Genomic DNA, 53555 nt, shown 5'->3' on the forward strand with positions numbered 1-53555 from the left:
GCGCCGGGGGTGGGCGCCGCCCGGCCTCAGCGCCTGGCCTCCGCCATGATGCCCGCGCGCACGTCCTCGCCGGACGTGGCGATGCCGAACGCCTGGACCGCCTCGCGGGCAGCGGCGTTCAGCTTCTGCGGGACGACGACCTGCACGGTGACGAGCAGGTCGCCGGTCCCCCGGCTGGTCGTGATGCCGCGGCCCTTGACGCGCAGCGTCCGCCCCGACGGCGTGCCGGCGGGGACCTTCACGCGCACGGTCGAGCCGTCGAGCGTCGGCACCTCGATGGTCGCGCCGAGCGCCGCCTCGTCGAACGCCACCGGCACGGTCATGCGCAGGTTGTCGCCCTCGAGCGAGAAGACGGGGTGCGGCTCGACGCGCACGGTGATGACGAGGTCGCCGTCGGGGGCGCCGGGGTCGCCGGGCCGTCCCTTGCCGCGCAGGCGGATCTTCTGCCCGTCGCGCACGCCCGCGGGGATGCGGGCGTTGACGGTGCGTCCCTCGACGCTCAGCGACACCGTCGACCCCTCGGCGGCCGTGCGGAACGGCAGCGTCGTGGTCGCGGTCAGCTCGACGCCCGGCTGCGGCCCGCGGGCGCCGAAGCCCCCGCCGCCGCCGCCGCCGAACAGCCCGCCGAGGATGTCCTCGAACCCGGCCCCGCCGGCGCCGCCCGTCGAGTAGCGCGTGCGCCCGGCCGGGCCGTTCGCGCCCGCGCCGAACATGCCGCCGAACAGGTCCTCGAACCCGGGCGCACCCGCGCCGCCGCCGGGACCGCCGGCGCCCGCCCGGAAGCGGGCGCCGCCGGCCATGGCGCGCAGCTGGTCGTACTGCTGGCGCTGCTCGGTGTCCGAGAGCACCGCGTACGCCTCACCGATGTCCTTGAAGCGGGCCTCCGCCGCGGCGTCCCCGGGGTTCTGGTCGGGGTGCAGCTGGCGGGCCAGCTTGCGGTACGCCTTCTTGATGGTGGCGGCGTCGGCGTCCTTGGGGACGCCGAGCACGGCGTAGAAGTCCTTCTCGAGCCAGTCCTGGCCGGTCACGGCGCCTCCCTCCCGCTCCGTCGGTGCATGGTGGTGATGATGGTCAGCCCTCCGGGTCCACGACCGCGACACGCGCGGCACGCAGGATCCGCTCACCCGCCCGGTACCCCGGCTGGAGCACCTGCTGGACGGTGGGCTCGGTGACGTCGGCCGAGTGCCCGTGCATGAGCGCCTCGTGGACGTTCGGGTCGAACGGCTCGCCGGCCTCGCCGTAGCGCTCGACGCCGAGGCGCTGCAGCGTCGCCTCGAGCTTCTCGGCGATCGACGCGAACGGCCCGGACAGGTCGCCGTGCTGGCGGGCCAGCGCGATGTCGTCGAGGACCGGGATGAGCGCCTCGGCCACCGAGGCGACACCGCGCTCGTGCGCGGCGTTCGCCTCCACCTTCGACCGCTTCACGTACGCCGCGTACTGCTGCTCGAGGTTGTAGTGCGCCGCCTGGGCGCGCTGCAGCTCCTCGAGGCGCTCCGCCGCGAGACGCTCCGCCTCGGACGGCGTCGCGTCCGCGGCCGCACCGGCGACCGCCTCGGCGGCCGCGTCGAGCACGGCCTCCTCGGGCGTCGGGTCGCGGAGCAGGTGCGTCTCCGGGTCGATCCGTCGCTTGTCGGTCACGCGCGGGGTCCCCTCCGGGGGGACGGACCCGCCCTGCGGCTGGTCCGTCCCCTCGGGGTGCTGCTGCTCGTCGGTCACTTCTTGTCGTCCTCGTCGTCGACGATCTCCGCGTCGACGACGTCCTCGTCCGAGGACGTGGAACCGGTCGCACCGGCGGTGTCACCCGCGGGCGCGTCACCGGCCGGCGACGCCTGGTTCTGCGAGTACAGCGCCTCGCCGATCTTCTGGCTCGCGGTGAGCAGCGCCGCGTGCTTGGCCTTGACGGCCTCGACGTCGGTGCCCTCGAGCGCGGTCCGGAGCTCGGCGACGGCGTTGCGGACGTCCGACTTCACGTCGTCGGACAGCTTGTCGTCGTTGTCCGTGAGGAGCTTCTCCGTCTGGTAGACGAGCTGCTCCGCCGTGTTGCGGGTCTCGGCCTCCTCGCGGCGGCGCTTGTCCTCGGCGGCGTGCTCCTCGGCGTCCTTGACCATGCGGTCGATGTCCTCCTTGGGGAGGGCCGAGCCGCCGGTGATCGTCATCGACTGCTCCTTGCCCGTGCCGCGGTCCTTGGCGGACACGTGCACGATGCCGTTCGCGTCGATGTCGAACGTGACCTCGATCTGCGGGACGCCACGCGGGGCCGGCGCGATGCCGGTCAGCTCGAACGTGCCCAGCGGCTTGTTGTCCCGTGCGAACTCGCGCTCGCCCTGGAACACCTGGATGAGGACGGACGGCTGGTTGTCCTCGGCCGTGGAGAAGATCTCCGACCGCTTGGTGGGGATGGCCGTGTTGCGCTCGATGAGCTTGGTCATCACGCCGCCCTTGGTCTCGATGCCGAGCGACAGCGGGGTGACGTCGATGAGCAGGACGTCCTTGCGGTCGCCCTTCATGACGCCGGCCTGCACCGCGGCGCCGACGGCCACGACCTCGTCCGGGTTGACGCCCTTGTTGGGCTCCTTGCCACCGGTGAGCTGCGTGACGACCTCGGACACCGCGGGCATGCGGGTCGAGCCGCCGACGAGCACGACGTGGTCGATGTCCGCCACGTTGATGCCGGCGTCGCGGATGACCTGGTGGAACGGCGCCTTCACGCGGTCGAGCAGCGACTGCGTCATCTGCTGGAACTGCGCGCGCGTCAGCTTGGTGTCGAGGTGGATCGGGCCGTTCTCGCTCATCGAGAGGTACTGCAGCGAGACGTTGGTGCTCGTCGCGGACGAGAGCTCCTTCTTCGCCTGCTCGGCGGCCTCGCGCAGACGCTGCAGCGCGATCTTGTCCTTCGACAGGTCGACGCCCGTCGTGTTCTTCACCTCGGTGATGAGGTGCGCCACGATCGCGGCATCCCAGTCGTCGCCGCCGAGGCGGTTGTCGCCGGCGGTCGCGCGGACCTCGATGGTCGAGAAGCCGTCGTCGTCCTTGCCGACCTCCAGGAGGGACACGTCGAACGTGCCGCCGCCGAGGTCGAAGACGAGGATGAGCTCGTCCTCCTTGCCGCGCTCCAGGCCGTACGCGAGGGCGGCGGCCGTGGGCTCGTTGATGATGCGCAGGACGTTGAGGCCAGCGACGGTGCCGGCGTCCTTGGTCGCCTGGCGCTCCGCGTCGTTGAAGTACGCGGGGACCGTGATGACGGCGTCCGTGACGGGCTCGCCGAGGTACGCCTCCGCGTCGCGCTTGAGCTTGCCGAGGATGCGGGCGCTGATCTCCTGCGGCGTGTACTTCTTGTCGTCGACCGTCGTCGTCCAGTCCGTGCCCATGTGGCGCTTGACCGACGCGATCGTGCGGTCGACGTTGGTGACGGCCTGCCGCTTGGCGACCTCGCCGACGAGCACCTCGCCGGTCTTGGAGAACGCGACCACCGACGGCGTCGTGCGCGACCCCTCGGCGTTCGCGATGACCGTGGGCTCGCCGCCCTCGAGGGTGGCGACCACGGAGTTGGTGGTGCCGAGGTCGATGCCGACTGCTCGTGCCATGTGTGATGCCTTCCTTCCGGGGCTCGCGCCCCTGACTGCGACCACGTCTTGAGTCCGCTGCGCTCAAGTCTGCGTCCTCGTGGCGGCGGGCGCCAACTCGAGGAAGCGAACTTGAGTCTGATGGGCTCAACTCCTTGGAGGTCGCCGATGTTCCCGACGACAGTGAAGCGCCGGCGGTCCCGCTCGACCCGCCTGGCGTGCCGTCACCTGACCTGTGCACGTCTCACGTGGCTGTCCACGGCGTGTCCGCGTCCCACCGCGTTGTCCAGCCCGGTGGCAGCTCGAACAGAACCGGCGGGTTCCCACACCTCCACGTGAGGTCAGGCGAAGCCGCCGTTGCTCTTGAGGAGCTGGCCGTTGATCCAGCCGCCCTGGGCGGAGCACAGGAACGTGACCAGGTCCGCGGTGTCCGCGGGCGTGCCGTTGCGACCCAGCGGCGTCTGCTGCGCTCCGGCGGTGCGGATCTCGTCGCTCATCCACCCGGTGTCGACGGGGCCGGGGTTGATCACGTTGGCGCGGACCCCGAGAGGAGCCAGCTCGTGCGCCGCTGCGAGGGTGATGCGGTCCAGCGCCGCCTTGCTCGCGCCGTACGGGAGGTTGCCGACGGTGTGGTCCGAGGTCAGGGCGATGATGCGACGGCGCGGGTCGACGCCCTCGGCGCGCCGGCCGAACGCGCGGACGAGCAGCCACGTGGCTCGGGCGTTGACGGCGAAGTGTCGGTCGAAGCTCTCCAGGCTGGTGTCGAGGAGCCCGCTGGCGACGGACTCGCAGTGGCACATGACGAGCGCGTGGACGTCGCCGAGCACGTCGACCGCACGGTCGAAGAGTCGCTCGGCCGTCTCCGGCACGGCGAGGTCGGCCTCGATGGCCAGCGCCCTGGCTCCTGCGGCACGCAAGGTCCCGATGATCTGCTCGGTGGCGTGCGGCTCGCCTCCCCACGGCATGCGCTCGTCGTAGGGCGAGAAGTGCGTGAAGACGATGTCCCAGCCGCTGAGGGCCAGGCCGCGAGCGACGGCCGCGCCGATGCCCCGGGTTCGCCCTACCCCCGTGACCAGCGCGACCGGGCGTCCCTCGTCGTCGTCCATGCCTCCAGTGTCGGTCAGAGCGTGTGCCTGATGCCGTCGCCTGAGGATCTGGACACGAAGGTGGGACGGCGGCCGTCTCACCGCCCGTCGGTGTGCCTCAGAGCGTCGTGCGGCGGACACGTCCGATGAGGCCCTACAGCCGACGTGTGGGTTCGCACCGGACCTGTCACTTCCGCGCGGGGTTGTCATCGGCGTGGCGTTCTTCGCGCCCCGCTGGGGGTCGCGGCTGTGTCGAGGGCGGTGTCCGCCTCGGTGCGGTGTGGACGGGTCGGCGGTGGCGCTCCATGCCCGGGCGGCTGACGATGGGGCATGAGTGGTGACGGGCAGGTATCGGGCGGGCAGACGCCAGAGAAGGACACCCCGGGTGCTCAGTCGGGCGAGCCGTCGGGTGAGCACGCCGGCTCGCGAGAGGCGTCCGGTGACGGGCCGGCCGGGCAGGGCGTGGGTCCGGAGATGGCCGCGCTGGCGCGTGAGCTGCAGCAGGAGGACGACCCGCAGGCGGTGATGGACCGGGTCGTGACGGGTGTGGTCGCGAATGGTGAGCTCCGCCGAGGTGGCCACGATCACCCGGGTGCGGGGACGCCGGAAGGTGACCACCCAGGCGACCACGGGCGAGCAGGGACGGCGGCTGGACGAGCTGCAGGAACGCACCGGTGAGGGACCCTGCCTGGACTCGCTCTACGAGCAGCAGACGGTGCGGGTGGCCGACCTGGCCACCGAGACCCGCTGGCCTCACCTGGCCGAGCACGCCGAGCGGGCCGGCCTGCGCAGCGTCCTGTGCCTCCAGCTGTTCGTCGAGGGCGACAACCTCGGTGCGCTGAACCTGATCTCCGGCACGCCGGACGCGTTCGACGACGACGACGAGGACGTCGGGCTGCTGTTCGCCTCGCACGCCGCCATCGCGATCGCCGACACCGAGGAGCTGGCGCACGTGCGCACCGCGTTGGCCAGCCGCGACGTGATCGGACAGGCCATGGGCATCCTGATGGAGCGGCACAAGCTCACCGGCGACCGGGCGTTCGCGGTGCTGACCCGCGTCAGCCAGGACACCAACCGCCGGCTGCGTGACGTCGCCGACGAGCTGGTCGCCACCGGCCAGCTCCGCCGGTGAGAGCGCGCGACGCTGTCGGGTTGCTGCCGGGGTGTCGATGGTGGGCGGCGAGCCGGGTTCGGGTCGCGCCCGAGGTGTCGGGGTGCTGCCCTGGGACTACGCGGGGCGCCGGCCCGGGCCGGTGCACCCGCCAGGCTCCTTCGTTCGGCCCTTGAGCGAAGGAGCCGCCCGGCTCTCGACGCCGCCGGAACCACGCCCGGATGGCTCGGCAGCTCGGAGACGCGTGAGCGGGCCTCACCCCGAGGGGCGAGACCCGCTGCGCGGGGATGGCCCGTCAGAGCCGCTCGTCGTCGCTCTCGTCGACGTGCTCGAGCCAGGTGACGACGTTGCCGTTCTCGTCGGCTTCCTGGAGTGCGATGTGGGCCATGAACCGGTCGGGGGTGGCGCCGTGCCAGTGCTCCTCGCCGGGCTCGATGTGGACGACGTCGCCGGGGCGGATCTCCTGGACCTGTCCGCCGCGGCGGGCGACGTAGCCGATGCCGTCGGTGACGTAGAGCGTCTGTCCCTTGGGGTGGTGGTGCCAGGCGGTGCGTGCGCCGGGTGCGAACCGCACGTGCGCGCAGCCGACCGCCGACCGGTGGTCCGGATCGCGGACCGCGTCGATGAAGACGGTGCCGGTGAACCAGTCGCCGGGGCCTGGCGCGGTCCGGCCGCCGCTTCGCGTGAGCTTCATGGTCTCGTCCTTGCGTTCGCTGTGGTCGCCGGTCAGAGGGTGAGCAGCACCTTGGTGGCGCGGCGCTCGTCCATGGCCTTGTACCCGTCGGCGGCCTGCTCGAGGGGCAGGGTGAGGTCGAAGACCTTGCCGGGGTCGATCTGCCGCCGCCAGACGAGGTCGATCAGCTCGGGCAGGAAGCGGCGGACCGGGGCAGGACCGCCGAGGACCTGCACCTGGGAGAAGAACAGCAGCTGGCCGGGCAGCTCGACGTCGTGCGTGACGCCGACGAAGCCGACGTTCCCGCCCGGACGTGCGGAGCTGATGGCCTGGACCATCGACTCCTGCGTGCCGACGGCCTCGATGACGGAGTGGGCGCCGAGCCCGTCGGTGAGCTCCTTGATCCTCGCGACGCCCGCGTCGCCACGCTCCTCGACGATGTCGGTCGCACCGAAGTGGCGGGCGAGGTCCTGGCGGTCCTTGTGCCGGGACATCGCGATGATGCGCTCGGCGCCGAGCTGCTTGGCGGCGAGGACGCCCATGAGCCCGACCGCGCCGTCACCGACGACGGCGACCGTCTTGCCGGGGCCGGCCTGTGCGGCGACGGCGGCGAACCAGCCGGTGCCCAGGACGTCGGAGGCGGCGAGCAGGTGCGGGATCAGGTCGGGGTCGGGCTGGCCGGGGGTGGCCACGAGGGTGCCGTCGGCGAACGGGATGCGGGCCTTCTCGGCCTGGGTGCCGATGGCGCCGTCGACGAAGGTGCGGTGCACGCAGCTGGACGGGTACCCGGCGCGGCAGATCTCGCAGGTGCCGTCGGAGATGACGAACGAGCCGACGACGAAGTCGCCGGGCTTGACCGTCCGCACCTCGGCGCCGACCTCCTCGACGACGCCGACGTACTCGTGGCCCATGGTTGCGTGGTCCACGGGGTCCGCGCCGCGGTAGGGCCACAGGTCCGACCCGCAGATGCAGGTCGCGGCGAGCCGGATGACGGCGTCGGTCGGGTCGACGATCGTCGGGTCCTGGCGGTGCTCGACCCGGACGTCGCGGGGGCCGTGCATGATCACTCCGCGCATGAGTTCTCCCTTATTGTGAACTGGGTTGTCTCGAGCCTGCGCCGGATGCCGCGAGCGAGGGAGTCCCTGACGTGGGGTGTACCGGCGGTGCACCCCTCACCAGTGCCTCCCCCGCGCGCGGTCGGGGTCCTACCGTCGAGGTATGGACAACCGGGCGGACGTGCGCGAGTTCCTCATGTCGCGACGGGCGAAGGTGACCCCGGACGCGGCTGGTGTCGTCGGCGGGGCCAATCGGCGGGTGCCGGGTCTGCGGCGCAGCGAGGTCGCGGTGCTGGCGGGTGTGAGCGTGGAGTACTACGCCAAGCTCGAACGGGGCGCGATCGCCGGGGCGTCGGCCTCGGTGCTGGACGCCGTGGCGAGGGCACTGCAGCTGGATGACACCGAGCGCGCGCACCTGTTCGATCTGGCCCGGGCAGCGGACGGCATCCCGTCGTCGGGTCGGCCGCGCCGTCGCGCGGTCCGGTCGGCGACGCCTCGGCCCAGTCTGCAGTGGGCGTTGGCCGCGATCACCGACGGGGTCGCGTTCGTGCGCGACCAGCGCCAGGACCTGCTGGCGACCAACGCCCTCGGGCGCGCCTTCTACTCTCCGGTCATCGGGGACGGCGGCCGCACGCCCAACCTCGCGCGGTTCCAGTTCCTCGATCCCGCGGCCCGGGACTTCTACCCGGACTGGGAGCTGTTCTGCGAGATGTGCGTGGCGATCATGCGCACCGAGGCCGGGCGTGACCCGCACGACAAGGGGCTGCAGGACCTCGTGGGCGAGCTGTCGACGCGCAGTGAGACGTTCCGCCGGCTGTGGGGCGCGCACGACGTCCGCACCCACGGGTCGGGCACCAAGCGGTTCCACCACCCCGTGGTCGGTGAGCTGACCCTCGCGTACGAGGAGCTCGCGATCACCGCCGAGCCGGGCCAGGTCCTCATGGTCTACACCGCCGAGCCGGGCTCGCCGTCGGCCGAGCGCCTGCGCCTGCTCGCGTCGTGGGCCACGGACCCCTCACCCGCGGCCCGGTCGGAGGCGTGATGGAGCTGCAGGAGTTCCTCGACCACGTCGCCCGCGGGGCGGTCATCGAGGGTGGCTCCGAGGAGCACGCGTTCCTGCACGCCGCGGCCCAGGACGCGCTGCGGGTGCTGGCGGAGCTCAACTCCGGCTACCGCACGCCCGCAGAGGTGCGCGCGCTGCTGTCCCGGCTCACGGGGCGGCCCGTGGCGGACTCGGTGGCCCTGTTCCCGCCGTTCCACTGCGAGTTCGGCCAGAACCTCACGCTCGGCCAGGACGTCTTCATCAACATGGGCTGCCGGTTCCAGGATGCCGGCGGCATCACCCTCGGCGACGGGACGCTGATCGGGCACGGCACCACCATCGTGACGCTCAACCACGCCGCCGACCCCGCGCGTCGCGCCGACATGGTCCCGGCGCCCGTCGTGATCGGCCGCAAGGCCTGGCTCGGCGCCTCTGTCACGGTCCTACCGGGCGTGACGATCGGAGACGGCGCCATCGTGGGCGCCGGCGCGGTCGTCACCAAGGACGTGCCCGCGAACGCGATCGTCGCCGGCGTCCCGGCACGGCTCGTGCGTATGACGGGGTTCAGCGCCTGACCGCTCCGCCACCCGCGTGAGGATGTCGACACGATGGTGAGACGACGGTCGTCCCACGCGCCTGTCCGCAGCCCGTTCACCGCGCTGGACGGCAGACATGCATGGCGCGTCCCTACAGGACCTGGGCCCCGTCCACGACGCGCGAGGTCGCGGGTTGCGCGCGACGTCGCGGGCTCGAACCAGCGCGTTCGCGGCTGACCCGCGACTTCGGTCTGCGCAGCCTCCTTCTTCGACCCGCCGCGTCCCGTTGAGGTCCCGGCGGCACCCGGACGAGACTGCTCGTCATGACACCTGCCCTCGCCCTGCGCGCGCCCACGTCGGCTGACGAGGTCGAGGCACGGGCGGCGCACGAGGAGCTGGCGCGCGAAGGCTTCTCCTTTCTTCCCGACGGCCGACTCGACGACTGGATCGGTTACCTCGCCCACTTGGCCGACGAACACGGGGGCGTCGACCTGCCCGTCGGGCGCGTGCCCGCCACGTTCCTGGTTGCCGACGTCGGCGGCACCATCGTCGGCCGCGCCTCCGTCACCCCGGGACCGTGACCCTCGTCGTGCCGCTCGAGGAACTCCACGACCCGGGTGAGCACCTCGTCACGGAGCTCGCCGAGCACGCCGTGCCCGCGGCCCGGGTAGACGTGCGTCTCGGCGCCCGGCACACGCTCGTCGATGCGACGGGCTGACGCCTCGGGGGCGCTCAGCACGGACGCGCCGCCGAACAGGGCGAGCACCGGCACGGTGAGGCTCGCCAGCTCGGCGTCGGTGAGGACGCGCGCCCAGCCGAGCGCGCGGCGGTAGCCGAACGCCGCCCTCGCGACGGCGTGGTCCTCGTGGCCGATCGTCACCCCGGGCGTGAGCCACTCGCCCATCGCCCGCCAGCCGGCCTCGGTGAGGCGTGATGCGAGGCGGACGAACCTGAGCAGTGACCGCCACGGCGTCCGGACGAACACGCCGTTGGGCTCGACGAGGGTGAGGCTGGCTACCCGCTGCGGCGCCCCGAGTGCGGCGAGGGTCGCGTGCCACGCCCCGTTCGACTCTCCCATGACGTGCACCCGGTCGAGGCCGAGCCCGTCGAGCGTCTCGGCGAACCACGTCGCGACGTCGGATTCGCCCACGGGTGCCGTCTGGACGCTGAGGCCGGCCGTCCCGATCGTGTCGGGCGCGTAGGTGACGCGTCCGCGGGCGAGCGTCTCGACGTCGCGGTACCAGGACAGCCCGTTCCCGTTGAGTCCGTGCACCAGGACGAGCGGTGTGCCGCCGCCCGCCCCGGACCAGCGGACATGCGTCGTCCCGAACCGGGTCGGCACGTCGGCCTGCTCTGCAGGGACGGGCCACAGCGCTTCGAGCCCCCGGTACGTGCGCAGGTACTCCTGCCGCGCTGCCTCGTCCGTGAACCGCCCGATCTTGCCCATCGTCACCTCCACCGTCGTGATACGACCATATCATTATGGTGATATGGCCGTACCATCTCCGTCACGGAAACGTCAGGAGCAGGGAGGTGCACGGTGCCACGGTTGGTCGACCACGAGGAGCGCCGGCGAGAGATCACCGGCGCGGCGCGGCGCGTCATCGCCCACCACGGCCTGCGCGCCGCCACCTTCCAGTCGGTCGCCGAGGAGGCCGGCATCTCGGTGCGGCTCGTCCAGTACTACTTCGGTTCCAAGCGCGACGTCCTGCTCGCCACCCACCAGGCCGTCGTGGCCGACGCCGGACGTCGGTTCGCGCAGCGCCTCGCCGGCCTGGGCGCCGGGGCGGAGCCGGCGCACGTCGTGCGCGGGCTCCTCGTCGAGCTGCTGCCGACCGACGGCGCGCGACGCGAGGACGCCGTCGTGCTCGGCGCCTTCCACGCCGACGGTCTCACGGGGTCGGACCTGACGAGTGAGGAGACCCTCGGCGCCCCGCGATTGCTCGTCGACGCCGTGGCCGCCCAGGTCCGGCGCCTGCGCGCGCCCGAGGGCGCCCACCTCGCCGACCTCGACGCCTGGCTCGTCGTGGCCGCCGCGGCCGGCTTGGCGCAGGCGATGCTGGCCGACCCGGTGGCCGCCGCGCGCGCCGACGAGCTTCTCGACAGGCTCCTCGACCGGATGCTCGCTCCCTGACCGGCCGCCCCTTGCAGCACGTCCTGCAGTACAACCCTCTGCAGACCGGGCTGGCGTGGCTGCCGTTCGCGGCGGGCATCGTCATCGCGTCGGGCTGACGGCCCCGCTCCTGGCACGCGTGGCGCCGGGGATCCCCACCTCCGTCGGCCTGCTCGTCGCGGCCGGCGCGCTGCTGTGGTCGTCGACCATGGGCGTCGACACCTGCTGCATCGGCCACCTCATGCCGGCGATGTTCGCCCTGGCCTTCGGCTTCGGCATGAGCCTGCTCGCGATGACCTCCACCGCGGTCGACGGCGCGCGACCCCAGGAAGCCGGCATCGCGTCGGCGGCGCTCGACCGCGCCCCCTCATGCCGTGCGCGTGGCCAGGAACTTCAGCACGGCGAGGACGCGGCGGTTGTCCGTGTCGGTGGGGGGCAGGTCCAGCTTGGCGAGGATGTTGCCGACGTACTTCTCGACCGCGCTGTGACTGACCGAGAGGGCGTCGACGATCCCGCTGTTGGAGCGGCCGTCGGCCATGAGCCGCAGCACCATCAGCTCACGCGGCGTGAGTCGGTCGATCGGGTCGTGGCCGCGGCGCACGAGCAGCTGGGCGACGACCTCGGGGTCGAGCACCGTCCCCCCGGCGGCGACCCGGTGCAGCGCGGCGAGGAAGTCGGGCACGTGCGCGACCCGGTCCTTGAGCAGGTAGCCGACACCGCTGGTCTGCGCGGACAGCAGGTCGGTGGCGTAGCGCTCCTCGACGTACTGGGACAGCACCAGGATGGCGACCGTCGGGTGCTGGTGGCGGATCACGAGGGCGGCGCGGATGCCCTCGTCCGTGTACGTGGGCGGCATCCGGACGTCGATCAGCGCCAGGTCGGGGCGGTGCTCCTCGACCGCACGCAGCAGCTCCTCGGCGTCGGGCACGACCTCGGCCACCTCGATGTCACCGCCCGCGAGCAGCGTGGTCAGGCCTGCTCGGAGCAGGACGGAGTCCTCGGCGATCACGACTCGCACGGCAGCTCCACGGTGATCGTCGTCGGCCCGCCGGGCGGGCTGTCGAGGTGGAACGTGCCGTCGACCGACGCGGCGCGCTGGGCAAGGCCGCGCAGCCCGGTGCGCTCCCCGGTCCGGTCGGAGGCGACGTCCGGGTCGGCGCCGCCCCGGCCGTCGTCGGACACGACGACCCGGAGCCGGTCAGCGACGCGCTCGACGACGACCTCGGCATGGTCGGCCTGGGCGTGCTTGGCGATGTTGGTGAGCGCCTCGGACACGGTGAAGTAGGCGATCGCCTCGATCACCGGGGAGCAGCGTGGCGCCACCGCGACGGTCAGCCGCACCGGGAGCGGCGCCCGCGCGGCGATCCCCGACAGCGCGGCGTCGAGCCCTCGGTCGTCGAGGACTGCCGGGTGCAGGCCGCGGACCAGCTCGCGGAGCTCCGCGACGGCCTGGACGGCCTCGTCGTGAGCCGCCTCGATCGCCCGACCGGCGGGTCCGGACGCGTCGGTCAGTGCGGCGCGGGCCATCCCCAGGTTCATCGCCAGGGAGACCAGCCGTTGCTGCGCGCCGTCGTGGAGGTCCCGTTCGATCCGCCGGCGTTCGGCGTCCGTGGCGGCGACGACGTCGGCCCGGCTCCGCGACAACGACTCCACACGCCCGGACAGCGTCTCGCTGCGGCTCGGGCCGAGCAGGGCCCGGGCCGCGGCGGTGTCCACCCGGGCCACCCCTCGGGCGACCCACGGGGCCGCGAGCAGCGCCGCCACCGCCAGCGCCGTCCACCCGGCGGCGAGCGCCGGCGGTCGGGCGCCGCCGGACGCCAGTGCCGCAGCCACGGCGACCCAGGCCAGCCAGGACGCCGCCACCGCGCCGGCACCGAGCGCGCCGAGGGGCAGCGCCAGCCCGTGGTACGCGATCTGCCGCCAGGTGCCCGGCGCACCCCACTCGCGCAGCAGCGACCACGACCACCGGCCGTCGGGGCTCGGCGGCGGCAGGTCGACCCCGAGCAGACCCCGGAAGCGCCGGCGCTGCAGCGCGGTGAGGACCCGGATCGCGGCCAGCACCGGGAGCGGGACGACGACGGCCAGGGCCACCAGGGCGACGGTCCGCACCCGGTACTCGGGGGACGCGTACATCAGGCTCCACACCGCGCAGTACACGGCGGCGACCGGCAGGACCCACGCGAGCGCGAACGAGACCAGACCGAGGGGCAGCCCCACGAGCGCGTGCGCGGTGCCGCCCCGCCCGCGGGCCGACCACCAGGCGCGCAGCACCGTGGTGAGGGCCGTCCCGCGCCGCCTGGCCACGGCCGCTCCAGTCGAGGTCACGGGCTCACCGTAGAGAAGAGCCCGTCCGCGCAGCCATGGGGTCACCCCGCCGCCGGGGTGCGGACATCCCCACCACGCCGCGACCGTCTGCCCCACCGACGACGCCCGGCGCGGGCTCACCCGCGCTCGTCACGCTGCCGGTACGGCCGGCGTGGTGCTCGGCCGCACCGCCGCCTGCGGTCGGCCGTAGGCGAACCGTCGGAGAGCCACCTCGAGGGGGCCCTGGCTCCCGGCCCGACGCAGCGCGACGGCGACCGCCACCGTGACCAGCCACACCCCGACGGCCAGCAGGGCGGCCTGCGCGGTGGAGATGCGCCCGCCCAGGCCAAGGCCCCAGTCGCTCAGGAGCGGCGCGAAGATCACCGACTGCAGCAGGTAGCAGGTCAGGGACCGCTCGCCCACGGCCGTCACCGCCGACACGACACCGGTCCGCCCGCCCCACACGGCGGCGAGCCAGCCGAACAGGCACACGTAGCCCAGGCCCATCACGTCCCCGGCGATGTGGTGGACCAGCTCGGCGAGCGCGAGCGGCGTGTGCCCCGGACGCCACACCTGCCCGACGGCGAGCGCGTACGGGAGGCTGCCGACCAGGCTGAGCGTGGCCGCTGCCGCGGCGACCTGACCGAGCCGACGTCGGTGCTCGGCCGGCCGCGTGAGCCAGCCGGCCCGCGCCAGGAGGATCCCCACCACGAGGTGCGGGACGAGCATGAGCGTGACCGTGTACAGGGCCGTCACCGTCGCCGTCGCGCTGACCCGCTCCAGCGCCGAGGACAGGTACGTCGTCGTCGCCTCCGCCGCGGCGACGTCGCCGCCCCCAGGGTCCGAGGGGAGGAGCAGGACGATCCCGCCGACGGTCATCGAGACGATGTACGCGACCCCCGCCCACCACACCAGTGCGGTGCGGGAGCGGCGCAGGAACAGCAGTGCCACCAGACCGGCGGCGCCGTACGGGGCCAGGATGTCGCCGCCGTAGAGCAGGGCCGCGTGGACGAGCCCGAGGACGACCAGTCCCACGCTGCGGCGCACGAGGACCCCGCGGGTCGCTCTCCGGCCGGCACCGCGCGCGGCGAGCCGCCCCGCGATCGTCGCCAGCCCGAAGCCGTAGAGGATCGCGAACATCGGTCTGACGTGGCTGTCGGCGACGAGCGTGACGGCGCCGTCGACGAGGTGGTCCAGCGGCGAGCCGCCGACAGGGCGCCCACCGGCCTCGTTCCAGCCGGCGTCCGACCAGAGGTAGCCCCACACGTTCGCCGACGCGATGAGCAGCAGCAGCATCCCGCGGGCGAGGTCCGGCGCGAGGGAGCGCGGCGGAGGCGGAGACGCTGAGGCTGCGGATGTCCGTGCAGGCAGCTCTCGGGGTACCAGTGCCGTCGCGGTCTCGTCGTGGCTCATGACCGTGAACGCTAGGGACGCGCACGGAGCAGCCCCATGGGGCAGACCGTCGGTTGCACCTGGGGTTCTCCCCACCGTGCCACCGGACATCGAGTGGTCCCGCGCGTCCGGTCGGTGCGGTGGTCGCCGTGCGTTCTGCGGCCTGGCGCCGGGTGGCATGCACGGCGGTTCCATGGCCTTCCTCGACCAGGTCGTCTTCACGGGCGGTCCCGTGTCGACGACACTGGCGCCGTGGACGGTGCAGACGACGACAGGCAGGGCGTGAGGCACCGCGACCCCGGGCTGACGGCCTACGAGCTCACCGCCGAGGACGTGCTCGTGACGTGCCCTTCCTGCCAGGGCTGCGCCAGGGTCGTCGTGACGTCACGGACCGACGAGTGGCTCACGTCGTGGCCCCGCCGCCTCGTGTGCCCGCACTGCTCGCTGGTGCAGGAGCGTCCACCGAGGTCGGGGAGCGCGTGGGGTGGAGCGACCGACCCCTACTTCGGCGCGCCGCTGTGGCTGCAGGGTCCGTGCTGCGGCGGGCGGGTGCTGTGGGCCTACAACGAGCGCCATCTCAGCGTGCTCCGCGCACACGTCGCCGCCAGGCTGCGCGAGCGCCCACCGGACGGCCTCGGCCCCACGAGCATGCTCGAGCGCCTGCCGTCGTGGATCACCTCCGCACAGCACCGCGAGGAGGTGGTGCGGACGATCGACCGTCTGCAGCGACGCGTGCCGTCGAGGACTCGGACAGGCACGTGAGACGGATCCCCCGCCCGGCGACGAACCTGATCGATCAGCACGACTCCTCGACGACCAGCAGCGTGCGCCGCTGGTCGTCCCGGAGCTCCTCGGCGTCGAAGTCGGTGTGGTCACCGGGACGCCGACCGTCATAGGCGCGTCCGATCCCGCGGGACGACGCCGTGCGACGGGCTGAGCTGGGCGGGCCCACGGCCGCCGGCGCCCACCACGGTCCGGGACGCACCCGGTTGACCTTGACACCGTGTGAAGGGGTCAGATGGGTGGCGACATGTTGAGCATCGGAGAGATCGCACGCAGCACGGGCGTGTCCCGGCGGATGCTGCGCCACTGGGAGCAGCTCGGACTCATCGACCCGGCATCGGTCGACGCGTCGACCGGGTACCGCCGCTACGCGGACAGCCAGGTCGGGCGCGTGCGGACGGTGGTGCACCTGCGCGCGCTCGGTTTCGGGCTGGAGAGGATCGCAGATCTGCTCGACCCCGGTCTCACCGAGCCGCGCCTGGTGGAGCTGCTGCGGGAACGAGAGAAGCAGCTCGTGCTCGCGATCACCGAGGAGTCGGCACGTCTCGTGGAGGTGCGGTCGCGCCTCGCGGCCCTCGAGCGAGGAAGTGACGCCGTCATGAACGCCCTGCAGCTCGTCCCCCTGCCGGAGCTCCGGCTGCTGGCCGTCCGCGTGACGGTGCGCGACGAGACCGAGATCCCCGAGGGCGCGCGCGAGGTGGTCGCCGAGCTGCGCGCCCGCCTGGCTCCCGACGCCGGTGACGCCGAGGTCGTGCTGCTCTACGACGGCACCTCCGACGAGTCCATCATGGTCACGGCCGGGACCACGGCGACCGCGAGCGCACGTGCGCTGGAGGTCGTGGAGGTCCCCGCGGTCGCGGAGGGCGTCTCCGTGACCTTCGACCAGCCCCCTGTCGACGTGGCCGCCGCCTGGATCAGCCTCGACGCAGCGCTCCGTGACCGGGGACTTCGCACGACAGGCGTCCACAGGCAGACCACCGCGCCGAACGCCGCCGTGACACTGCAGGCCGGCGTGCGGCCTCTGCGTTGACAGCGGGCGCGAGTCGAGTTCCGAGCGCGTCGGACATGGGCAGGTCGCCCACCGCTCGCCAGACCCAGCGCGTGTCGAGTACCTCACCTGCTTCCCGCGTCGGCGTCGTTCGCCGGTCGCGGCTCGGCCGGTGCGGTCGACCCTCGATCGGGTCGGAACGTGAGCGTGCCGCCATGACCGTCGTCGACCCACCGGTGCTGCCGCTCATGGGGAGGCGGCGCTGCTCGCGTCGACGGTGCTCCTTGCGCTCGCCCTACCCCGGATCGGACCGGAGACCCGGGTGCTCGTGGCGTCGTCGCCGGCGCTCGGCGCTGTGACCGCGATGTGCCTGCCGGCCACCGGGTCGATGCCGCGACGCCTGGTCCCTGACGACCGCGGCCGTCACGGTGGCCGCCGCACCTACGACCGTCACGAGTGCCGCCACGACGCCGGTCCGGTCACCATCGCGCACCCGGCATCCGCTCGACGGTGGCCTCGCCCTGGCGGACCCGCAGGCACTGCTGGAACGCGGCTTCCTCCGCGCTGAGGCTCTGCCACGCCCTCGTCTGGCTCTCGATCTCCGCCTCCGTGTGCCCGAGCTCCGCCAGCTCCTCGGGCGAGGCGAGCATCCCGTTGTGCAGCCCTTCGGTGTCGGACGCCAGACCCGCGTCGACCCGGGCAGCGACGGCCGGGTCCGCGCACCAGTCGACGTCGGCACTCTCGCCCGTCACCGGCTCGGCGGCCGCAGGGGTCGGGCCCGGAGCACCCGCCTCCGGGGTCGGGGCCGCGGTGACGGTCGGCGCGCGCCCGTCGTCGCCCAGGGGCGTCGAGGAGCTCGCGGGGGCGCACGCTGCCAGGAGGAGAGCCGCCCCGACAAGAGCGAGCCCCGACGTCTTCCGCACCGCGGCACATCCCTTCCTGGACACCTCTGCGAGCGTACGGATCGATGATCAGGTCCGCGGGCGTTCCAGAACCGTGGGATGGCAGGGCGGACAGCCGCTCGTGGCGAATCGCGAGCGACCTGCGAGCGAGAAACTCGACACGAACGTGAGACGGCGGCGGTCTCACCACGTCACGGGTGCGGGTGTGGAGCTGCGCGCTCGGATCTCACTAGAGTCGCGGCGATGCGAGTTCTGGCGTGGGACGGCTACCGCGACGTGCGTGACCTCGGCGGTCTCCCGACGCCCCTGTCGTCGACCGGTACGACGCAGCTGGGCCGCGTAGCACGTGGTCCTCGGCGCGAGTGGTTGACCGGCACCGGTCGCGAGGAGGCCTTCCGCTGGGGCGTGCGCACCGTCGTCGACCTGCGCAATGCCGACGAGCACGGGCCCCGGACCGGCGACCCGCACGCCGCGGGGACGCCGTGGATCGGGGTCACGGTCGTCCACGCGCCCACCGAGGACCCGGCACACGCGGAGTTCATGAGGACGTGCGGGCCGATCCTCGACTCGCCTGCGTACTGGTGGCACAACGCGCGCCTCCTGCCGGACCTCCTGCGCGCAGCTCTGCTCGCCGTCGCGACGGCGGAGCCCGGGGTGCTGGTCCATTGCAGCGCCGGCCGCGACCGCACCGGCATGGTCGTCGCGCTGCTGCTCGCCCACGCCGGCGTCCCACCTGAGTACGTCGCCGCCGACTGGGCCGAGTCCGTGCGAGCCACCGCTGGACGCGGGTACCACGCCGACGACCGGCAGTCGTCCTGGGACGCCGCACAGGTCGAGGCGTTCCTCGCCGAGACCGTCCCGGTAGCCGAGGAGACCGCGGCGGACGTGAGCAGGGTGCTCGACGTCATCGGGCTGGACGACGACGGCCGGGCCCGGCTGCGCGACCGGCTCGTCGGCTGACCGACTCAGACCTGAGCGGCATGTGCCCCCTCTGGTGCTCGAGAGGTGGAGCCGACCGCGGCTCGAGCCGCGTACGTGACAGCCGTGGGTGTGAGAGCCGGTGAGCGGCATGACCGGATGTCGTGGTCAGGCCTCCGTCACGTCAGGTCGGGGGCTCAGGCAGGTCCAACCGTGTGGTGAGGCGACGGATGAGCGCGGTGACGTCCGCCCGTGCGATGCCTACGGCGTGCTGCCGGTCCTTGCAGGCGTACGTCTGCGCGGGCCGTCACAGGGGGCGCGGTCGGTAGGCCTCCAGGAGTCGCTCCGTGAGGGCCTCGAACTGCGGGTCGACCACCCGGCGCGCGGGGTCGGCATCGTGCCACGCGACGATCTCGCGGGCGCCGTGCGCGAAGGGGATGCGGGGCGAGAACTGCGGGACCAGCCGCCGGACCTTCGTGTTGTCGAAGATCATCGTGTGCGCCTTGTCGCCGAGGATCCCGGCACCCAGCTCGGGGTCGGCGGCGGCGATCGCCTCGGACGCGACGTGCACGAGCCGCGGCTCGTCGACGCCGGCGGCCCGGGCCATCGCGAGGTAGATCTGGTCCCACGACGGCGCCTCGTCACCGGTGATGTGGAACGCCTCGCCGATCGCCTCCTCGCGCCCCAGCAGCCCGACCAGCCCGACCGCGACGTCGGCGCTGTGCGTGAGGGTCCACCGCGACGTCCCGTCCCCGGGGACGACGACCTCCAGGCCGCGGCGCATCCGGTCGACCACCGTCCAGCCGCCGTCCATCGGGACCAGCGTGGCGTCGTAGGTGTGGGACGGGCGCACGATCGTCATCGGCAGGCCGGTGTCGCGGTAGGCGCGGACGAGGAGGTCTTCGCACGCGATCTTGTTGCGCGAGTACTCCCAGAACGGGTTGCGCAACGGCGTCGACTCGACGACGGGCAGGTGCGTGGGAGGCGTCTGGTAGGCCGAGGCGGAGCTGATGAACACGTACTGCCCGGTGCGGCCCGTGAACAGGTCGAGGTCGGCCCGGACGTGCTCGGGGGTGAACGCCGTGAACTCGACGACGGCGTCGAACTCCTGGCTCCCCAGCGCGGCGCGAACCGACTCCGCGTCGCGGACGTCGGCGTGGAGCACGCGGGCGCCGTCGGGCACCGGACGCTTCGTCGACCGCCCGCGGTTGAGGAGTGTGACCTCGACGCCCTCCGCGACGGCTCGCCGGGCCGCCTCCGTGCTGATGATGCCGGTCCCGCCGATGAACAGCGCGCGCAGTGCCATGACCGCAGGATACGGACCGGCGCACCGCCGGACCGGTGAACTCCCTCGCCGGTCGTCGCCCCGAGGAGACGACCTGTGGGACGGTGCTGGCCGTGGACGCCCGACCGGAACCCGACCCGACGTGAGCTGGCACGCCCCGGACGACGCGATCAGGGCGGCGTTCCGGCAGATGCGGGACGACCTGCGCACCGAGCTGGCCGACCGGGCGGCCGTCACGTCGCCGGAGCCTCCCCGTGGGGCCGGGCCGGAGGGCCGGGACTGGGACCCGGACGACGTCTCGATCACCCCGCGGGCGCGAGGCGCCGCCCGCGTCTGGTGGAGCCAGAGCGCGAGGAACGTCCAGGTCGGCGCGGGCGTCGGTGGCGCCTTCGCGAACTGGCAGCTCCCGCGTGACGACACGGCCGTCGCCGCCGTGCGGCGCGTGGTCGACGCCGCGGTCGCCGGCCGTGTCCAGCCCGGCTGGGGCGAGGTGGACTACGGCGGCCGGCTGGGCGTCGTGCGCGCGGGCTGCTGCCGCGTGTCCCTGCTCGACGGCACCCTCCTCGAGGACCCCAGCCTGGGCGCCCGTCAGCGCGCGCGGGTCTTCCCGGCCGGCCCCGTCGAGTGGGGGCCGTGGTCGGAGCCGTACGTGTAGCGCCACCCGGCGCCGCTCTCCGCAGGACGCCTGCCGGGCGCAGGCGCAGGCGAGTGGCCGTCCCCCGGGTCGACGGCCGCCGTCACGCGCCGACGGGGCGCCGGAGGACCGGCGCCCCGTCGGGAGCGCTCGGCGCGGTGGGCGCCGGGTGCTGCACGCGAGCCGTCAGATGCGAGAGCCGTCGCCGCCGTCGACGTCGTCCACCACGAGCGGGTCAGCCTCGACGCCGCTCACCGGCGCGGTCGTGGGCGGCACGGTCTCGTCGACGACGGGGACGACGGGCGGCGTCGGGTTCGACAGGTCGACGCCCGTCACCTCTGTCTCGTCGGAGCCGCTGCTCCGGCCGGCCACCACCGCGGCCGCCGCAGCCGCCGCGACACCGAGGCCCGCGGCGGCGACCTTGCCGGACACCCCGGCGTGGCCGCTGTCCCCGCGCGACGCCGCCGCGTCCTCGACCCCGGGGGTGCCGGTGACCCCGGTCCCGATCGACCCGCGCCAGGCGCCCGTCGCGTAGCCCTCGTCCTCGATGAAGGCCTTGAACCGCTCGAGGTCGCGCTCGGCCTGGTTCTCGACGACGTTCAGCTTGTCGCCGACCTTCTCGACGAGGCCCTCGGGCTCGTACTCGAGCGACAGGTGCACCGACGTCTGGCCGCCGCCGACGTCCTCGAACGTCACCGCGCCCGCGTTCGTCGCGCCCGAGGTCGCCGCCCACGACACCTTCTGGTTCGGCACCTGGTCCAGGACCTGGGCCTCCCACTCGCGGCGCACCCCCGCGATCTCGGCGACCCAGTGCAGGCGGTCGTCGCTCAGCTGCGTGACCTTCGTGACGCCCCCCATGAAGTGGGGGAACTCCTCGAACTGCGTCCACTGGTTGTAGGCGACGCTGATCGGCACGTTCACCAGGATCGACTTCTCGACCTTCGTCGTCATGTTCTCTCCTCCGGTTGGGCGGTGGCACCGCGGGGGTCGTGCGGCGGCCCTTTCAGCATCGCCTCGCGGCGCTGATCGTGCCCGCCGGAGGTGCGAGCGCGGCGCAGACCCGGTCCCTCGGACAGGGGAGCGGCACGTCGGGTGGGCGCATGGGCAGCCTCCAGGGCACAGGGCCACCGTCAATCCCGTGGACCGCTGGGGTGCTCGCTGCGATCGTCGAGGCCATGGACCAGGACGACGTCTGGGACGCCGAGACCGCGCAGCACTACGACACCCCGGGCACCGGCATGTTCGCGCCCGACGTGCTGGGGCCGACCGTGGACCGGCTCACCGTGCTGGCGGACGGCGGGCGGGCGCTCGAGCTGGCCATCGGCACCGGCCGGGTCGCCGTGCCCCTCGCGGAGCGCGGCGTGCCCGTCGTCGGCATCGAGCTGTCACGGCCGATGCTCGAGCAGCTGCGGACCAAGGTCGACGAGGCCACGGTCCCGGTCGTCGTGGGCGACATGGCGACCGCGGTCGCGCCGGGCGCGTTCTCGCTCGTCTACGTCGTCTACAACGCCATCTCCAACCTGCTGACCCAGGAGGAGCAGGTCGCGTGCTTCCGCAACGCCGCGCGGCACCTGGTGCCCGGCGGCCGGTTCGTGGTCGAGCTGTGGGTACCGGAGCTGCGCAAGCTCCCGCCCGGCACCGAGGCGACCGTCTGGGCGCTCGAGCCCGGCTACATCGGCCTCGACACGTACGACCTGCTGCACCAGCGCGTCGTCTCCCACCACTTCTCGTTCGACGAGAGCCGCGAGGCCCGTCTCGGCCGCAGCCCGCACCGCTACATCTGGCCCGCGGAGCTCGACCTGATGGCTCAGCTGGCCGGCCTGACGCTCGAGAGCCGGCACGCCGACTGGTCCGGGGCCGAGTTCACCGCCGGGTCACGCTCGCACGTGTCGGTCTACCGCTCGCCGTCGACGCGGTAGACGCCGTACCGACCCGTCCTGGACCGGCCGGCGCGGTTGACCACGTGGACGGTGGAGCCTGCACGGCGGGCGCGGCGATCTCGGTGAGGTCCTCGACGCCGCGCGACGTCACGACTTCTTCCGGTACAGAGGTGAGCCGGCTCCGCGGCTCCGCGCGCGGGACCTCTGGCGGACCCGTGATCGGTCACCGCAGCGGGCGGACCGCGAGGTCGCGGGGATCGTGCGAGGACGCGGGCTCCCACCCGCGACCTCGCACGGAACCTACGACCTCGCGACCTCGCCCGCGACCTCTCGGTGGGCTCAGCGGAGTGGCGACCCTCCCGGGGGGGGCGACGCCCGACCCCACCTGCGGCGGTTGCTGAAACGGTTCTGTACCTGTCTGCCCGGCTCGCCGACCCGTACGTTCGAACGCGCCGCTCTGTCCGACCCCCCACCCGGTCGAGGTGACCCCCCATGAGATCTCTCGCTCTTCCCCGTGCTCCGCGGTCCACCGCCGCACGGCTCCTGCTGTCCGTGATGACGGTGCTGGCGCTGACGCTCGCACTGCTGACCGCCGCTCCCCCGTCCGCCCAGGCGCACGGGTGGATCTCCGACCCGCCCAGCCGGCAGGACCTCTGCTACACCGGCGCCGTGAAGGACTGCGGTCCGGTCCAGTACGAGCCGTGGAGCGTCGAGGCTCGCAAGGGCTCGATGGCGTGCTCCGGCGGCGGCCGGTTCACCGAGCTCGACAACGAGTCCCGCGCGTGGCCGCGGCAGGCGCTCAAGACCAACCAGACGTTCACCTGGGACATCGTCGCGAACCACTCCACGTCGACGTGGGAGTACTTCGTGGACGGCCGCCTGCACACCACGATCAACGACAACGGCGCGCTGCCGCCCAAGCGGTTCACCCACCAGATCAACAACCTGCCCGAGGGCAACCACAAGATCTTCGTCCGGTGGAACATCGCCGACACGGTGAACGCGTTCTACCAGTGCATCGACGCGTACATCACGCCCGGCGGCAACCCGGCACCGCAGCCGACGACCACGCCGACGCCCCAGCCGACGTCGACGACCCCGGCGCCGCAGCCGGGCACCGGCGCCTGCACCGCCACCGTGCGTGCCGCCAACTCGTGGGGCGGCGGCTTCCAGGGTGAGGTCACCGTGAAGGCGGGCAGCGCGGCGATCAACGGCTGGAAGGTCACCGTGAACGGCGCGACCATCACGCAGGCGTGGAGCTCCACGCTCAGCGGCAGCGACACGCTGGCCAACGCCGGCTGGAACGGCAGGCTCGCCGCCGGCGCCTCGACGACCGCGGGCTTCATCGCCAACGGCAGCGGCAGCGGCCTGACCGCCACCTGCACCGCCAGCTGACCGGTACCGACCGGCGCTACGACGACCGGCCGGGGCGACGACGCCCCGGCCGGTCGTGCGCGTGCGGGTGCGGGTGCGGGTGCGGTGCGACCATCGCCGCATGGACGTCCACCGCGGGCCCGCACGCCGACGGCCCGATGCCGGCACCGGCGCCCTGGGCGGGCTCCCCGCGGTGCGCGTCGGCTCCCCCGTCCACCTCCGCCCGCTGACCCACGACGACGTGCCGGTCCTGGCCTCCTGGGCCGACGACGTCGAGCTGTGCCGGGAGGCCGGGTGGTCGACGGGCCTCGCGCGCGAGCGGCACGTGGCGTTCTGGCGAGGCGTGGTCGACGCCCCGCCCCCGGAGCTGCTCCGGCTCGGTGCGGTGAGCGAGGGTGCCCTGGTGGGCTACGTCGACCTGCACGGTCTCGGGCCGGCGCGTCGGGAGCTGGGCGTCCTCATCGGTGTCCGCGCCCGGTGGGGCGACGGGCTGGGGCGCCAGGCCGCCGCGGCCGCGCTCGACCACGGCTTCGGTGCCCTGGGGTTGACGGAGGTCTGGGCCGAGGCGCTGGACGCGAACGGGCGCTCGGTGCGCCTGCTGCGGCGTCTGGGGATGCGGGAGACGGGACGCGGCGGCGAGGAGGACTTCCTCGGCCGGCCGTCCTTCTACCGGCAGTTCACCGTGACGTCCGCGGAGTGGCGACGGTCGTCCTGACCTGGTCGGACAGCCGCTCCGCCACCGGTTGGTCCAGGGCGGCTGACGCCGGCCGTGAACAGCGCTCAGCGCGTCCGAAGCGCACGCACCGGGCGGACTCCCTGGACGCGCGCGACCACCGGCCGGCTGTGCCGCGGTCCCGTCCCTTGCCGGTACCTCCGTGCCGCTGCCAACCTGGAGGCCCCGTCCGGCCGGAGGCCACCCATGGGCAAGCTGATCTACGCAGCCAACGTCTCGCTCGACGGTTACCTGGAGGACGAGGGCGGCGCGTTCGACTGGTCGGAACCCGACGACGAGGTGCACGCGTTCTGGAACGAGCACGAGCGGGGCATCGGCACGTCGCTCTACGGCCGCCGCATGTACGAGGCGATGCGGGTCTGGGAGACCGACGACTGGCTCGCGGACCAGACCGACGTCGTCCGCGAGTACGCGGGCATCTGGCGCGACGCCGACAAGGTCGTCTACTCCACGACCCTGCAGGAGGTGACGACGGCGCGGACCCGCATCGAGCGGGCGTTCGAGCCCGAGGCGGTGCGCCGGCTCAAGGAGACGTCCGCCGCGGACCTGAGCGTCGGCGGCGCGGCGCTCGGGGCGGAGGCGTTCCGGCACGGCCTCGTCGACGAGTGCGTGCTGCTCGTCTACCCGGTGCTCGTGGGCGGGGGCAAGCCGGCGCTGCCGCGGGGCGTGCGGCTCGACCTGGAGCTGCGGGACCACCGACGGTTCGGCAACGGCGTAATCCACCTCCACCACGCGGTCCGCAGCGCGACCTGACGTCCGTGGCGCCCGGGCGGGAGGCGGCTTGCGTCGCGACGAGGTCAGGGCGTGGCGATGACGAGGCGCATCGCGCCCTCGTACTCCGCCTGCGTGCGCAGGTGCCCGTGCGCCCGGTCCCACGCCCCGCCGGCGAGGTCGTCCGCGAGGCGGTCGACGCCGCGCTGCACGGCGGCCGCGTCCGCCAGGCCGAAGCCCGAGGTGGCCGCGCGGACCTCCGGGTCCAGGAACGCCTCGGGGCGGCCGTAGAACGCCTCCCCGAACCCGTCGACGCAGTCCAGCGGCACGGGGACGACGTCGACGCGCACCTCCGCGCTCCCCGCGGCGAGGACGTCGACCACGCGGTCGATCGCCGGGAACCGCGTCTCGTCCAGCGCGATCACCTCGGGGAAGTAGTCGGCCAGCCAGAACCGGCGCAGCGCCGGGGCGTCGACGGTGAGGACGACGACCGGCCCGCGGCTGACCCGGCGCATCTCGCGCAGCCCCTGCTCGACGTCGGTCCACTGGTGGATGGTCACCATGGCCATCGCCGCGTCGACGCTGTCGTCGTCGAACGGCAGCCGCTCCGCCGTGGCGTCGACCGCCGGCGCTGCCGTGGCGGGACGCTGCGCGCGCATCGTCGCCGACGGCTCGACCGCGAGCACGTACCGGTCGGCGGGCTCGTACGAGCCCGTCCCGGCGCCGACGTTGAGCACGGTCCGGGCGGCGCCGAGGGCCGCGTGCACCCGGGCCTCGATCCGCAAGTCGGGCCGGCGCAGGACCGCGTAGCCCTGGCCGTGCCGCTCGTAGTCGACGTCGCCGGCCGGACGCTCACGGGTCACCATGGCCAGATCCCACCACCGACCCCGAGGGGGACGCCACCATGTCCACGCCAGCCGACCACGACGCCTACGTCGCCGCCGCGCCCGAACCCTTCCGGCCGGAGCTCACGCGGTTGCGCGCGATCCTGGCCCGGACCCTGCCCGACGCGGAGGAGATCGTGGCGTACGACATGCCCGGCTTCCGCGTCGGCGGCACGGTCGTCGCGAGCTACGCGGCGTTCAGCAGGCAGTGCGGGCTGTACGTCCTCGCCGACGCCGTCGCCCGGTACGCCGACGAGATCGCGGCCGCGGGCCTGAAGGCCACCAAGACCGGCATCACGTTCACGCCGCGCCGCCCGATCCCCGAGGACCTCGTCGAGCGGCTGGCGAGCGCGTCCCGGGAGGCCGCCACCGGCGCGTGACCTCGCCGCCGGGTGTACGAGGTCGCGGGTTGCGTGCGAGGTCGTGGGTCGCAGCCCGCGAGGTCGCGAGGTACCCGCGACCTCGCGATACGGCGGGGGGCCGACCCGGTGGTCGCGCGGGACGTCCGTGCCTCACCGGTCGCGTCCGGGCAGGCAGGTCCCGACCGCGGGCTAGCCCGCCGCCGCTGCGAGCAGGCTCTCGATCTCCGTCTCCAGCAGGAGGCCGGCGTCCAGCCCCATGCCGGCGAGGGCGCCGGTGATCTCGAGCGAGACGAGGCCGTGGACCCGGGACCACGCGAGCACGGCGAGGCGGAGTGCCGCCGGGGCGAGGTCCGCGGGCGCGCCCATGCCCTGCGCCCAGCGGGTCAGCGCCTCGTCGAGCGGGGTGCCGCCGGCGGGTGCGGACGCCGCGGCGATCTCGCCCAGCGCGGCGAGCACGGGGAGCATCCCCACGTTGACCGCGGCGACGCCGGCCGGCGGGTCGGGGACGTCCCGCGACCGGTCGGAGAAGAGCATCGTGTACCGGCGGGGATGCGCCGTCGCCCAGGTGCGGTAGGTGGTGAGCGCGAGGCGCAGGCGCGCGTGCGGACCCTCGTCCGCCGCGCCCCCGACGGCGTCCGCGACGGTCGAGCCGAGGTCCGCGTACGCGTCGACGACGAGGGCCGACAGCAGCGCCTCGCGCGACGGGAAGTAGCGGTAGAGCGCCGGGGGCGTCATGCCCATGCCCTTACCGACGGACGCGATCGTCACGTCGTGGGCGCCGCCCGCGTCGAGCAGCTCGAACGCGCGCTCCTTGATCTCGTCGACCGTCTGCTGCCGCAGGCGTTCACGGCGGGGGACGGGCTCATCGGCGGCGGTGCGGGGCACATCGGCAGCGTAGCGTCGTTGCGCGCGCTACGGTGCGTCGGTAGCGTTATGCATCGTAACGTCGATGAAGAGCAGTAGCGACAAGGAGATGTCATGACCACCACCACCGCAACCCCCACCGTCGTCGCCCCGCCCCGGCGCGGCCTCGACCGCGTCGGCCGCGCGATCATGGCGCTCAACGCCGTCGCCGCCCTGGCCGCGTTCGCGAGCGGCCTCGTCATCACCGCCGGCGTGACGGACGACCGCCTCATCAGCGAGACGTGGCGGACGCTCGCCTACGTCGTCTTCGCCGGCATCTGGACGCTGCTCGCCGTCGCACCGCGGCGCCACCCGGGCCTGTGGGAGCTCCTGCTCTTCCACAAGGGCGCGGTCACCGTCTACTCCTTCGCCATGTGGGACCGCCTGGCCGACGCGCCGGAGACGGCGCTCGTCGACCTGGTGGTCACGGTCAGCACGGCGGTCGCGTACGTCCTGTGCCGCGGCTGGCGCGCGTGGCGGCGGCCGGCGTCCTGACGTCGTCGGTCCGGACGCGCACCGGGCATGTGAAGCGCTTCGACGACTGCCCGCCGGGGCGTCGGGCTGGTGGGATGCCGTGACCGTTGAAGCCCGTCGGAGGGACAACTCCCGTGCACGTCCTGCGCAAGGTGCTGACCGCGACCGCGGCGGCCGTCGTCGCCGTCGTCGGCTCGATCGCCGTCACCAGCACGGCGAACGCCGCCGCCGGCTGCAAGGTGGACTACACCGTGGCCGGCCAGTGGCAGGGCGGGTTCCAGGCGGGCGTGCAGGTGACCAACCTGGGCGACCCGGTGACCGCCTGGGACCTGCGCTTCACCTTCGGCGCCGGGCAGACCGTCAGCCAGCTGTGGAACGGCACCGTGACGCAGTCGGGCGCGGCCGTCTCGGTCCGCAACGCCGGCTACAACGGGTCGATCCCCACCAACGGGTCGGCGTCGTTCGGCTTCATCGGCACGTCGGCCGGGAGCAACCCCGCGCCGACCGGCTTCACGCTGAACGGCGTCGCCTGCACGGGCAGCCCGGTCACGCCGACGTCCACGCCGTCGACGTCGCCGACGTCCACGCCGACCCAGACGCCGCGGCCCACGCCCACCCCCACGCGGACGCCCACGCCGACGCCGACCCCCACCGGCGGGCCGGTCACCGTCGGCGCGACGCAGCTCGTCGCCGACATGGGCGCGGGCTGGAACCTCGGCAACCAGCTCGAGGCGAACATCGACGGCGTCCCGAGCGAGACCGCGTGGGGCAATCCCGTCGTCACGGGCGCGCTGCTCGACCGCGTCAAGGCCGCCGGCTTCCGGACCGTGCGCATCCCGGTGTCGTACCTCGCGAAGATCGGCCCCGCCCCGAGCTACACCGTCGACGCCGCGTGGCTCGCCCGCATCCGCGAGGTCGTGGACCTGGCGTACGACCGCGGGCTGCACGTGATCATCAACATGCACGGCGACGGGTACAAGAGCGTCGGCGGCGCCTGGCTCATCTGCGACGCCCCGAACCAGGACCAGATCAAGGACAAGTACCGGGCCGTCTGGCAGCAGGTGGCGTCCACGTTCCAGAACTACGGCGGCCGGCTGATCTTCGAGTCGATGAACGAGAACTTCGACGGCCAGTACGGCGCCCCCACGCAGCCGTGCTACTCGAACATCAACGCGTACAACCAGGTCTTCGTCGACACGGTGCGGCGGACCGGTGGCACCAACACCTCGCGGTGGCTGCTCGTGCCGGGCTGGAACACCAACATCGACTACACGACCGGGAGCTACGGCTTCGTCATCCCGACCGACAGCCACCGGTCGTCGGCGATCCCGGCGGGCCAGCAGCGCCTCATGATCTCGGCGCACTACTACGACCCGTGGGACTTCACCGGCACGGAGAGCGGCGCGATCACCCAGTGGGGGCCGAACGCGGCCGACCGCGCGCGGACCTCGACGTGGGGCCAGCAGGACTTCATGGACGCGCAGCTGAAGAAGATGCACGACGCGTTCGTCGTCAAGGGCTACCCGGTCTTCATCGGCGAGTACGGCTCGATCGACAAGACGGCGTTCGACGCGACGAACAACCGGTACCGCGCCGACTACGCCGGCACCCTGGTCGCGACGGCGAAGAAGTACGGCGCGGCCACCGCCTACTGGGACAACGGGTACAACGGCCAGTACGGGTTCGGGCTGTTCGACCGGCAGACCGCGACGGTGACGCAGCAGGGCATCATCGACGCGATCATGGGCCGCTGACGGGGTCCCACCCCGAACCGCCCGCTGACGTCCTCCACCCGCGCACCGCCCGCCCGGTGCGCGGGTGGAGGACGTCCACGCCGGCCGCCGTGCTGCCGGTGGTCGCGGGAGCCGGCGAGGTCGCGGGATCCGGACGAGGTCGCGGGATCCGGACGAGGTCGCGGGTCCGGACCCACGACCTCACGACGAACCCGCGACCTCACGGACCGAGGGCCGGACGGACGGCAGACGTCAGCAGCGCGAGCAAGTGGGCTCGACGGGCTACCCGGCGTCGCGCTGCTCCAGCCACGTGAGGATGGCCCGGGTCGTCTCCTCGGGCCTCTCCTGCTGGATCCAGTGGCCGCAGTCCAGCTCGAGGACCTCGACGTCGGGCACGAACGTCGTGAGGTTCGCGGCACGCGCGACCGTGTCGCGCGTGCCGTGGATCATCAGCGCGGGCCGGCGGACGACCGGGTCCACGTCCGCCAGCAGGTGCCAGTTGCGGTCGAGGTTGCGGTACCAGTTCAGGCTGCTCGTGAAGCCGGAGGTCTCGAACGCGGCGACGAAGACCGCGAGCTCGTCCTCGCTCATCAGCGGCTCGCCGAGGGGCGCCTCCTGGCGGGCGAGGTCGATCAGCATCATCCCCGGTCGCGGCTCCGCCGACGGCTGGTTCTTCCGGTACAGGTTGCGCAGAAACCGCGAGGTGTCCGCCTCGAGGACGGCGTCCGCGACACCGGGCTGCCGGTTGAGGTGGACGAAGTAGAAGTCCTCGCCGAGCACGTCCGCCATGCCCTCGACCCACGGCCGCTCGCCGCGCTCCTGGTACGGCAGGCTCAGGGCGACCAGCTTGTCGACCCGGTCCGGGTGCAGCATGGCCAGCCCCCACACGACCATCGCGCCCCAGTCGTGACCGACGAACACGGCGTCGTCGTACCCGTAGTGGTCGAGGAGGCCCACCAGGTCGCCGGTCAGGTGCGCGATGTCGTAGTCGGTCACCTCGGGCGGTCGGGACGAGCCGCCGAACCCCCGCTGGTTCGGCGCGATGACGTGGTAGCCCGCCGCCACGAGGGCCGGCACCTGGTGCCGCCACGAGTAGGCGAGCTCCGGCCACCCGTGGCACAGGACGACGGGCCTGCCCCCGTTCTCCCGGCCTGCTTCGACCACCTCGAGCACGACGCCGTCGACCGGCACGAGGGTCGGCTCGGGGAGGTCGACGGGGGCGGGGTGGGACCGGACGGAGGGGCTGGTCGGTGAGGTCATGCCGTCACGGTCGTCCGAGAACAGGTCACCCGGTGACCGGTTCGTCGCGCCGCTTCGACGGCGGGTGCCGAACCGGTGGTCGTGCAGCACCGGCGGCCCGCGGTGCTGCACGACGACCGGGTCGACCGGAGAAGGTCGGCTCGTCCACCACGCGGTCCGCCGGGCGCTAGCGTGCGGCCGTGAGCGCCGCCGAGTTCTACACCGCGATCGTCGCCGACGTGTACGGCCTGCTGCGCGGTACGCACTTCGACGCCGCGCCGTACCTCGCGTTCGTGCGGTCCGAGGGCGAGCCCGCCCTGGAGCTGGGGTGCGGGGACGTCGGACCGTTCCTCGAGCTCGTCCGTCAGGGGATCGACGTCGAGGGGGTCGACTCCTCGGCCGACATGGTCCGCCGGTGCCGGGAGAGAGCCGCGGCGGAGGGCCTGTCGCCGGTGGTGCACCACCAGCGGATGGAGGACCTCGCGCTCGACCGGCGGTTCCGTGCGGTCTACCTCGCCGGTCCCACGTTCAACCTGCTGCCCGACGACGCGACGGCAGCACGGGCGCTCGCCGCGATCGGACGCCACCTGCTGCCCGGCGGCGCCGCGCTCGTCCCGCTGTGGACGCCGCCGCCGACGCCCGAGGACGAGATCGGGCGCGTTCGCGAGGCGGTGACGGACGACGGCCAGCGGGCGTCGTTCGCGATCGTCGGCGAGGTCCACGACCCGGCGGCACGCACCCGGACCAGCCGCGTCCGCTACGAGCTCGAGCACGCCGACGGCACCGCGGTGCTCGACCGGGACTGGGTCCTGCACTGGTACACCGACGACGGCTTCGCGCGCATGGCCGCCGACGCCGGCCTGACCGTCGAGTCGGTCGACGAGCCGGGCGCCGCCGAGCGGGCCGTCGTCCTCCGCCGGGGCGCGCAGGACGTCTGACGCGCGTCGTCCCGGGAGGGACGGGCGCCCGTCAGCCCCGCGACGCGAGGGCGTCCCGGACCGCACGCGCGTCGCCGTCGAGCAGCGCCCGCTCGCGCTCCGCTGTGTCGGGGACCAGCGTCCAGCCGTCCCCCGCGTACCGCGGGATGACGTGGAGGTGCAGGTGGAACACCGTCTGGAAGGCGACCTCGCCGTCGCAGACGAGCACGTTGATCCCCTCGCACCGCAGGGTCGAGCGCCGCAGCGCCCGCGTCAGGTCGTGGCCGACGGACCACACGTGCGCGCCCGTCGCGCGGTCGAGGTCCTCGAGGCCCACCGCGTGCGTGCGCGGCACGACGAGCAGGTGGCCGCGCGTGACCGGCGCCAGGTCCATGAACGCCACGACGGTGTCGTCCTCGTGGACGACGCTCGCCTCGGCCTGGCCGGCGACGATCGCGCAGAAGATGCAGTCCTGTCCGGCCGGCGTCGCGTCCTGCGTCATGGCAGCACCCTGCCAGCCCGTCGGCACCGGTGCCGGCAGGCCGCGAGATCGCGGGCCCCGTGCGAGCGCGCGGGCCAGAGCCCGCGACCTCGCGACGAGCCCGCGACCTCGCACCCGGGCGCGGGGCGACGGCGGCTCGCCCGGCCGGACGACGCCGGCGTCGCCCTACGCGTCCCGCATCCGCGCCCTGAGCACGTCGAGCTCGCAACCCGGCGCGTCCGGGTCGAAGCCGTGCTCGATCAGCCACCTGGACGCCACCAGGCTCCGCAGCGACCACCACGCGCGCACGACGTCGCGGTCCACGCCGTCGGTGCCGTACCCCGCCAGCAGGTCGTCCAGGCGCTCCTCGTGCCCGAGGGTCAGCGTCGCCAGGTCGGCCATCGGGTCGCCCGGCCCGGCCTCGGACCAGTCGATGACACCCGTGACCTCGTCGTCGTCGACGAACACGTGCGTGATCTGCAGGTCGCCGTGGACGAGCGCGGGCGTCCACGGCCGGAGCGCGACCTCGGCGATCTCGCGGTTGCGCCGGACCACGTCGGCCGGCACCACCGAGCTCGCGAGCAGCCACGCGCACTCGCGGTCGAGCTCCGCCCGCACGTCGTCGACGCTCGTGCCCGGCCACGGCGGCACCGGCGCGTCGTGCAGCCGCCGGACGCAGGCGCCCACCGCCGCCCAGGCCGCCGCAGATGCGTCGGACGGTCGACCCAGCACGCCCAGCGCCCGGCCGGGCACGGCGGAGATCACCAGCACGGGCGGGCGGTGCCAGAGGACCGCCGGCGTCGGCACGGGGACCATCGCCATCGCGCGTACCTCGACGTCGTGGTGCGCGGGGTCGCCGTCCACCTTCAGGAACGTGTCGCCGACGCGCAGCGTCACGCGCTGGCGGTGGGCGACCACGACCTCGATCTCGTCCATCGGCAACCATCCTGACGCCGGCGGCCGCGGACGTCGCCGGCATCTCCCGCGGTGCGGGTCAGCGGGCGAGCAGCGGATCAGGCCGGTCGGCGTAGGTGCGCGGGAGGAGCCGGACGGCGGCGCGCGGGCCGACCGTCAGGCGCACGCCCAGCGTCGCGAGCACCCGCGCGACGTCGGCGGCGGCGAGCGAGCCGTGCCGCTCCAGCACGAGGTGGACGCGGCCGTGCGCGCGCTCGGCGCGGTGCACCCCGAGGACGGTCGTCGAGACGGTCGTGTGCCGCGGGAGGCGTGCGCGGGCCGCCGCCTCGTCGGCGTGCTCGAGCAGGACGAGCTCGCCGGCGCCGGCCAGCTCGGCGCGCAGGGCGTCGGCGCGCCAGTGCGCGGGGGCGTCCGCGCCGCCGGTCACGTGCCGGGACCGGTTCGCGGACGAGACGGCGAGCAACCCGCCGGGGACGGCGTCCGCGGCCGCCCTGAGGAACGCCTGCGACGGGCAGGCGTCGCCGGGCACGATGACCTGGGTCGTCGTCCTCCCCGCGTCCTGCGCCGTGAGCGCGGGCGGGACGTGCGCCGCCGCGGGCCCGCGGAAGCCGAACGGGCCGAGCGCGCAGAAGGCGTCGACGACGTCCGCCACCAGGCCGGCCGGCACGCCCCGCGGGAGCGCCGCGAGGTCGAACGCGTCGAGCACCCGTCCCGCCGGCGCGGTCAGGCTGCCCGTCTGGTCGTGGGGGCGGCCCTTGAGGTCGTTGAGCCGCCCGACGGCGTCACCCCGGGCGGTCAGGGCGTAGATGTTCGCGAAGCCGTGCGCGACCGGGCGGCCGTCGGCGAGCAGGCGCGCCGCGTGCGCGACGTCGTCGGGGCGGTCGAGGACGAGACGTGCGTGGTCGTCGGGCATGCGAGCCTCCAGGTGTCACCAGGAGGACCCGGCGACCGCCCTGCGGATACGTCCGCGCCGGTCCGGGACGCCTCGGCGCACCGCGCTAGCGTGGCGGCCGTGATCGTCTGGCTGAACGGCACCCACGGCGTCGGCAAGACCACGACGAGCGCGCTCGTGCAGCAGCGGATCCCCGGCTCCCGCGTCCTCGACGCCGAGAAGGTCGGCGAGACGCTCATGGACATCACGCCCGGGCTGCCCGCGACCGACAACTTCCAGCACTGGGCGCCGTGGCGGCCGCTCGTCGTGGACACCGCGCGGCGCGTCCTGGCGTACACCGGCGGCACGCTCGTCATGCCGATGACCGTGCTGGTGGAGGCGTACTGGCGCGAGATCAGCGCGGGTCTCGCCGACCACGGCATCCCGGTGCGGCACGTCGTCCTGCACGCCGAGCCGGCGGCCCTGCGCGCCCGCATCCTCGGCGACACCGTCATGGGACCGTCCCCGTTCCGCCTTGCGTACGTCGAGCAGTACGCCGAGGCGGCGCGCACCTGGTTGCACGACGCCGCCGAGGTCGTCGACACCACGGACCTGACGCCGCCGCAGGTCGCCGACCGGGTCGTCGGCACGGCAGGGCGGTGAGCGGCCCGGCACGACGGCGAGAGCCAACCGCAGGGCCCGGGACGGGAGAGGCTGCGTCCGGAACGGATTCGTCCGGAATGCGTCCTACGGTGCCGGAGGAGGTGGTCGGCATGACACAGGTCGAGACGGGCTGGTGGGTGGTCGACGGCGTCGCGACGGCGTGGTTCGAGGCGCCGTCGCTGACCGCGGCCGCCGCGCTGGCGGCACGGGTCGTGGAGGTGCTCCCCGACGCCGCCGTCGACGTGCGGGCGACGGGCCTGCGCGTGCGCGTCGACCCCCGGCACACCGACGCGCCGGCGGCGGTGCGGGAGCTCGGGCCGGCCGCGGACCCCGCGCCGCTGCAGCAGCTGAGCGTCGTGGTCGAGTCGCCGGACCCGTCGGCGGTGCGGCCGTTCTGGCAGCGCGTGCTCGGCTACGCGGCCGGCGAGGACGGCGGCCTGGTCGACCCGTTGCGGCGCGATCCCGCGCTGCGGATCCGGCAGGACGGCGAGGCGCGGCCGCTGCGCAACCGCATCCACCTCGACGTCGTGCGGCCCGCTGCCGCCGTCGGGCAGGCGGGCCTCGGTGCCGGGTCCGGGCCGTACGGCGTCCGCCACGCCGACGCGGACGGCAACGAGGTGGACCCGGTGCCGGGCGACGCCCTCGGCGACAGGCCGGGGACGGCGGACTGGCAGACCGTGTTCGGCGCGACGGCGTGCTACCGCACCACCTCGCCGGCGCGTCAACGCGACCTGGCCGCCGCGGCGGCGGCGCTCGCCGACGACGCCGGCTTCCCGCTGCTCGTCGACCTGCGCCCCGGGCTGGTGGTCCTGGACACCGGCAAGGACCTGTGGGAGGAGGACGCCCACGGCCTCCCGGTCGACTTCACCGACCTCGCCGGGCACCTCCAGGCCGCCGCCCACGATCTCGGCGCGACCGCGGACCCCGGTCTGCCGCGACTCGTCCAGCTGTTCCTCGACGCTGCCGACGTCGCCACGGTCCGAGCGTTCTGGATCGCGGCGCTCGGCTACGCCGAGGACCGGCGCGCCGGGCTCACCGACGTCGTCGACCCGCGCCGGCTCGGTCCCGTGCTGGCGTTCCAGGACCTCGACCCGTCCGAGACCGAGCGTCGCCGGCAGCGCAACCGCGTCCACGTCGAGCTCGCCGTGCCGCCGGACGCGGCACCGGGGCGCGTCGCGACGGCGGTCGCGGCCGGTGGCCGGGTCCTCGACGCGGCGGACGGACGCTGGCGCGTCGCCGACCCGGAGGGCAACGAGCTGGTGGTCGTCGGCGGGGCGTGAGCGCCCGGTCCGTCGGCCGGGTCGGCCCGAGGGGTCAGATCAGCTCGACGCCGTCCGCCTGCGGCCCGCGGTCGCTCTGCCGGACCTTGAAGCGGACGCGGTCGCCCTCCTCGAGCACCTCGGCGTCGCGGACGACCGACACGTGCACGAACAGGTCCGGGCCGCCGGCGTCCGGGGTGATGAAGCCGAAGCCGCGGTCGGCGTCGTAGCGCGCGACGACGCCCTCGCCGCCGCGCACGGGTGCGCCGGACTCGCGCGGGCGGCTCGGCCGGCCGCGGTCGGGTGCCGGTGCGCGCCGGGGTGCCTGCCCACCCACGAGCCGCACCTCGCGCGCCTGCGGACCGCGGTCGCTGTCCGCGACCTCGAACGTGATGCGGTCGCCCTCGACCAGCTCGGTGACGCCCATGAGCGCGCGGGCGTGCACGAAGACGTCCTCGCCGCCGTCGTCGCGCGTGGCGAACCCGAAGCCCTTGCCCGTGTCGAAGAACGTCACGGTGCCGTCGGCGCCGTCGGACGCGGCGGCCCGGCCGGCGTCGGGACCGAGCGGCAGCAGGTGGTCCGCCTGCGGCCCCTTCTCCCCCGGGACGACGAGGAACGCGACCCGCTGCCCCTCGGTGACCACGCCGCCGCCCACGATGGCGGAGCTGTGCAGGAAGATCTCGGCGCCGCCGCCGTCGGGCGTCAGGAAGCCGTAGCCCTTGGTGGGCTCGTACCAGGAGACGGTGCCGAGCACGCCGAGCGCGGCGTCGGCGGGCACGTCGCCCGTGACGCGGACGCGGCGCGCGACCGGGCCGCGGTCGCCCTCGCCGACCTCGAACTCGACCTCCTGCCCCTCGCGCAGCACCCGGGGCCCGTCGTCGCCGACGATCTCGGACGCGTGGACGAACAGGTCGTCGGCGTCGTCCCCGAGGGCGAGGAAGCCGAAGCCTCGCTCGGCGTCGAACCAGCGGACAGTTCCGTGCGGCACGGGTGACTCCTCGTGAAAGCGGTGGTTGCTCCCTCCAGTGTCCCCGACCGGAGGCGGGCCGGCGTCCCGTGCGCGTCGTCCGCCCGCGCGGGCGGGGACTCCAGCGCCGGAACGGCGAGCTCGTGCGCGAGGTCCTGCCGGTGCGCGGGGTGTGGTGGCGGGACGTGTCGCCGCGCGGGTGCTCGTCTCGCAGGCGGCTACGCCGACCCACGCGCTCATGGACCGGCTCTGGCGGGAGCGGATCGTCCGGCTGCTGACCTGACCCGCCGCCGGGCCGGGCCGGGCGTGGGACGTACAGTCCCCTCGCGGCGTGCGCTCTCGGCGCCGACCGGACGTCGAACCAGGGGGACATCACACCATGCGTCGCGACACCCCCACGGACCCCGCGCCCGACGCGGCCCGCGGCGGACGGGAAGGGTGGTCGCGGCCGGTCTCCGCCGGCGTCGTCTCGGCGCTGGTGGGCTTCACCAGCGCGTTCGTCGTCGTGCTGGCGGGGCTCACGAGCGTGGGCGCGGACCCCGACCAGGCGGCGAGCGGCCTGCTCGCGGTCACCGTCACGATGGGGCTGTCGTGCATCGTGCTCGCGTGGTCGACGCGGATGCCGATCACGTCCGCGTGGTCGACGCCCGGTGCCGCGCTGCTCGCGACGACCGGCGTGGTGGACGGCGGGTGGCCCGCCGCGGTCGGCGCCTTCCTGGTCACCGGGGTGCTCGTGGTGCTGACCGGGCTCGTGCCGCCGCTCGGGGCGCTCGTCGCGCGCATCCCCACCGCGGTCGCCCAGGCGATGCTCGCCGGCGTGCTGCTGCAGCTGTGCCTCGGGCCGGTGACGGGGCTGGCGGCGAACCCGCTCGCGGTCGCGCCGGTCGTCGTCGTGTGGCTGCTCGCGCTGCGGTTCGTGCCGCGCTGGGCGGCGCCCCTCGCCTTCCTCACGGCGGCGGTCGTCATCGGCATCCACGTCGCCGCCTCGGGGACGGCGGTCGACGGCGCCGCCCTCGTGCCGCGCGTCGAGCTGACCGCGCCCGTGCTCACGCTCGGCGGCGTGGTCGGCATCGCCCTGCCGCTCTACCTGGTGACCATGGCGTCGCAGAACGTCCCGGGCGTCGCCGTGATGAAGGGCCTCGGGTACGAGGTGCCGTGGCGCCGGTCGATGCTGGTGACCGGCGCCGCCACCGTGCTGAGCGCGCCGGCCGGCGGTCACGCCGTCAACCTCGCCGCGATCAGCGCGGCGCTCGCGGCCGGCCCGGAGGCGGGCGAGGACCGGGACCGGCGCTGGGTCGCGAGCGTGACCGCGGGCGGCGTCCTCGTCGTGCTCGGCGTCGGCTCCGCCGCGTTCGCCGCCCTCGTGTCGCTGGCGCCTGTCGGGGTCGTCGCCGCCGTCGCCGGGCTGGCCCTGCTCGGCACGCTCGCGTCGTCCCTGCGGGCGGCGCTGGCGGAGCCGGGCGAGCAGGTCGCGGCCGTCGTAGTGTTCGTGACCGCCGCCTCGGGCATCGCCATCGCGGGGGTCAACGCGGCCTTCTGGGCGCTGCTCGCGGGGCTGGTCGTGCGGGCGGTGCTCGGGGTGCGGCGCCCGGCAGGGCACGGGTCGGCCGCGACGGCGGACGCGCGTGCGCCACGCGTCCCGTAGGCGTCGCGGCGTCGCGACGCGCTACCTGCCCGGGTACCGCGCGTGCACGTCGCCGTCGAACAGGCGCCGGTGGAAGTCGTTCATGCGGGCCGCGGCGGGCGCGTGCCGGGCGAGGAGGCTCGCCACGTCCGCCGGGAGGTCCCGCGGGACGTCGCCGTCCGCGCACCGGCGCACGTAGGCGTCGCGGGCGGCGGGGAAGCCGCTCGCGGGCATCGGCACCCCGCACACCGTGGTGACGAGCCAGTTCACGAGGCGCGTCGCGGCGTAGTCGGCGTCGTGCTCGACGTGGTCGGCGACGAAGTCCTGCTCGGCGTCCGACAGGTCGAACAGGGGCGACGTCGCAAGCCCGAGGTCGACCAGGTAGACGTGCCCGTCGTCGGCACGCATGTTGGCGAAGTGGCCGTCCATGTGCAGCAGCCGGCGGCTGCGCAGGAACGCGACGGGCTCCAGGAGCCGCCGCTCGAACGTCTCCGGGCTGGCCGCGTACTCGTCCAGCCGGTCGACGAGCGGGTCGGGCAGGTGCTCGAGGAACAGCACCAGGCTCGAGCGCGCGCCCGCCAGCTCCTCGAGGCGGGTCCGCACGGCCGGGTCGCCGCCGAAGTGCGCGACCACCGCCTCGACGTCCCGGTGCTCGGCCGCGACGGGGGGACGCCCGGGGAGCACCCGCCAGTGGTGCAGCAGCGCGAACGACTCCGTCTCGCCGGCGAGGAGGCCCTCGGTGACGAGCCGGTTCGCCGAGAGCTCACGCCACGCCCCGAAGCCCGGGCCGGCGAGCGGGTGCATGCCGTACTGGCAGGTGAGCGGTACGCCGAACAGGTTGGCCGTGCTGTGCGGGTGTGCCAGCTCCCGGTCGGTGATCGGGACCCGCTTGGCGAGCACCGCGACGCCGTCGACGTCGAGCACGGACGTGCCGCCGCCCACGCCGACGGCGCCGGCCGGGGCCGCCCGGAGCATCGCCGTGAGGTCGTCGTCGGTGCGCGCGGCGAGCGCGGCCGACGCGAGGTCGTGACGGGCGCGTCGGGTGGCGAGCACCGCGCCATCCTGCCGGTCGTCGCGGGGTCCCGGCAGGTCCGCCCACGTCGCGGCGCTACGTTCGGGACCGTGGACGTCTTCGAGGAGATCGCCGACGAGCGACGCGCCCTGGCCGACCAGGTCGCGCCCCTGACCCCCGGGCAGCGGGCGACCCGGAGCCTGTGCCCGGCGTGGAGCGTCCACGACGTCGTCGCGCACCTGGTCATGCCCTTCGAGGTGAGCACCCCGCGGCTCGCGCTCGCGGTGCTGCTGGCGGGAGGCAGCTTCGACCGGGCGAGCGAGCGGGTGACCCGGCGGCTGGCGCAGCGGCCCTTCGCCGAGCTCGTGGCGGTGCTGCGCCGCGAGGCAGGCACCCGGTTCACGCCCCCGGGCGCGGGCCCGGAGGCGCCCCTGGTCGACGTGCTGGTGCACGGCCTCGACATCCGGCGGCCGCTGGGGCTGCACCGCGACGTTCCCGAGCCGCGGCTGCGCACGGCGTTGACGTACCTCATGACGGCCCCCTCGGGGCTCGTCCCGAAGGGGGCGCTGACGGGCCTGCGGCTCGAGGCGACCGACGTCGACTGGGCGCACGGCAGCGGACCGGTGGTGCGCGGCACGTCCGACGCGCTGCTGCTGGTCAGCACCGGCCGCGCCGCGGGCCTCGACTCCGTCACCGGCGACGGCGTGCCGGTGCTGCGGGGACGGATCGCGCCGGGCTGAGGACGCCCGCGCCGCACCGGCGCCGCGGCGCCGGACCGCGTCGATGGCGTTGCCGTCGACGCCGCCGCCGTCGATCGGCATGCTGGCGACGTGCCGCCGCGCGTCCGCCTGCTGGAGGTGCCCTACGACTCCGGGCACCGCGGCACGCGCCACGGCGCGGGGCCGGGTGCGCTGGTGTCTGCGGGCGCGGCGGACCGGCTGGCGGCCCACGGTGCCGACGTCGACCACGCGGTCGTCGAGCTGCCCGACGGCTTCACGGGTGAGGTGGCGGGTGGCGTCGAGCTGATGCGTCGCGTCGCGCGGGACGTGGCCGCCCGCCCGGACCGGCTGCCCGTGGTGCTCGCCGGGAACTGCGGGGTGACGCTGGGCGTCGTCGCCGGGCTGCGTGCCCGGGCGCCCGAGCGGCGCGTCGCCGTCCTCTGGTTCGACGCGCACGGTGACCTCCAGGGGCCGAGCACCTCGACCAGCGGCTTCTTCGACGGCATGGGCCTCGCCATGGCGACCGGGCGGTGCTGGGAGGCGCTGGCGGCGACGGTCCCCGGCCACGCTGCGCTGGCCGACGAGCGCGTGGTGGTCGTCGGCGGGCACGACCTCGACGCGGCCGAGCGGGACGTGCTGGACGCGTCGGCGCTGCGCCTGCTCGACGTGCCGGCGGTCCGGGCGGGCCGCGCCGGCGAGGTCCTCGACGCCGTCGCCGCGCGCAGCGACGCGGTCCACGTGCACCTGGACCTCGACGTGCACGACACGACGGTGGCGCGCGCGAACTCCTACGCCGTGCCCGGCGGGCTCACGGCCCACGAGGTGCGTGACGTGGTGGCGGCCGCCGTCGCACGCATGCCCCTCGCGTCGGCCACGGTGGCGTCGTGGGACCCGGCGCTCGACGTCGAGCACCGGATGCGGGACACCGCGCTGAAGCTGCTCGAGGTGCTGGGCCGGGCGACCCGCGAGGGGTGACGCGCCGGCGAGCGCGGTCGGCACGAGCCCGTGACGGGCGGGCCGCTCCGGGGCGTGGTCGTCGCCGTGGTCGTCGCCCGCGGCCTGCGAGCATGGACGCCCGCCCATGCTCGACGACCTACGGAGGCACCGTGCCGCCCACCTCGCGCCGCTCCGCGGCGGTCCCGGTCGTCGCGGTCGCCGCCGCGCTCGCGCTCACGGCGTGCGGCGGGGACGGCCCCGCACCGGAGCCGCCGGCGGAGACGTTCGTCGAGCCGTCGCCCGCGCCGTCGGTGCTCGGCACCGGGCCGGCCGAGCTCACCCCGGACGGCACGACCCTGCCGGCGACGGAGAGCGCCGCCGTCCGGTACGACCTCGGCGACCGCGCGGCCGGCTCGTTCCGCGAGGCGCACTACCGCACGCAGGTGGTCGGCGTGGAGCCCGCGGACGAGGACGCGCTCGCCGCGGTCGAGGTCAGCGGCGGCGCCGGGTACGACCCTGAGGCCGAGGACGCGTACTACCTGCGCGCGACGCACGAGCTGCTCTGGGCGGAGGCGTCGGACCCGCTCGAGACGCTCGACGGGCCGAACCTGATGGGCTGGACCGACCAGGGCGAGCGCAGCACGACCTTCATGGTCGTCGACTCCCTCTCGGGCCCGTTCGAGTGCGCGGACGAGACGCTGACCGCACCGCAGGTCGGCGCCACCCTTGCGACGTGCAGCGTCGTCACCGTGCCGGCGGGGCAGACGATCGCCGCCGTCGGCACGGAGACCGGTGCGGCGCCCTTCGCCGCGGACGCGCAGGGTCGTCCGACGTTCGCGTCGGTGCTCTGGCTCCTGGGTGCCTGAGCCGGCCGGCTCGGGCTACGCGACGCGTGAGCTCGCCGCCCGCAGCTCCACGTCGAGCACCAGCAGCGCGGCGGCGTCCTCACCGTACGGGCCCTGCCGCAGCGTCCGCCCGTCCCGGCCGACGGCCAGCGACGCGCCGATGCACCGCCAGCCGTCCCACTCGCCGCCGACGACCGGCCCCACGTTGCTGACGCCGACCACCGGCATGTCGTGCGCGGTCGCCAGCTCGCGGTAGGGCGCCTCCCACTCCGCGCCGTACGGGTCGGACGTGTTGTCGTGCTCCGGCGGCACCGCCCACGCCGACGGGGACAGCAGGATCTCGGCGCCCATGAGCCCCAGCGCGTGCCCCAGACCGGTCGTCGCCGCCGAGTTGTCGGCGCAGATGTCGAGCCCGACGCGGCCGATCGGGGTGTCCGCGACCGCCAGCGAGCCGCCCGTCGTGTAGAGCGCGCGGGCGAAGTCGAGCTCGTGGATCTTGCGGTGCCGCAGCAGCAGCTCGCCGGACGCGGAGATCAGCACCGCGGAGTTGTGGACGTGCGCGCCTGCCCGCTCGGTGAGCCCGGCCGCGACCAGGACGCCGTGCTCGCGGGCCGCCGCGGCGAGGGCGTCGACGCGCGGCCCGGGGATCGGCTCGGCGAGCGCCGCCGCGCTGGCGTGCGTCCAGCCGAGGTCGAGGCACTCGGGGAGCACCACGACGTCGCAGCCGGCCGACGCGGCCGCACCGATGGCGGCGCGGGCGCGATCGAGGTTCTCCTCCGGGCGTCCCGGGACGACCAGGAGCTGCGCCATCCCGACGCGGACCGTGCGGCTCACGTGCGTCCTCCCTCCGCCGCCGGACGAGCGGCCCGGTCTTCCTACCACCTGGAGCCCGCGACCGGGTCGACACCGGCTCGCGCCTCGGCGCCCGGCGTGGCGGGCCGGGATACTCCCGGCATGGCCGAGCTCGTCGTCGTCAGCGGTCCGCCGGGGTCCGGCAAGTCGACCGTCGCTGCCCTGCTCGTCGACCGCTTCACCCCGTCCGCGCTCGTCACCGGCGACACGTTCTTCGCCTTCCTCGCGCGCGGTGCCCGGCCGCCGTGGCTGCCCGAGGCGCACGCGCAGAACGCGGTCGTGACCGAGGCGGCCGCCGCGGCGACGAGCCGCTTCGTCGCCGGCGGCCTGCACGTCGTCTACGACGGCGTCGTCGGGCCCTGGTTCGTCGACCGGCTCGCCGCCGAGGTCCCGGACCTGCACTACGTCGTGCTGCTGCCGCCGCTCGCCACGTGCCTCGAGCGGGTGGCGACGCGCACGGGGCACGGGTTCACCGACGCCGACGCGGCGCGCCGGATGCATCGCGAATTCGTCGCCGCGGACGTCCCGGCGCGCCACCTCGTCACCGACCCGGACGCCGACGTCCTGGCGGTGGTCGACGACATCGCGGACCGCGTCCACGCCGGATCCCTGCGCCTGCGCGACGACTGAGCGCGCGAGTTCGCCGGTTCGACGGCGAGGTCGCCTGCACCGACCGGCGATCTCGGTGCGGGACAGGCGACCTCGGCGGGATGGGCAGGCAGCGGGACGCTCAGGCCAGTGCCGCGTGGGCGAGCCAGCGGGCGACGTCCGTGAAGGTGTCGTGGTCGACCGGTTCGGCGGAGCGCGCGCCGGCGATCCGCTCGAAGAGGACGCCGTCGAGGGCGGCGACCAGCCAGTCGGCGCGCTGCCGCGGGTCGGGTGCGCCGAGGTCGGCCAGGACCCGGGCGACGGCTGCGCGGACCGCGGCGCCGCCCTCGTGCAGCGCGCGTGCGAGCTCCGGGCGGCGCAGCGCCGCGAGGAACAGCTCGTAGCGGCCGAGCTGGCGCGTGCGGTCGGTGGTGGCCCAGCGGTGCAGGACGTCGGCGAGCACGGCGGCGAGCGACGCCTCGTCGCCGGCGCGCAGCAGCGGCGTCATCGCGGCGATCTCCGCCTCGTCCTGGCGCACGAGGTCGTCGAGGCACGCGTCGAGCAGCGCCGCGCGGGTGCGGTGGTAGTAGGACGTCGACCCCGCGGGCAGCCCGGCGGCCTGGTCCACCGCGCGGTGGGTGAGCCCGCGCGCGCCCTCGGCGGCGAGGACCTCGAGCGCGTGGCGGGCGACGAGGCGGCGGCGGTCGGTGTCCACGCGGCGACTCTACCGACGTAGAGTTGCGCGACGTGCCTCTACATCCGTAGAGTCCCGAGCATGACGCACTCGGGAACGCGCTCCGCCGCCGTCGTCGGCGCGGGCATCGCCGGCCTCGCCACCGCCGTCGCGCTCCGGCGCACGGGCTGGTCGGTCACGGTCCACGAGCAGGCCGCGACGCTGCGGGCGCTCGGTGCCGGGCTCGTCCTCGCGCCCAACGCCGTGCACGCGCTCGACGCCCTCGGCCTGGGCGGCGCCGTCCGCGAGCGCGCCGTCCCGCTCGCAGGGTCAGCCCTGCGCCGTCCCGACGGCCGGCCCCTGTCGCGGCTCGACGCCGCCCGGCTCGCCGACCGGCACGGCGCCCCGGTGCTCGCGATCGGGCGCGCCGCGCTGCACGCCCTCCTGGCGGACGCGCTCGCGCCCGGCGTCGTGCGGTGCGGGTCCCCGGTGGCGGACGTCACCGCCCTGGCCGGGGAGCACGACCTCGTCGTCGCCGCCGACGGCATACGCTCGCGGGCCCGCACGGCCGGCTGGCCGGACGCCCCACCGCCGGCGTACGCGGGGTACACCGCCTGGCGAGCGCTCGTGCGGACGGACGCCCCGGTGACGGAGGCGTCCGAGACGTGGGGCCGCCGCGAGCGGTTCGGCGTGGTCCCGGTCGGCGCGGGTCTCGTCTACGTCTTCGCGACCGCCACGGTCCCCGCCGACGCGCACGCGTCCGACGGCGAGGCGGAGCTCGCCGAGCTGCGGCGGCGGTTCGGCGGCTGGCACGCGCCGGTCCCCGCGCTGCTCGACGCCGTCGACCCGGCGGCCGTCCTGCGGCACGACGTGCACGCCCTGGCCGGGGTCCCCGCGACGTTCCACCGCGGGACCACCGTGCTGGTCGGGGACGCCGCGCACGCCCTCGAGCCGAACCTCGGCCAGGGCGCCGGCCTCGCGCTCGAGGACGCCGTGGTGCTCGCGCACCTGCTCGCCGACGACGCCCCGGTCGAGCCCGCCCTCGCCCGCTTCACGGCGGTGCGCCGCCCCCGCGCGGCGCGTCTGCACGCGATGTCGGCCGCGCTGGGCCGGCTGACGCAGCAGGCGGGTCCCGTCGTGGCGTCGGTGCGCGACGCGGCCGTGCGCCTCACTCCCCCGGCGGTCGCGCTGCGCGGGTCGGACCGCACGACGGGCTGGCGGCCGCCCGCGTCGTCGTGAGCGCGGGCACGTCGCCCGGGCCCCGCGCGTACCAGCGCCGACCGGCGACGGGCTCCACCGCGAGCACGGCAGCCGCGGCCCCGAGGACGAGCGCGGTCGCGACGACGTCCCGCGTCGCCACCGCCACGACGACGACCCCCGCGAGCACCACCGCCGGACGCACGAGCGTGAGCGGCCCGAGCAGCAGCGCGCTCGCGAGGAACCGGCTCCGCCAGCCGAGCGTGAGGTAGCCGGCGAGCGCGAGCAGCACCAGCGCGGCGAACGGCGCGTACACGGCGAGCATCCCGACGCCGGCGTCCCGGTACACCGCGACGCGGCCGGGGCGGACGAGGGCGTCGACGGTCCCGAGCACGACGACGGGCGCGAGCAGCACCCCGACGAGCACGACGCCACGCCGCGCCGCGACGAGGTCGTGCGCACCGTGCCGCACGAGCCCCGTCCGGCCGAGCGACGCCCGGAAACCGGCGAACACGCCGTCCAGCGCGCCCAGGACGCAGACCGCGACGACGACGAGCGCCGTCACGGCGACCTCAGCCGGCCGGTGACCGGCCGCAGGACCTCGGCGACGGGCGGCGTCCACAGCGGGGTGTCGACGCACCGGACGTCGTAGTCCGGGGCACCCCGGCGGGCGGCGGGCAGCAGCACCGACGCCGGGTGCGCGCGCCGCGCGGAGAGGACGCCGTCGTGCCGGGACACCGCCTCCCGCATCCGGGCGCGGTGGAAGACCCAGGCGCCCAGCGTCGCCCCCGCGCCGGGCACGACGTCCCAGTGCGCGAACGCGGACACCCGCATCGCCTGCTGCGCCGCGAAGAACCGGGTCAGGTCGTCCGGCGCGAGGTGGTGCAGCAGGCCGCTGGAGACGACGACGGTCCGCGCGGGGTCGTCGACCGCCACGCCCGGGACGAACGCGTCGCCGGTCACGAACCGGCACGGCAGCGACTCCGCGCGGGCCAGCGCGGCCGCCCGCTCGACGAGCGTGCCGTTGAGGTCGACACCCACGAGCTCCACGTCCGGCCCGAGCACGCGGTGCGCCGCGAGCCAGCGGATGACGTAGCCGAGGCCGCAGCCCACGTCGACGACGCGCAGCGGCACCTCCGGCCGCGCGGCGAGCAGCGGTGCCACCCACCCGACCAGCGTCGACGCGACGCGCCGCGGCAGCTGCAGCTCCTCCCCCAGCCGCTGCAGCTCGCAGTGCACGCGCACGAGCAGGGCGTCGAGCTCGCGCTCGTCGAGCACGCCGTCCGTCGCGGGGAGCCGGGCGGCGACCCGCGCGGCGCGGTGCTGGCCGCGCTCGCGGAGGGTCGCGACGACGTCGTCGCGGCGGACCGGGCACCGCTCGCCCGTCACCGGGTCGGACCGCCACAGCAGGTCGGTGATCTCCAGGGGGCGCGGCGGCGACGCGCCCGTGGGCCTCGCGGTCACGCCTCGCACGCCCGGCACGACGTCATCGTGCCACCGGGGCGGCACCGGCAGGCGGCACCGCGTACCGGGATCGCTCGCGCCCCGGGCCCGGGCCCGGGCCCGGGCCCGGACGTCACGCCGTCGGCGGCTCGATCAGGTCCCACGCGCCGCCGTACAGGTCCTCGAACACCGCGACCGTGCCGTACGCCTCGCGCCGCGGCGCCTCGCGGAACCGGACCCCGTGCCGCAGCATCCGCGCGTGCTGCGCGCCGAAGTCGTCGGTCTCGAGGAAGAACGCGACGTCGTCCCCCGCCTGCCGGCCGACCGGTGCGCCGTCGCCCGCGAGCGCCAGCACCAGCCCCGTGCCACCGTCCGCCGGCCCGACGACGACGCGCCGCCACCCGCCCGCGAACGTCTCGTCCTGGCGGACCGTGAACCCGAGGGCGTCGACGAAGAACGCGAGGGCCTCGTCGTGGTCGTGGACGAGGAACGTGACGTCGCGCAGCCGGATCATCCGGCGAGCGTAGGGGGCGGGGTGGCGCGCGGGGGGCGTCAGCCCGCGCGCACCGCCAGCAGGAACTGCCCGCCGCCCGGCTCGACCTGCGCCGTCACCGGCAGGTCCGGTGCGAAGCGGGACAGCCGGTCGACCAGCCAGGTGGCGGCCGCGTCGGCGTCGGCGCGGCTCGGGCAGCGCGCGACGACCTCCCGGCCGCCCTTGCGCCGCAGCCGCTCGACGGCCTCGGCGATGGGCGCGGGGTCGACGACGAACAGGTCCGGCGACCACGGCACGACGGCCTTGACCGCGCCCTTGCGGGTGTTGCAGGCGCGGTGCGCGAGCCGCTCGACGCCAGTTGTGCCCTTCTTGCCCTTGACGACCCCGCCGGAGTCGACGCTCGGGCCGAGGTCCGAGTTCACCGAGGCGTCCGGGTCCACCGGCTCGTCGCAGAGCCAGCAGCGCCAGCCGTCCCGCTCGCCGACGTCGCTGAGGTTGCTCATGGGCGCACGGTAGCCCGCCGGCCGCGCTGCGTGCCGTGGCTCGTCGCCCCCGGCCGTCCCGACCGGGCCGGCGCGGCAGTACAGCAAACGCTGTATCGTCAACCGCGTGGAGACCGTCACGCTCACGCACAGCGCCGCGCTCGCCCGCCTCGGGCACGCGCTCTCGGACGAGACCCGCACCCGGGTCCTGCTCGCGCTGCGGGAGGCGCCCGCGTACCCGTCCGACCTCGCCGACGCCCTCGGCGTCTCCCGCCAGGTGATGTCGAACCAGCTCGCGTGCCTGCGCGGGTGCGGGCTGGTCGAGGCCGTCCCCGACGGCCGCCGCACCTGGTACCGGCTCGCCGACCACCGGCTCGCACCGGCGCTCGGCGGCCTGCTGGCGCTCGTGCTCGACGTCGACCCGTCGTGCTGCGCGGACGGGTGCACGTGCGCATGACCGCCGTCCCGCTCCGTCCCGGCCCGCTGCCCGCGCCCCGCCGCGCGCTGCTGGAGCGCCGGATCCGCTGGGTCGTCGCGGCGACGATCACCTACAACGTCGTCGAGGCGGTCGTCGCGATCGGCGCCGGGCGTGCCGCGACGTCGTCGGCGCTGATCGGCTTCGGCCTCGACTCGGTCGTCGAGGTGCTGTCGGCGGCCGCGGTCGCGTGGCAGTTCGCCGGGCGCGACCCGCACGCGCGCGAGCGCACGGCGATGCGCGTCATCGCGTTCTCCTTCTTCGGCCTGGCGGCGTTCGTCACCGTCGACGCCGTCCGCGCGGTGCTCGGTGCCGCCGAGCCCGCGCACTCCACCGTCGGCATCGTCCTGGCCGCCGTGTCGCTGGCCGTGATGCCGGCGCTGTCGTGGTTCGAGCGGCGGACCGGCCGCGAGCTCGGGTCGGCGTCTGCGGTCGCCGACTCCCGGCAGACGCTGATCTGCGCGTACCTGTCGGCGGTGCTGCTGGCCGGGCTGGTGCTGAACAGCACGCTCGGCTGGTGGTGGGCCGACCCGCTCGCCGCCGTCGTCATCGCCGGCTTCGCGGTCCGCGAGGGCGTCGAGGCGTGGCGCGGCGACGCGTGCTGCGCTCCGGTCGGCGCGCTGCTGCGGTCGGACGCCGACGACGCGTGCGCGGACGGCTGCTGCGGCGACGGGTGATCGTGCGGCGTCGTGGTCGGCTGGTGCGGCGTCTCGGTCGGCTGGTGCGGCGCCTCGGACGGCCGCGGCCGGGCGGCGTCGACGGCGCGTGAAGGGTTGCGGACACCGGGTGTCCCGAACGCTTCACACGAGCACCGCGCCGGGTGCGCCGTGCGGGTCGCGGGGTTGTGCAGCGTTCGTCACGCTGGGCGCAACCGACGCTGCACACTTCGCCCGGACGGCGGTGCGGGCCGCTGCCGGCGCCGGGCGGTGGCGAGTCGGCACGTCGGCACGTCGGCACGTCCGCCCCGTCGGCACGTCGGCACGTCCGCCACGTCGGCACGTCGGCACGTCGGCACGTCCGCCCCGTCGGCACGTCGTTACGTCAGGATGACCGGATGGACACGGCGATCACGCTGCACGTGCGCGGCGAGCTGACCGACGGGGAGCTCGAGGCGCTGCACGCCGCCGCGTTCGGGCACCCGGTGACGCGCACACCCTGGCGGCAGCGCCTGGCCGACCGCAGCCTCACGTGGGTCACCGCGCGCCTCGACGAGCGGCTCGTGGGCTTCGTCAACGTCGTCGGCGACGGCGGCGTGCACGCCGTGCTGCTCGACACGTGCGTCGCCGCCGACGTGCGGGGACGCGGCGTCGGGCGTGCACTCGTCGCCGCCGCGGCCGACGAGGCACGCGACGCCGGCTGCACGTGGCTGCACGCCGACTACGAGCCACACCTCGTGGACTTCTACGAGCGGGCCTGCGGCCTGCGACCCACGGCGGCCGGCCTCCTCCGCCTGACCTGACGCCACCCCGGGCCGACCCGTCGAACCGGCCGTCGCACAGCACGCCGACGCCCCCGACCTGCACGACGGCCGCCTCACCGGCGCGCCGTGCCCCGCCGACGACGCCAGCCGGCGGTGAACCAGCCGTCGTGCAGCACCGCGGGCGCCGATCGCTGCACGACGGCCGGTTCGACCGCAGCGGCGCCGGGGTGGCGGGCGCGCCGGCGCCCGTCAGGTGCGGCCGGCGCCGCGTGCCGGCGCGCCCGGCACCACGAGGCCCGCCTCGTAGGCGAGCACCACGAGCTGGGTCCGCGACGTGCAGCCCGTCCGGTGCAGCAGCTCGTGCACGTACGTCTTCGTCGTCGCGAGCGTCAGGCCGAGCGACGCGGCGGCCTCCTGGTTCGACATGCCGCGCGCCACGGCGAGCAGCACGTCCCGCGCGCGCCCGTCGACGGCACCGAGCGCGGCGACGCCCCCCGCCGCCCCGGGCACCGGCCCGGACGACGAGGACGAGGACGACGACGCGACGGACCACCGCCGCCACTGCGACAGCACCAGCGGCGTCACGCCGGGTCGAGGACGCTGCCGCCCGCGCGCACCCGGTGGACGGCCGCCACCAGCGACGCCGGGTCGGCGTCCTTGAGCAGGAACCCGTCGGCGCCCGCCCGCAGCGCCGCCGTCACGTACTCCTCGTCGTCGAAGGTGGTCAGGACGAGCACCCGGACGTCCGCGAGGGCGGGGTCGGCGCGCAGGCGGCGCGTCGCCTCGATGCCGTCGGTGCCGGGCATGCGGACGTCCATGAGGACGACGTGCGGCGACGTGCGCCGTGCGACCTCGACCGCCGCGGCGCCGTCGCCGGCCTCGCCGACGGTGACGACGTCCGGCTCGTGGTCGAGGATGAGCCGCAGGCCGAGGCGGATCGTCGGCTGGTCGTCGACGACGACCACGCGCACGTCGTCCCCGCTCACGCGACCGGCACCCGAAGCGTCACGGCCCACCCGCCGGCGGCGGTGGGCCCGGCGACGACCTCGCCGTCGCACGCGGCCGCCCGCTCGCGCATGTGCACGAGGCCGTGCCCGCCGTCGGGGCCGCGGGTGCCGCCGCGCGCCGGCCCGGGGTCCTCGACGCGCAACGTGAGCGTGCGGCGCGCGACGGTCAGCGCGACCCGTGCCCGACCCGCGGCCGAGTGCACCGACACGTTGGTGAGCGCCTCCTGCGCGACGCGCACGACGGCGAGTCCCGTGGCGGGCGGGCAGGGCGGCAGCGCGGCCGGCAGGTCGGCGTCGACGACGAGGCCGGCGTCGCGGACCCGGTCGAGCACGCGGGGCAGGTCGGCGAGGTCGGGCAGCGGCGCGCGGGGCGCCCCGGCACCCGGCCCGTCGGCGTCCCGTAGCACGCGGACGACCGACCGCATGGCCGTCAGCGCCTCCTTGCCGGCGGGCGCGATCCAGCGGACGGCGGCGCGGTACTCCTCGGGACGGTCCCCGCCGACACGGTCTGCGGCCTGCGCGCGCACGACCATCGCCGTCACGTGGTGCGCCACGACGTCGTGCAGCTCGCGGGCGATGCGGGTGCGCTCGGCACGCACCGCGTCCCGCGTGCGCGCCTCCTGCAGCGCGCGGAGCTCGGCGTTGCTGGCCTCGAGCGAGCGCGCGGTGGCGGACAGCCGCGCGACGACCGACCCGAGCGCCGTCGCCGCCGCCAGCAGCAGGAGCAGCAGCACCGTGCGGGACGGGTCGGGCGGCGGCCACAGCGCCGACGGGGACTGCAGCCGGAACGCGCCGAGCAGCAGGACGCCGAGCGACGCCGCGGCGGCGGCCCCGGCGGGCACGGGCCGGACGGCGCCCCCGCGGGTGGCCGCGTACACGGCGAGCACCACGGGCCCCGCGTGGATCTCCGCCACGAGCGGCGCTCCCCCGGTCAGCGCGACGTAGCCGACCGGGTACAGCGTCGCGGTCAGCGCCAGCGCGACGCCGGGGGCGGACCGGCGCAGCGCGACCGGCACCGCCACCCACAGGCCGGCCCACACGTAGGTGTCGAGCGACCGCGGGTGCCAGTAGCCGGAGCGGACGAGAAGGGCGATTGCCAGCAGCCACGCGCCGAGCACCGCGAGCGCGACGACACCGTCCCGGGCGGCGTCCCGCGTGGGGAGGCCCCGCACCGCGCCGCGCGCCCCGCCCCGCACCGTGGCCGGCGCGGGGCCGGGCCGGCGGTCGGAGGTGGTGAGCATGCCTCGAACCTACGAGGGCCGCCCGGCCTGCGGATCCCCCGGTGGGCGGCCGCGCGGGCGGTGCCGGTCGTCCCGGGGTCGGACGCCGGCCACCGGACGGTGAGGGCGCGCACCCGGCGGGAAGCGCCCCGGGGGACGACGCCCGCGGCGGTGCCCGCCGCGCACGGTGGACGCATGACGACGACCACCGACCTGCGTCCGCCGCGGACCCGCCGCCGCGCGCCCCGACGCACCGCGCTTTGCGCACTGGCCGTGCTGCTCGCCGGCGGCGCCGGCCTGGCGTACGGCCTCACCGACCTCCCCGGCTCCGCAGCGGACGACCCCGATCGTGCCGCCGCCGGCGCACCGCCCTCCCCCGCCGAGGCCGGCACGGCCACGGGCCTGCACCCGGAGCTCGAGCGCCGGTTCCTGGCGGCCCAGCGGGCGGCCGCCGCCGACGACGTGCCGCTCACGCTCACGTCGGGCCTGCGCACGGCCGCGGAGCAGCAGGAGCTCGTCGACGAGGCCGTCGCCCGGTACGGCGTCCCCGAGGCGTACCGGTGGGTGCTGCCGCCCGAGCACTCGGCCCACGTGCAGGGCCTCGCGGTGGACGTCGGCCCGACCGCGGGCGCCTACTGGCTGCAGCAGCACGGGCCCGACCTGGGCCTGTGCCCCACGTACGCGAACGAGGTGTGGCACTTCGAGCTGCTTCCCGAGGGCGCCGCGGCGTGCCCGGAGCCGCGGCCGGACTCGTCCTGGGCGTGGTGAGTCGGCCGGCCCCGGCGCCCGTCGCGGCACGGCACGCCTCCGCCGTCAGGCGGCGGCCCGGCCGGCCGCGGCGCGGGCGTCCGCCAGGACGAGGTCGACGTTGATCGCCGTGGCGGCGGCCATCCCGTGCGCCGCGGCGGCCATGACCTGCGCCGTGACGTCGCCCGCGTTTCCCGCCACCCAGACCCCCGGCACGTCGGTCCGGCCCGTGGCGTCGGCGGGCACGCGCGTGCCGCGGACGGCGCCGTGCACCACCTGCTCGACCGGCTCGACGCCGAGACCCGCCAGGAGCTCGGCGTTCGCGCGGAACCGCGGCGCCACGACCAGCGCCTCGCGCGCCACGACCTCCCCGCTCGCCAGCCGGACCCCGGAGAGCGCCCCGTCGGCGACGTCGAGCGCGGCGACCTCGCCCTCGACCACCCGCACGCCGCGCGCGGCGAGCAGCTCGCGCTGCTCCGGTGCCGGCGCCGGACCCGTGTGGGTGAGGAGTACGACGTCGTCGCTCCACTGCCGCCACAGGAGTGCCAGGACCGGGCCCTGCGGCCCGGGGCCGAGCACGCCGACCGCGCGGTCCCGCACCTCCCAGCCGTGGCAGTAGGGGCAGTGCAGGACGCTGCGCCCCCACAGCTCGGCCACGCCCGGCAGGGCGGGGAGCTCGTCGGTCAGGCCCGTCGCCACGAGCAGCCGGCGGGCCCGCGCGGACCGCCCGTCGGTCAGGTCGACGCCGAAGTCGCCCTCCGCGCCGCCCAGCGCGGCGACCCGGCCGTCGACCACCTCGCCCCCGTAGCCCTCGACCTCGCGGCGCCCGGCCGCGAGGAGGTCCGCGGGCGGGGTGCCCTCGTGCCCGAGCACGTTGTGCACGTGGCCCGCCGGCGCGTTGCGCGGCGTGCCGGCGTCGACCACCAGCACGCGGCGCCGTGCGCGCGCCAGGGCGAGCGCCCCGCTCAGGCCCGCGGCGCCCCCGCCGACCACCACCACGTCGTACCGCTCGTCCGGTGCCATCTCGTGCCGTCCTCTCGTCGCAGGGGGAAGGGGCCGCGCGCCCTCCGGC

Annotated in this window: 60 protein-coding genes; 28 read left to right on the forward strand and 32 right to left on the reverse strand. The window is 75.2% G+C overall.

The window, feature by feature from the left end; genetic code table 11:
- Positions 1–26: 26 nt before the first annotated feature.
- From ACFUMH_RS04910 to ACFUMH_RS04925, 4 genes are all read right to left on the reverse strand, one after another.
- Positions 27–1028, reverse strand: coding sequence for a DnaJ C-terminal domain-containing protein (locus ACFUMH_RS04910; RefSeq protein WP_378201271.1), 1002 nt, complete (start codon positions 1026–1028; stop codon positions 27–29).
- Between the two features lie 43 nt (positions 1029–1071).
- Entirely contained in the window at positions 1072–1716 is a 645-nt protein-coding gene (locus ACFUMH_RS04915; protein WP_378201274.1) for a nucleotide exchange factor GrpE, read from the reverse strand.
- Complete coding sequence (gene dnaK, locus ACFUMH_RS04920) at positions 1713–3584, reverse strand: molecular chaperone DnaK (protein WP_378201277.1); 1872 nt, start codon at positions 3582–3584, stop codon at positions 1713–1715. The genes ACFUMH_RS04915 and dnaK overlap by 4 nt, the downstream gene beginning before the upstream one ends.
- Before the next feature lie 320 nt (positions 3585–3904).
- Positions 3905–4669, reverse strand: a complete 765-nt coding sequence (locus tag ACFUMH_RS04925; protein WP_378201280.1) for an SDR family oxidoreductase — start codon at positions 4667–4669, stop codon at positions 3905–3907.
- A 535-nt stretch (positions 4670–5204) separates the two neighbouring features.
- Here ACFUMH_RS04925 and ACFUMH_RS04930 point away from each other — a divergent pair.
- Positions 5205–5780: a GAF and ANTAR domain-containing protein gene (locus ACFUMH_RS04930; protein WP_378201283.1), complete on the forward strand. Its 576-nt coding sequence runs from the start codon at positions 5205–5207 to the stop codon at positions 5778–5780.
- Positions 5781–6054: 274 nt separating this feature from the next.
- On the opposite strand, the gene ACFUMH_RS04935 is transcribed toward ACFUMH_RS04930, so the two are convergent.
- Both ACFUMH_RS04935 and ACFUMH_RS04940 read right to left on the reverse strand, forming a co-directional pair.
- Positions 6055–6453: a cupin domain-containing protein gene (locus ACFUMH_RS04935; RefSeq protein WP_378201286.1), complete on the reverse strand. Its 399-nt coding sequence runs from the start codon at positions 6451–6453 to the stop codon at positions 6055–6057.
- A gap of 32 nt (positions 6454–6485) precedes the next feature.
- Positions 6486–7508, reverse strand: coding sequence for a zinc-dependent alcohol dehydrogenase family protein (locus ACFUMH_RS04940; RefSeq protein ID WP_378201289.1), 1023 nt, complete (start codon positions 7506–7508; stop codon positions 6486–6488).
- Between the two features lie 142 nt (positions 7509–7650).
- Between ACFUMH_RS04940 and ACFUMH_RS04945 the strand changes: the two genes are divergently transcribed.
- Positions 7651–8529 (forward strand): helix-turn-helix transcriptional regulator, encoded by an 879-nt coding sequence (locus ACFUMH_RS04945; RefSeq protein WP_378201291.1) that lies wholly within the window; start codon positions 7651–7653, stop codon positions 8527–8529.
- Complete coding sequence (locus ACFUMH_RS04950; RefSeq protein WP_378201294.1) at positions 8529–9104, forward strand: sugar O-acetyltransferase; 576 nt, start codon at positions 8529–8531, stop codon at positions 9102–9104. Before ACFUMH_RS04945 ends, ACFUMH_RS04950 begins: the two co-directional genes overlap by 1 nt.
- 412 nt (positions 9105–9516) lie before the next feature.
- On the opposite strand, the gene ACFUMH_RS04955 is transcribed toward ACFUMH_RS04950, so the two are convergent.
- Positions 9517–10524: an alpha/beta fold hydrolase gene (locus tag ACFUMH_RS04955; protein ID WP_378201297.1), complete on the reverse strand. Its 1008-nt coding sequence runs from the start codon at positions 10522–10524 to the stop codon at positions 9517–9519.
- Positions 10525–10605: 81 nt separating this feature from the next.
- Here ACFUMH_RS04955 and ACFUMH_RS04960 point away from each other — a divergent pair, with 81 nt between their 5' ends.
- On the forward strand, positions 10606–11199 hold the full coding sequence (locus ACFUMH_RS04960; protein WP_378201299.1) for a TetR/AcrR family transcriptional regulator: 594 nt from the start codon (positions 10606–10608) through the stop codon (positions 11197–11199).
- Between the two features lie 346 nt (positions 11200–11545).
- Here the strand turns inward: ACFUMH_RS04960 and ACFUMH_RS04965 are convergent, their stop codons facing one another.
- The 3 genes from ACFUMH_RS04965 to ACFUMH_RS04975 all read right to left on the reverse strand — a co-directional run bounded on the left by ACFUMH_RS04965 (position 11546) and on the right by ACFUMH_RS04975 (position 14778).
- Positions 11546–12196, reverse strand: coding sequence for a response regulator (locus ACFUMH_RS04965; RefSeq protein ID WP_378201301.1), 651 nt, complete (start codon positions 12194–12196; stop codon positions 11546–11548).
- Complete coding sequence (locus ACFUMH_RS04970; protein WP_378201304.1) at positions 12184–13503, reverse strand: sensor histidine kinase; 1320 nt, start codon at positions 13501–13503, stop codon at positions 12184–12186. The genes ACFUMH_RS04965 and ACFUMH_RS04970 overlap by 13 nt, the downstream gene beginning before the upstream one ends.
- 129 nt (positions 13504–13632) lie before the next feature.
- Entirely contained in the window at positions 13633–14778 is a 1146-nt protein-coding gene (locus ACFUMH_RS04975) for a DUF418 domain-containing protein (RefSeq protein WP_378201307.1), read from the reverse strand.
- A gap of 378 nt (positions 14779–15156) precedes the next feature.
- Here ACFUMH_RS04975 and ACFUMH_RS04980 point away from each other — a divergent pair, with 378 nt between their 5' ends.
- Complete coding sequence (locus ACFUMH_RS04980; protein ID WP_378201310.1) at positions 15157–15636, forward strand: hypothetical protein; 480 nt, start codon at positions 15157–15159, stop codon at positions 15634–15636.
- Positions 15637–15670: 34 nt separating this feature from the next.
- Here ACFUMH_RS04980 and ACFUMH_RS04985 read toward each other — a convergent pair whose 3' ends face one another.
- Positions 15671–15859 carry a hypothetical protein gene (locus ACFUMH_RS04985; protein WP_378201313.1) on the reverse strand — a complete coding sequence of 63 codons (189 nt, stop codon included), beginning with the start codon at positions 15857–15859 and terminating at the stop codon, positions 15671–15673.
- A gap of 45 nt (positions 15860–15904) precedes the next feature.
- On the opposite strand from ACFUMH_RS04985, the gene ACFUMH_RS04990 reads away from it, so the two are divergent.
- Positions 15905–16687 (forward strand): MerR family transcriptional regulator, encoded by a 783-nt coding sequence (locus tag ACFUMH_RS04990; RefSeq protein ID WP_378201316.1) that lies wholly within the window; start codon positions 15905–15907, stop codon positions 16685–16687.
- Between the two features lie 437 nt (positions 16688–17124).
- Here the strand turns inward: ACFUMH_RS04990 and ACFUMH_RS04995 are convergent, their stop codons facing one another.
- Positions 17125–17592 (reverse strand): hypothetical protein, encoded by a 468-nt coding sequence (locus ACFUMH_RS04995; protein ID WP_378201319.1) that lies wholly within the window; start codon positions 17590–17592, stop codon positions 17125–17127.
- 198 nt (positions 17593–17790) lie between these two features.
- On the opposite strand from ACFUMH_RS04995, the gene ACFUMH_RS05000 reads away from it, so the two are divergent.
- On the forward strand, positions 17791–18507 hold the full coding sequence (locus tag ACFUMH_RS05000; protein WP_378201322.1) for a tyrosine-protein phosphatase: 717 nt from the start codon (positions 17791–17793) through the stop codon (positions 18505–18507).
- A gap of 265 nt (positions 18508–18772) precedes the next feature.
- On the opposite strand, the gene ACFUMH_RS05005 is transcribed toward ACFUMH_RS05000, so the two are convergent.
- The gene (locus ACFUMH_RS05005; RefSeq protein WP_378201325.1) at positions 18773–19771 is read right to left on the reverse strand and encodes an NAD-dependent epimerase/dehydratase family protein; all 999 of its coding nucleotides are present in this window, start codon (positions 19769–19771) and stop codon (positions 18773–18775) included.
- A gap of 121 nt (positions 19772–19892) precedes the next feature.
- Here ACFUMH_RS05005 and ACFUMH_RS05010 point away from each other — a divergent pair, with 121 nt between their 5' ends.
- On the forward strand, positions 19893–20405 hold the full coding sequence (locus ACFUMH_RS05010) for a hypothetical protein (RefSeq protein WP_378201328.1): 513 nt from the start codon (positions 19893–19895) through the stop codon (positions 20403–20405).
- 165 nt (positions 20406–20570) lie between these two features.
- On the opposite strand, the gene ACFUMH_RS05015 is transcribed toward ACFUMH_RS05010, so the two are convergent.
- A complete protein-coding gene (locus ACFUMH_RS05015) occupies positions 20571–21335 on the reverse strand; it encodes an SRPBCC family protein (RefSeq protein WP_378201331.1) in 765 nt (254 codons plus the stop codon).
- Between the two features lie 224 nt (positions 21336–21559).
- On the opposite strand from ACFUMH_RS05015, the gene ACFUMH_RS05020 reads away from it, so the two are divergent.
- The 4 genes from ACFUMH_RS05020 to ACFUMH_RS05035 all read left to right on the forward strand — a co-directional run bounded on the left by ACFUMH_RS05020 (position 21560) and on the right by ACFUMH_RS05035 (position 25124).
- Entirely contained in the window at positions 21560–22303 is a 744-nt protein-coding gene (locus ACFUMH_RS05020; RefSeq protein ID WP_378201334.1) for a class I SAM-dependent methyltransferase, read from the forward strand.
- A gap of 453 nt (positions 22304–22756) precedes the next feature.
- Positions 22757–23659 carry a lytic polysaccharide monooxygenase gene (locus ACFUMH_RS05025; RefSeq protein ID WP_378201337.1) on the forward strand — a complete coding sequence of 301 codons (903 nt, stop codon included), beginning with the start codon at positions 22757–22759 and terminating at the stop codon, positions 23657–23659.
- Between the two features lie 100 nt (positions 23660–23759).
- Positions 23760–24353, forward strand: a complete 594-nt coding sequence (locus ACFUMH_RS05030) for a GNAT family N-acetyltransferase (RefSeq protein WP_378201340.1) — start codon at positions 23760–23762, stop codon at positions 24351–24353.
- Positions 24354–24557: 204 nt separating this feature from the next.
- On the forward strand, positions 24558–25124 hold the full coding sequence (locus tag ACFUMH_RS05035) for a dihydrofolate reductase family protein (RefSeq protein WP_378201343.1): 567 nt from the start codon (positions 24558–24560) through the stop codon (positions 25122–25124).
- 44 nt (positions 25125–25168) lie between these two features.
- Here ACFUMH_RS05035 and ACFUMH_RS05040 read toward each other — a convergent pair whose 3' ends face one another.
- Complete coding sequence (locus ACFUMH_RS05040; RefSeq protein WP_378201346.1) at positions 25169–25948, reverse strand: class I SAM-dependent methyltransferase; 780 nt, start codon at positions 25946–25948, stop codon at positions 25169–25171.
- Between the two features lie 38 nt (positions 25949–25986).
- Between ACFUMH_RS05040 and ACFUMH_RS05045 the strand changes: the two genes are divergently transcribed.
- Complete coding sequence (locus tag ACFUMH_RS05045; RefSeq protein WP_378201349.1) at positions 25987–26346, forward strand: iron chaperone; 360 nt, start codon at positions 25987–25989, stop codon at positions 26344–26346.
- 171 nt (positions 26347–26517) lie between these two features.
- Here ACFUMH_RS05045 and ACFUMH_RS05050 read toward each other — a convergent pair whose 3' ends face one another.
- Complete coding sequence (locus ACFUMH_RS05050; protein ID WP_378201352.1) at positions 26518–27213, reverse strand: TetR/AcrR family transcriptional regulator; 696 nt, start codon at positions 27211–27213, stop codon at positions 26518–26520.
- Between the two features lie 93 nt (positions 27214–27306).
- Between ACFUMH_RS05050 and ACFUMH_RS05055 the strand changes: the two genes are divergently transcribed.
- Together ACFUMH_RS05055 and ACFUMH_RS05060 are read left to right on the forward strand one after the other, a co-directional pair.
- A complete protein-coding gene (locus tag ACFUMH_RS05055) occupies positions 27307–27726 on the forward strand; it encodes a hypothetical protein (RefSeq protein ID WP_378201355.1) in 420 nt (139 codons plus the stop codon).
- Between the two features lie 113 nt (positions 27727–27839).
- Complete coding sequence (locus ACFUMH_RS05060) at positions 27840–29459, forward strand: cellulase family glycosylhydrolase (RefSeq protein ID WP_378201358.1); 1620 nt, start codon at positions 27840–27842, stop codon at positions 29457–29459.
- Between the two features lie 261 nt (positions 29460–29720).
- Here ACFUMH_RS05060 and ACFUMH_RS05065 read toward each other — a convergent pair whose 3' ends face one another.
- The gene (locus ACFUMH_RS05065) at positions 29721–30698 is read right to left on the reverse strand and encodes an alpha/beta fold hydrolase (protein WP_378201361.1); all 978 of its coding nucleotides are present in this window, start codon (positions 30696–30698) and stop codon (positions 29721–29723) included.
- Between the two features lie 179 nt (positions 30699–30877).
- Between ACFUMH_RS05065 and ACFUMH_RS05070 the strand changes: the two genes are divergently transcribed.
- Entirely contained in the window at positions 30878–31615 is a 738-nt protein-coding gene (locus ACFUMH_RS05070; RefSeq protein ID WP_378201364.1) for a class I SAM-dependent methyltransferase, read from the forward strand.
- A gap of 31 nt (positions 31616–31646) precedes the next feature.
- Here the strand turns inward: ACFUMH_RS05070 and ACFUMH_RS05075 are convergent, their stop codons facing one another.
- From ACFUMH_RS05075 to ACFUMH_RS05085, 3 genes are all read right to left on the reverse strand, one after another.
- Positions 31647–32096, reverse strand: coding sequence for an HIT family protein (locus tag ACFUMH_RS05075; RefSeq protein ID WP_378201367.1), 450 nt, complete (start codon positions 32094–32096; stop codon positions 31647–31649).
- 165 nt (positions 32097–32261) lie between these two features.
- Entirely contained in the window at positions 32262–33011 is a 750-nt protein-coding gene (locus ACFUMH_RS05080; RefSeq protein WP_378201370.1) for a phosphotransferase, read from the reverse strand.
- A gap of 58 nt (positions 33012–33069) precedes the next feature.
- Positions 33070–33903 (reverse strand): hypothetical protein, encoded by an 834-nt coding sequence (locus ACFUMH_RS05085; RefSeq protein ID WP_378201373.1) that lies wholly within the window; start codon positions 33901–33903, stop codon positions 33070–33072.
- 99 nt (positions 33904–34002) lie between these two features.
- On the opposite strand from ACFUMH_RS05085, the gene ACFUMH_RS05090 reads away from it, so the two are divergent.
- Together ACFUMH_RS05090 and ACFUMH_RS05095 are read left to right on the forward strand one after the other, a co-directional pair.
- Entirely contained in the window at positions 34003–34524 is a 522-nt protein-coding gene (locus ACFUMH_RS05090) for an AAA family ATPase (protein WP_378201376.1), read from the forward strand.
- Positions 34525–34634: 110 nt separating this feature from the next.
- Positions 34635–35804: a VOC family protein gene (locus ACFUMH_RS05095; protein WP_378201379.1), complete on the forward strand. Its 1170-nt coding sequence runs from the start codon at positions 34635–34637 to the stop codon at positions 35802–35804.
- Positions 35805–35838: 34 nt separating this feature from the next.
- On the opposite strand, the gene ACFUMH_RS05100 is transcribed toward ACFUMH_RS05095, so the two are convergent.
- Positions 35839–36771, reverse strand: a complete 933-nt coding sequence (locus ACFUMH_RS05100) for a cold-shock protein (protein ID WP_378201382.1) — start codon at positions 36769–36771, stop codon at positions 35839–35841.
- Between the two features lie 358 nt (positions 36772–37129).
- Here ACFUMH_RS05100 and ACFUMH_RS05105 point away from each other — a divergent pair, with 358 nt between their 5' ends.
- Complete coding sequence (locus tag ACFUMH_RS05105) at positions 37130–38395, forward strand: benzoate/H(+) symporter BenE family transporter (protein ID WP_378201385.1); 1266 nt, start codon at positions 37130–37132, stop codon at positions 38393–38395.
- A gap of 21 nt (positions 38396–38416) precedes the next feature.
- Here ACFUMH_RS05105 and ACFUMH_RS05110 read toward each other — a convergent pair whose 3' ends face one another.
- On the reverse strand, positions 38417–39427 hold the full coding sequence (locus ACFUMH_RS05110; RefSeq protein WP_378201388.1) for a serine/threonine protein phosphatase: 1011 nt from the start codon (positions 39425–39427) through the stop codon (positions 38417–38419).
- Positions 39428–39496: 69 nt separating this feature from the next.
- On the opposite strand from ACFUMH_RS05110, the gene ACFUMH_RS05115 reads away from it, so the two are divergent.
- The 3 genes from ACFUMH_RS05115 to ACFUMH_RS05125 all read left to right on the forward strand — a co-directional run bounded on the left by ACFUMH_RS05115 (position 39497) and on the right by ACFUMH_RS05125 (position 41907).
- On the forward strand, positions 39497–40126 hold the full coding sequence (locus tag ACFUMH_RS05115) for a maleylpyruvate isomerase family mycothiol-dependent enzyme (protein WP_378201391.1): 630 nt from the start codon (positions 39497–39499) through the stop codon (positions 40124–40126).
- A 90-nt stretch (positions 40127–40216) separates the two neighbouring features.
- The gene (locus tag ACFUMH_RS05120; protein ID WP_378201394.1) at positions 40217–41080 is read left to right on the forward strand and encodes an arginase family protein; all 864 of its coding nucleotides are present in this window, start codon (positions 40217–40219) and stop codon (positions 41078–41080) included.
- 131 nt (positions 41081–41211) lie between these two features.
- Positions 41212–41907 (forward strand): hypothetical protein, encoded by a 696-nt coding sequence (locus tag ACFUMH_RS05125; protein ID WP_378201397.1) that lies wholly within the window; start codon positions 41212–41214, stop codon positions 41905–41907.
- A gap of 15 nt (positions 41908–41922) precedes the next feature.
- Here the strand turns inward: ACFUMH_RS05125 and ACFUMH_RS05130 are convergent, their stop codons facing one another.
- On the reverse strand, positions 41923–42720 hold the full coding sequence (locus ACFUMH_RS05130) for a carbon-nitrogen hydrolase family protein (RefSeq protein ID WP_378201400.1): 798 nt from the start codon (positions 42718–42720) through the stop codon (positions 41923–41925).
- 120 nt (positions 42721–42840) lie between these two features.
- Here ACFUMH_RS05130 and ACFUMH_RS05135 point away from each other — a divergent pair, with 120 nt between their 5' ends.
- The gene (locus ACFUMH_RS05135) at positions 42841–43368 is read left to right on the forward strand and encodes an AAA family ATPase (RefSeq protein WP_378201403.1); all 528 of its coding nucleotides are present in this window, start codon (positions 42841–42843) and stop codon (positions 43366–43368) included.
- A 100-nt stretch (positions 43369–43468) separates the two neighbouring features.
- Here ACFUMH_RS05135 and ACFUMH_RS05140 read toward each other — a convergent pair whose 3' ends face one another.
- On the reverse strand, positions 43469–44041 hold the full coding sequence (locus ACFUMH_RS05140; protein WP_378201406.1) for a TetR/AcrR family transcriptional regulator: 573 nt from the start codon (positions 44039–44041) through the stop codon (positions 43469–43471).
- 60 nt (positions 44042–44101) lie between these two features.
- Here ACFUMH_RS05140 and ACFUMH_RS05145 point away from each other — a divergent pair, with 60 nt between their 5' ends.
- Positions 44102–45238 carry an FAD-dependent monooxygenase gene (locus ACFUMH_RS05145; RefSeq protein ID WP_378201409.1) on the forward strand — a complete coding sequence of 379 codons (1137 nt, stop codon included), beginning with the start codon at positions 44102–44104 and terminating at the stop codon, positions 45236–45238.
- On the opposite strand, the gene ACFUMH_RS05150 is transcribed toward ACFUMH_RS05145, so the two are convergent.
- The 4 genes from ACFUMH_RS05150 to ACFUMH_RS05165 form a co-directional block, all read right to left on the reverse strand.
- Positions 45168–45761 carry an oxidoreductase gene (locus ACFUMH_RS05150; protein WP_378201412.1) on the reverse strand — a complete coding sequence of 198 codons (594 nt, stop codon included), beginning with the start codon at positions 45759–45761 and terminating at the stop codon, positions 45168–45170. The genes ACFUMH_RS05145 and ACFUMH_RS05150 overlap by 71 nt on opposite strands.
- The gene (locus ACFUMH_RS05155) at positions 45758–46660 is read right to left on the reverse strand and encodes a methyltransferase domain-containing protein (protein ID WP_378201415.1); all 903 of its coding nucleotides are present in this window, start codon (positions 46658–46660) and stop codon (positions 45758–45760) included. Before ACFUMH_RS05155 ends, ACFUMH_RS05150 begins: the two co-directional genes overlap by 4 nt.
- 112 nt (positions 46661–46772) lie before the next feature.
- Positions 46773–47153 carry a VOC family protein gene (locus ACFUMH_RS05160; protein ID WP_378201418.1) on the reverse strand — a complete coding sequence of 127 codons (381 nt, stop codon included), beginning with the start codon at positions 47151–47153 and terminating at the stop codon, positions 46773–46775.
- A 38-nt stretch (positions 47154–47191) separates the two neighbouring features.
- Positions 47192–47635 carry a hypothetical protein gene (locus ACFUMH_RS05165; RefSeq protein ID WP_378201421.1) on the reverse strand — a complete coding sequence of 148 codons (444 nt, stop codon included), beginning with the start codon at positions 47633–47635 and terminating at the stop codon, positions 47192–47194.
- 106 nt (positions 47636–47741) lie between these two features.
- Between ACFUMH_RS05165 and ACFUMH_RS05170 the strand changes: the two genes are divergently transcribed.
- The 3 genes from ACFUMH_RS05170 (at position 47742) to ACFUMH_RS05180 (ending at position 49548) form a co-directional block, all read left to right on the forward strand.
- Positions 47742–48071 carry an ArsR/SmtB family transcription factor gene (locus tag ACFUMH_RS05170; protein WP_378201424.1) on the forward strand — a complete coding sequence of 110 codons (330 nt, stop codon included), beginning with the start codon at positions 47742–47744 and terminating at the stop codon, positions 48069–48071.
- The gene (locus ACFUMH_RS05175) at positions 48068–48766 is read left to right on the forward strand and encodes a cation diffusion facilitator family transporter (RefSeq protein ID WP_378201427.1); all 699 of its coding nucleotides are present in this window, start codon (positions 48068–48070) and stop codon (positions 48764–48766) included. The genes ACFUMH_RS05170 and ACFUMH_RS05175 overlap by 4 nt, the downstream gene beginning before the upstream one ends.
- Positions 48767–49143: 377 nt before the next feature.
- Positions 49144–49548, forward strand: coding sequence for a GNAT family N-acetyltransferase (locus ACFUMH_RS05180; protein WP_378201430.1), 405 nt, complete (start codon positions 49144–49146; stop codon positions 49546–49548).
- Between the two features lie 210 nt (positions 49549–49758).
- On the opposite strand, the gene ACFUMH_RS05185 is transcribed toward ACFUMH_RS05180, so the two are convergent.
- Genes ACFUMH_RS05185 through ACFUMH_RS05195 form a run of 3 tightly spaced genes read right to left on the reverse strand, consistent with a single transcriptional unit; the run spans position 49759 to position 51757 of the window.
- The gene (locus tag ACFUMH_RS05185; protein WP_378201433.1) at positions 49759–50094 is read right to left on the reverse strand and encodes a response regulator transcription factor; all 336 of its coding nucleotides are present in this window, start codon (positions 50092–50094) and stop codon (positions 49759–49761) included.
- Positions 50091–50495, reverse strand: coding sequence for a response regulator transcription factor (locus ACFUMH_RS05190; RefSeq protein WP_378201436.1), 405 nt, complete (start codon positions 50493–50495; stop codon positions 50091–50093). Before ACFUMH_RS05190 ends, ACFUMH_RS05185 begins: the two co-directional genes overlap by 4 nt.
- Positions 50492–51757, reverse strand: coding sequence for a sensor histidine kinase (locus ACFUMH_RS05195; RefSeq protein ID WP_378201439.1), 1266 nt, complete (start codon positions 51755–51757; stop codon positions 50492–50494). Before ACFUMH_RS05195 ends, ACFUMH_RS05190 begins: the two co-directional genes overlap by 4 nt.
- A gap of 174 nt (positions 51758–51931) precedes the next feature.
- On the opposite strand from ACFUMH_RS05195, the gene ACFUMH_RS05200 reads away from it, so the two are divergent.
- On the forward strand, positions 51932–52504 hold the full coding sequence (locus ACFUMH_RS05200) for a D-alanyl-D-alanine carboxypeptidase family protein (protein ID WP_378201442.1): 573 nt from the start codon (positions 51932–51934) through the stop codon (positions 52502–52504).
- 45 nt (positions 52505–52549) lie between these two features.
- On the opposite strand, the gene ACFUMH_RS05205 is transcribed toward ACFUMH_RS05200, so the two are convergent.
- Positions 52550–53506, reverse strand: a complete 957-nt coding sequence (locus tag ACFUMH_RS05205; protein ID WP_378201445.1) for an NAD(P)/FAD-dependent oxidoreductase — start codon at positions 53504–53506, stop codon at positions 52550–52552.
- Positions 53507–53555: the final 49 nt, after the last annotated feature.

Source organism: Cellulomonas sp. NPDC057328 (assembly GCF_042667215.1).
GTDB lineage: Bacteria > Actinomycetota > Actinomycetes > Actinomycetales > Cellulomonadaceae > Cellulomonas.

Coding starts and splice junctions, on each gene's coding strand:
- ACFUMH_RS04950 (WP_378201294.1), top strand. CDS start 8,529: ATGGAGCTGCAGGAGTTCCTCGACCACGTCGCCCGCGGGGCGGTCATC.
- dnaK (WP_378201277.1), bottom strand. CDS start 3,584: ATGGCACGAGCAGTCGGCATCGACCTCGGCACCACCAACTCCGTGGTC.
- ACFUMH_RS05095 (WP_378201379.1), top strand. CDS start 34,635: ATGACACAGGTCGAGACGGGCTGGTGGGTGGTCGACGGCGTCGCGACG.
- ACFUMH_RS05015 (WP_378201331.1), bottom strand. CDS start 21,335: ATGACGACGAAGGTCGAGAAGTCGATCCTGGTGAACGTGCCGATCAGC.
- ACFUMH_RS04930 (WP_378201283.1), top strand. CDS start 5,205: ATGGTGAGCTCCGCCGAGGTGGCCACGATCACCCGGGTGCGGGGACGC.
- ACFUMH_RS04990 (WP_378201316.1), top strand. CDS start 15,905: ATGTTGAGCATCGGAGAGATCGCACGCAGCACGGGCGTGTCCCGGCGG.
- ACFUMH_RS05180 (WP_378201430.1), top strand. CDS start 49,144: ATGGACACGGCGATCACGCTGCACGTGCGCGGCGAGCTGACCGACGGG.
- ACFUMH_RS05020 (WP_378201334.1), top strand. CDS start 21,560: ATGGACCAGGACGACGTCTGGGACGCCGAGACCGCGCAGCACTACGAC.
- ACFUMH_RS05075 (WP_378201367.1), bottom strand. CDS start 32,096: ATGACGCAGGACGCGACGCCGGCCGGACAGGACTGCATCTTCTGCGCG.
- ACFUMH_RS04935 (WP_378201286.1), bottom strand. CDS start 6,453: ATGAAGCTCACGCGAAGCGGCGGCCGGACCGCGCCAGGCCCCGGCGAC.
- ACFUMH_RS05135 (WP_378201403.1), top strand. CDS start 42,841: ATGGCCGAGCTCGTCGTCGTCAGCGGTCCGCCGGGGTCCGGCAAGTCG.
- ACFUMH_RS05205 (WP_378201445.1), bottom strand. CDS start 53,506: ATGGCACCGGACGAGCGGTACGACGTGGTGGTGGTCGGCGGGGGCGCC.
- ACFUMH_RS05195 (WP_378201439.1), bottom strand. CDS start 51,757: ATGCTCACCACCTCCGACCGCCGGCCCGGCCCCGCGCCGGCCACGGTG.
- ACFUMH_RS05200 (WP_378201442.1), top strand. CDS start 51,932: ATGACGACGACCACCGACCTGCGTCCGCCGCGGACCCGCCGCCGCGCG.
- ACFUMH_RS05160 (WP_378201418.1), bottom strand. CDS start 47,153: ATGATCCGGCTGCGCGACGTCACGTTCCTCGTCCACGACCACGACGAG.
- ACFUMH_RS05080 (WP_378201370.1), bottom strand. CDS start 33,011: ATGGACGAGATCGAGGTCGTGGTCGCCCACCGCCAGCGCGTGACGCTG.
- ACFUMH_RS04925 (WP_378201280.1), bottom strand. CDS start 4,669: ATGGACGACGACGAGGGACGCCCGGTCGCGCTGGTCACGGGGGTAGGG.
- ACFUMH_RS05165 (WP_378201421.1), bottom strand. CDS start 47,635: ATGAGCAACCTCAGCGACGTCGGCGAGCGGGACGGCTGGCGCTGCTGG.
- ACFUMH_RS05145 (WP_378201409.1), top strand. CDS start 44,102: ATGACGCACTCGGGAACGCGCTCCGCCGCCGTCGTCGGCGCGGGCATC.
- ACFUMH_RS05040 (WP_378201346.1), bottom strand. CDS start 25,948: ATGGTGACCCGTGAGCGTCCGGCCGGCGACGTCGACTACGAGCGGCAC.
- ACFUMH_RS05085 (WP_378201373.1), bottom strand. CDS start 33,903: ATGCCCGACGACCACGCACGTCTCGTCCTCGACCGCCCCGACGACGTC.
- ACFUMH_RS05045 (WP_378201349.1), top strand. CDS start 25,987: ATGTCCACGCCAGCCGACCACGACGCCTACGTCGCCGCCGCGCCCGAA.
- ACFUMH_RS05030 (WP_378201340.1), top strand. CDS start 23,760: ATGGACGTCCACCGCGGGCCCGCACGCCGACGGCCCGATGCCGGCACC.
- ACFUMH_RS05055 (WP_378201355.1), top strand. CDS start 27,307: ATGACCACCACCACCGCAACCCCCACCGTCGTCGCCCCGCCCCGGCGC.
- ACFUMH_RS04940 (WP_378201289.1), bottom strand. CDS start 7,508: ATGCGCGGAGTGATCATGCACGGCCCCCGCGACGTCCGGGTCGAGCAC.
- ACFUMH_RS04975 (WP_378201307.1), bottom strand. CDS start 14,778: ATGCTGCTGCTGCTCATCGCGTCGGCGAACGTGTGGGGCTACCTCTGG.
- ACFUMH_RS04945 (WP_378201291.1), top strand. CDS start 7,651: ATGGACAACCGGGCGGACGTGCGCGAGTTCCTCATGTCGCGACGGGCG.
- ACFUMH_RS05025 (WP_378201337.1), top strand. CDS start 22,757: ATGAGATCTCTCGCTCTTCCCCGTGCTCCGCGGTCCACCGCCGCACGG.
- ACFUMH_RS05035 (WP_378201343.1), top strand. CDS start 24,558: ATGGGCAAGCTGATCTACGCAGCCAACGTCTCGCTCGACGGTTACCTG.
- ACFUMH_RS05005 (WP_378201325.1), bottom strand. CDS start 19,771: ATGGCACTGCGCGCGCTGTTCATCGGCGGGACCGGCATCATCAGCACG.
- ACFUMH_RS05105 (WP_378201385.1), top strand. CDS start 37,130: ATGCGTCGCGACACCCCCACGGACCCCGCGCCCGACGCGGCCCGCGGC.
- ACFUMH_RS05065 (WP_378201361.1), bottom strand. CDS start 30,698: ATGACCTCACCGACCAGCCCCTCCGTCCGGTCCCACCCCGCCCCCGTC.
- ACFUMH_RS05175 (WP_378201427.1), top strand. CDS start 48,068: ATGACCGCCGTCCCGCTCCGTCCCGGCCCGCTGCCCGCGCCCCGCCGC.
- ACFUMH_RS05000 (WP_378201322.1), top strand. CDS start 17,791: ATGCGAGTTCTGGCGTGGGACGGCTACCGCGACGTGCGTGACCTCGGC.